The sequence below is a fragment of the Anabaena sp. CCY 9613 genome, from assembly GCF_963920895.1.
Lineage (GTDB): Bacteria > Cyanobacteriota > Cyanobacteriia > Cyanobacteriales > Nostocaceae > Cyanocohniella.
In genome coordinates this window covers 1-56,436 of the sequence record NZ_CAWUDE010000025.1, presented here as the reverse complement: position 1 = coordinate 56,436, position 56,436 = coordinate 1, and the positions used below count along the sequence as shown (strand labels likewise).

At 42.1% G+C, this 56,436-nt stretch carries 57 protein-coding genes, 1 tRNA gene, 4 pseudogenes and 1 riboswitch; of the genes and pseudogenes, 32 read left to right on the top strand and 30 right to left on the bottom strand.

The features are described from left to right. Together ACM0OT_RS21995 and ACM0OT_RS21990 are read left to right on the top strand one after the other, a co-directional pair. Positions 1 to 323, top strand: a pseudogene (locus tag ACM0OT_RS21995) (hypothetical protein); the annotation flags it as partial. After that, the gene (locus tag ACM0OT_RS21990) at positions 304 to 537 is read left to right on the top strand and encodes a hypothetical protein (RefSeq protein WP_414566520.1); all 234 of its coding nucleotides are present in this window, start codon (positions 304 to 306) and stop codon (positions 535 to 537) included. The pseudogene ACM0OT_RS21995 and the gene ACM0OT_RS21990, both read left to right, overlap by 20 nt. 575 nt (positions 538 to 1,112) lie before the next feature. Here the strand turns inward: ACM0OT_RS21990 and cofG are convergent. Next, positions 1,113 to 2,105, bottom strand: coding sequence for a 7,8-didemethyl-8-hydroxy-5-deazariboflavin synthase subunit CofG (cofG, locus tag ACM0OT_RS21985; RefSeq protein WP_414566519.1), 993 nt, complete (start codon positions 2,103 to 2,105; stop codon positions 1,113 to 1,115). Between the two features lie 258 nt (positions 2,106 to 2,363). Between cofG and psbA the strand changes: the two genes are divergently transcribed. Further along, the gene (gene psbA, locus ACM0OT_RS21980; protein ID WP_414566518.1) at positions 2,364 to 3,446 is read left to right on the top strand and encodes a photosystem II q(b) protein; all 1,083 of its coding nucleotides are present in this window, start codon (positions 2,364 to 2,366) and stop codon (positions 3,444 to 3,446) included. A gap of 71 nt (positions 3,447 to 3,517) precedes the next feature. Here the strand turns inward: psbA and ACM0OT_RS21975 are convergent, their stop codons facing one another. After that, complete coding sequence (locus tag ACM0OT_RS21975) at positions 3,518 to 3,802, bottom strand: DUF427 domain-containing protein (RefSeq protein ID WP_414566517.1); 285 nt, start codon at positions 3,800 to 3,802, stop codon at positions 3,518 to 3,520. Between the two features lie 72 nt (positions 3,803 to 3,874). Here ACM0OT_RS21975 and ACM0OT_RS21970 point away from each other — a divergent pair, with 72 nt between their 5' ends. Next, positions 3,875 to 4,306 carry a COG3650 family protein gene (locus ACM0OT_RS21970; RefSeq protein ID WP_414566516.1) on the top strand — a complete coding sequence of 144 codons (432 nt, stop codon included), beginning with the start codon at positions 3,875 to 3,877 and terminating at the stop codon, positions 4,304 to 4,306. Here the strand turns inward: ACM0OT_RS21970 and ACM0OT_RS21965 are convergent. The 5 genes from ACM0OT_RS21965 to ACM0OT_RS21945 all read right to left on the bottom strand — a co-directional run bounded on the left by ACM0OT_RS21965 (position 4,270) and on the right by ACM0OT_RS21945 (position 9,340). Next, positions 4,270 to 5,001: a metallophosphatase gene (locus tag ACM0OT_RS21965; RefSeq protein WP_414566515.1), complete on the bottom strand. Its 732-nt coding sequence runs from the start codon at positions 4,999 to 5,001 to the stop codon at positions 4,270 to 4,272. The genes ACM0OT_RS21970 and ACM0OT_RS21965 overlap by 37 nt on opposite strands. 32 nt (positions 5,002 to 5,033) lie before the next feature. Beyond that, complete coding sequence (locus tag ACM0OT_RS21960; RefSeq protein WP_414566514.1) at positions 5,034 to 5,846, bottom strand: metallophosphoesterase family protein; 813 nt, start codon at positions 5,844 to 5,846, stop codon at positions 5,034 to 5,036. Further along, positions 5,843 to 6,619 carry a GTP-binding protein gene (locus ACM0OT_RS21955; protein ID WP_414566513.1) on the bottom strand — a complete coding sequence of 259 codons (777 nt, stop codon included), beginning with the start codon at positions 6,617 to 6,619 and terminating at the stop codon, positions 5,843 to 5,845. The genes ACM0OT_RS21960 and ACM0OT_RS21955 overlap by 4 nt, the downstream gene beginning before the upstream one ends. A gap of 119 nt (positions 6,620 to 6,738) precedes the next feature. After that, positions 6,739 to 8,049, bottom strand: coding sequence for an efflux RND transporter periplasmic adaptor subunit (locus tag ACM0OT_RS21950; RefSeq protein ID WP_414566512.1), 1,311 nt, complete (start codon positions 8,047 to 8,049; stop codon positions 6,739 to 6,741). A gap of 352 nt (positions 8,050 to 8,401) precedes the next feature. Continuing rightward, the gene (locus ACM0OT_RS21945; RefSeq protein ID WP_414566511.1) at positions 8,402 to 9,340 is read right to left on the bottom strand and encodes a serine hydrolase; all 939 of its coding nucleotides are present in this window, start codon (positions 9,338 to 9,340) and stop codon (positions 8,402 to 8,404) included. A 6-nt stretch (positions 9,341 to 9,346) separates the two neighbouring features. Between ACM0OT_RS21945 and ACM0OT_RS21940 the strand changes: the two genes are divergently transcribed. The 3 genes from ACM0OT_RS21940 to ACM0OT_RS21930 are packed head-to-tail and all read left to right on the top strand — an operon-like array spanning position 9,347 to position 12,348. Further along, positions 9,347 to 10,051 (top strand): NlpC/P60 family protein, encoded by a 705-nt coding sequence (locus ACM0OT_RS21940; protein WP_414566510.1) that lies wholly within the window; start codon positions 9,347 to 9,349, stop codon positions 10,049 to 10,051. Positions 10,052 to 10,057: 6 nt separating this feature from the next. Next, positions 10,058 to 11,068: a glycosyltransferase family 2 protein gene (locus ACM0OT_RS21935; RefSeq protein WP_414566509.1), complete on the top strand. Its 1,011-nt coding sequence runs from the start codon at positions 10,058 to 10,060 to the stop codon at positions 11,066 to 11,068. 44 nt (positions 11,069 to 11,112) lie between these two features. Beyond that, a complete protein-coding gene (locus ACM0OT_RS21930) occupies positions 11,113 to 12,348 on the top strand; it encodes an MFS transporter (RefSeq protein WP_414566508.1) in 1,236 nt (411 codons plus the stop codon). Positions 12,349 to 12,501: 153 nt separating this feature from the next. Here the strand turns inward: ACM0OT_RS21930 and ACM0OT_RS21925 are convergent. Further along, positions 12,502 to 12,575 (bottom strand) — tRNA-Arg (locus ACM0OT_RS21925). Between the two features lie 44 nt (positions 12,576 to 12,619). Here ACM0OT_RS21925 and moaC point away from each other — a divergent pair. Next, positions 12,620 to 13,126, top strand: a complete 507-nt coding sequence (gene moaC, locus ACM0OT_RS21920) for a cyclic pyranopterin monophosphate synthase MoaC (RefSeq protein WP_414566507.1) — start codon at positions 12,620 to 12,622, stop codon at positions 13,124 to 13,126. A gap of 1 nt (position 13,127) precedes the next feature. On the opposite strand, the gene ACM0OT_RS21915 is transcribed toward moaC, so the two are convergent. Further along, the gene (locus ACM0OT_RS21915) at positions 13,128 to 13,325 is read right to left on the bottom strand and encodes a DUF2795 domain-containing protein (RefSeq protein WP_414566506.1); all 198 of its coding nucleotides are present in this window, start codon (positions 13,323 to 13,325) and stop codon (positions 13,128 to 13,130) included. Positions 13,326 to 13,670: 345 nt separating this feature from the next. Between ACM0OT_RS21915 and ACM0OT_RS21910 the strand changes: the two genes are divergently transcribed. The 5 genes and pseudogenes from ACM0OT_RS21910 to ACM0OT_RS21890 form a co-directional block, all read left to right on the top strand. Next, the gene (locus tag ACM0OT_RS21910) at positions 13,671 to 13,928 is read left to right on the top strand and encodes a hypothetical protein (RefSeq protein ID WP_414566505.1); all 258 of its coding nucleotides are present in this window, start codon (positions 13,671 to 13,673) and stop codon (positions 13,926 to 13,928) included. 120 nt (positions 13,929 to 14,048) lie between these two features. Beyond that, positions 14,049 to 14,357 (top strand): DUF3181 family protein, encoded by a 309-nt coding sequence (locus ACM0OT_RS21905; RefSeq protein WP_414566504.1) that lies wholly within the window; start codon positions 14,049 to 14,051, stop codon positions 14,355 to 14,357. 63 nt (positions 14,358 to 14,420) lie between these two features. Further along, positions 14,421 to 14,648 carry a hypothetical protein gene (locus ACM0OT_RS21900; protein ID WP_414566503.1) on the top strand — a complete coding sequence of 76 codons (228 nt, stop codon included), beginning with the start codon at positions 14,421 to 14,423 and terminating at the stop codon, positions 14,646 to 14,648. 72 nt (positions 14,649 to 14,720) lie between these two features. Beyond that, positions 14,721 to 14,936, top strand: coding sequence for an acetyltransferase (locus ACM0OT_RS21895; protein ID WP_414566502.1), 216 nt, complete (start codon positions 14,721 to 14,723; stop codon positions 14,934 to 14,936). 544 nt (positions 14,937 to 15,480) lie between these two features. Then, positions 15,481 to 15,693: pseudogene (locus tag ACM0OT_RS21890) on the top strand (IS701 family transposase); the annotation flags it as partial. Between the two features lie 47 nt (positions 15,694 to 15,740). Here ACM0OT_RS21890 and ACM0OT_RS21885 read toward each other — a convergent pair. Next, positions 15,741 to 16,181: a hypothetical protein gene (locus ACM0OT_RS21885; RefSeq protein ID WP_414566501.1), complete on the bottom strand. Its 441-nt coding sequence runs from the start codon at positions 16,179 to 16,181 to the stop codon at positions 15,741 to 15,743. Between the two features lie 431 nt (positions 16,182 to 16,612). On the opposite strand from ACM0OT_RS21885, the gene ACM0OT_RS21880 reads away from it, so the two are divergent. From ACM0OT_RS21880 to ACM0OT_RS21870, 3 genes are all read left to right on the top strand, one after another. After that, positions 16,613 to 16,957, top strand: a complete 345-nt coding sequence (locus tag ACM0OT_RS21880) for a hypothetical protein (RefSeq protein ID WP_414566500.1) — start codon at positions 16,613 to 16,615, stop codon at positions 16,955 to 16,957. 54 nt (positions 16,958 to 17,011) lie between these two features. Further along, positions 17,012 to 19,156 (top strand): pentapeptide repeat-containing protein, encoded by a 2,145-nt coding sequence (locus ACM0OT_RS21875; protein ID WP_414566499.1) that lies wholly within the window; start codon positions 17,012 to 17,014, stop codon positions 19,154 to 19,156. A 169-nt stretch (positions 19,157 to 19,325) separates the two neighbouring features. Continuing rightward, the gene (locus tag ACM0OT_RS21870; RefSeq protein WP_414566498.1) at positions 19,326 to 19,829 is read left to right on the top strand and encodes a hypothetical protein; all 504 of its coding nucleotides are present in this window, start codon (positions 19,326 to 19,328) and stop codon (positions 19,827 to 19,829) included. 73 nt (positions 19,830 to 19,902) lie between these two features. Here ACM0OT_RS21870 and ACM0OT_RS21865 read toward each other — a convergent pair whose 3' ends face one another. Next, positions 19,903 to 21,375: a PLP-dependent aminotransferase family protein gene (locus tag ACM0OT_RS21865; RefSeq protein WP_414566497.1), complete on the bottom strand. Its 1,473-nt coding sequence runs from the start codon at positions 21,373 to 21,375 to the stop codon at positions 19,903 to 19,905. Positions 21,376 to 21,592: 217 nt separating this feature from the next. Between ACM0OT_RS21865 and ACM0OT_RS21860 the strand changes: the two genes are divergently transcribed. From ACM0OT_RS21860 to ACM0OT_RS21845, 4 genes are all read left to right on the top strand, one after another. Beyond that, positions 21,593 to 21,820, top strand: a complete 228-nt coding sequence (locus tag ACM0OT_RS21860) for a hypothetical protein (protein ID WP_414566496.1) — start codon at positions 21,593 to 21,595, stop codon at positions 21,818 to 21,820. 78 nt (positions 21,821 to 21,898) lie between these two features. Continuing rightward, a complete protein-coding gene (gene hemB / locus ACM0OT_RS21855; RefSeq protein ID WP_414566495.1) occupies positions 21,899 to 22,906 on the top strand; it encodes a porphobilinogen synthase in 1,008 nt (335 codons plus the stop codon). A gap of 76 nt (positions 22,907 to 22,982) precedes the next feature. After that, positions 22,983 to 23,146: riboswitch (cobalamin riboswitch) on the top strand. A 25-nt stretch (positions 23,147 to 23,171) separates the two neighbouring features. Next, on the top strand, positions 23,172 to 23,582 hold the full coding sequence (locus ACM0OT_RS21850) for a DUF1636 domain-containing protein (protein WP_414566494.1): 411 nt from the start codon (positions 23,172 to 23,174) through the stop codon (positions 23,580 to 23,582). 50 nt (positions 23,583 to 23,632) lie between these two features. Further along, entirely contained in the window at positions 23,633 to 24,421 is a 789-nt protein-coding gene (locus tag ACM0OT_RS21845; protein ID WP_414566493.1) for a cobalt-precorrin-6A reductase, read from the top strand. Here the strand turns inward: ACM0OT_RS21845 and ACM0OT_RS21840 are convergent. From ACM0OT_RS21840 to ACM0OT_RS21820, 5 genes are all read right to left on the bottom strand, one after another. Next, positions 24,384 to 24,746 (bottom strand): late competence development ComFB family protein, encoded by a 363-nt coding sequence (locus tag ACM0OT_RS21840; RefSeq protein ID WP_414566492.1) that lies wholly within the window; start codon positions 24,744 to 24,746, stop codon positions 24,384 to 24,386. The two genes, ACM0OT_RS21845 and ACM0OT_RS21840, sit on opposite strands and share 38 nt — an antisense overlap. A 125-nt stretch (positions 24,747 to 24,871) precedes the next feature. After that, complete coding sequence (locus ACM0OT_RS21835) at positions 24,872 to 25,264, bottom strand: hypothetical protein (protein ID WP_414566491.1); 393 nt, start codon at positions 25,262 to 25,264, stop codon at positions 24,872 to 24,874. Positions 25,265 to 25,351: 87 nt separating this feature from the next. Further along, a complete protein-coding gene (locus tag ACM0OT_RS21830; protein WP_414566490.1) occupies positions 25,352 to 25,528 on the bottom strand; it encodes a hypothetical protein in 177 nt (58 codons plus the stop codon). 212 nt (positions 25,529 to 25,740) lie between these two features. Beyond that, positions 25,741 to 28,623: a beta-phosphoglucomutase gene (gene pgmB / locus ACM0OT_RS21825; RefSeq protein ID WP_414566489.1), complete on the bottom strand. Its 2,883-nt coding sequence runs from the start codon at positions 28,621 to 28,623 to the stop codon at positions 25,741 to 25,743. A 76-nt stretch (positions 28,624 to 28,699) separates the two neighbouring features. Then, positions 28,700 to 31,132 (bottom strand): sucrose synthase, encoded by a 2,433-nt coding sequence (locus ACM0OT_RS21820; RefSeq protein ID WP_414566488.1) that lies wholly within the window; start codon positions 31,130 to 31,132, stop codon positions 28,700 to 28,702. A 228-nt stretch (positions 31,133 to 31,360) separates the two neighbouring features. Here ACM0OT_RS21820 and ACM0OT_RS21815 point away from each other — a divergent pair, with 228 nt between their 5' ends. The 6 genes from ACM0OT_RS21815 to ACM0OT_RS21790 all read left to right on the top strand — a co-directional run bounded on the left by ACM0OT_RS21815 (position 31,361) and on the right by ACM0OT_RS21790 (position 34,215). Beyond that, positions 31,361 to 31,948 carry a Uma2 family endonuclease gene (locus ACM0OT_RS21815; RefSeq protein ID WP_414566487.1) on the top strand — a complete coding sequence of 196 codons (588 nt, stop codon included), beginning with the start codon at positions 31,361 to 31,363 and terminating at the stop codon, positions 31,946 to 31,948. A gap of 63 nt (positions 31,949 to 32,011) precedes the next feature. After that, entirely contained in the window at positions 32,012 to 32,197 is a 186-nt protein-coding gene (locus tag ACM0OT_RS21810; protein ID WP_414566486.1) for a hypothetical protein, read from the top strand. Positions 32,198 to 32,514: 317 nt separating this feature from the next. Beyond that, complete coding sequence (locus ACM0OT_RS21805; protein WP_414566485.1) at positions 32,515 to 33,435, top strand: AAA family ATPase; 921 nt, start codon at positions 32,515 to 32,517, stop codon at positions 33,433 to 33,435. Continuing rightward, a complete protein-coding gene (locus tag ACM0OT_RS21800) occupies positions 33,407 to 33,634 on the top strand; it encodes a hypothetical protein (protein ID WP_414566484.1) in 228 nt (75 codons plus the stop codon). Before ACM0OT_RS21805 ends, ACM0OT_RS21800 begins: the two co-directional genes overlap by 29 nt. Positions 33,635 to 33,643: 9 nt before the next feature. Beyond that, positions 33,644 to 33,850: a hypothetical protein gene (locus tag ACM0OT_RS21795; protein ID WP_414566483.1), complete on the top strand. Its 207-nt coding sequence runs from the start codon at positions 33,644 to 33,646 to the stop codon at positions 33,848 to 33,850. Next, the gene (locus tag ACM0OT_RS21790) at positions 33,850 to 34,215 is read left to right on the top strand and encodes a hypothetical protein (RefSeq protein WP_414566482.1); all 366 of its coding nucleotides are present in this window, start codon (positions 33,850 to 33,852) and stop codon (positions 34,213 to 34,215) included. Before ACM0OT_RS21795 ends, ACM0OT_RS21790 begins: the two co-directional genes overlap by 1 nt. A 59-nt stretch (positions 34,216 to 34,274) precedes the next feature. On the opposite strand, the gene bchH is transcribed toward ACM0OT_RS21790, so the two are convergent. The 11 genes and pseudogenes from bchH to ACM0OT_RS21735 all read right to left on the bottom strand — a co-directional run bounded on the left by bchH (position 34,275) and on the right by ACM0OT_RS21735 (position 44,701). Further along, complete coding sequence (bchH, locus tag ACM0OT_RS21785) at positions 34,275 to 37,994, bottom strand: magnesium chelatase subunit H (protein WP_414566481.1); 3,720 nt, start codon at positions 37,992 to 37,994, stop codon at positions 34,275 to 34,277. Between the two features lie 261 nt (positions 37,995 to 38,255). Beyond that, positions 38,256 to 39,671 carry a two-component system sensor histidine kinase RppB gene (gene rppB / locus ACM0OT_RS21780; RefSeq protein WP_414566480.1) on the bottom strand — a complete coding sequence of 472 codons (1,416 nt, stop codon included), beginning with the start codon at positions 39,669 to 39,671 and terminating at the stop codon, positions 38,256 to 38,258. Then, complete coding sequence (rppA, locus tag ACM0OT_RS21775; protein ID WP_414566479.1) at positions 39,668 to 40,375, bottom strand: two-component system response regulator RppA; 708 nt, start codon at positions 40,373 to 40,375, stop codon at positions 39,668 to 39,670. Before rppA ends, rppB begins: the two co-directional genes overlap by 4 nt. Positions 40,376 to 40,515: 140 nt before the next feature. Further along, positions 40,516 to 40,904: pseudogene (locus ACM0OT_RS21770) on the bottom strand (type II toxin-antitoxin system VapC family toxin). Further along, the gene (locus ACM0OT_RS21765) at positions 40,894 to 41,121 is read right to left on the bottom strand and encodes a hypothetical protein (protein ID WP_414566478.1); all 228 of its coding nucleotides are present in this window, start codon (positions 41,119 to 41,121) and stop codon (positions 40,894 to 40,896) included. The pseudogene ACM0OT_RS21770 and the gene ACM0OT_RS21765 overlap by 11 nt, the downstream one beginning before the upstream one ends. Before the next feature lie 54 nt (positions 41,122 to 41,175). Next, positions 41,176 to 41,334 carry a hypothetical protein gene (locus tag ACM0OT_RS21760; RefSeq protein WP_414566477.1) on the bottom strand — a complete coding sequence of 53 codons (159 nt, stop codon included), beginning with the start codon at positions 41,332 to 41,334 and terminating at the stop codon, positions 41,176 to 41,178. A gap of 278 nt (positions 41,335 to 41,612) precedes the next feature. Continuing rightward, positions 41,613 to 41,726 (bottom strand): annotated as a pseudogene (locus ACM0OT_RS21755) (DNA-binding response regulator); the annotation flags it as partial. A 177-nt stretch (positions 41,727 to 41,903) separates the two neighbouring features. Then, positions 41,904 to 42,527: a hypothetical protein gene (locus tag ACM0OT_RS21750; RefSeq protein WP_414566476.1), complete on the bottom strand. Its 624-nt coding sequence runs from the start codon at positions 42,525 to 42,527 to the stop codon at positions 41,904 to 41,906. A gap of 96 nt (positions 42,528 to 42,623) precedes the next feature. Then, positions 42,624 to 42,956 (bottom strand): DUF5615 family PIN-like protein, encoded by a 333-nt coding sequence (locus tag ACM0OT_RS21745; protein WP_414566475.1) that lies wholly within the window; start codon positions 42,954 to 42,956, stop codon positions 42,624 to 42,626. Beyond that, positions 42,953 to 43,177, bottom strand: a complete 225-nt coding sequence (locus ACM0OT_RS21740) for a DUF433 domain-containing protein (protein ID WP_414566474.1) — start codon at positions 43,175 to 43,177, stop codon at positions 42,953 to 42,955. The genes ACM0OT_RS21745 and ACM0OT_RS21740 overlap by 4 nt, the downstream gene beginning before the upstream one ends. Positions 43,178 to 43,222: 45 nt before the next feature. Next, the gene (locus ACM0OT_RS21735; protein WP_414566473.1) at positions 43,223 to 44,701 is read right to left on the bottom strand and encodes an amidase; all 1,479 of its coding nucleotides are present in this window, start codon (positions 44,699 to 44,701) and stop codon (positions 43,223 to 43,225) included. An 81-nt stretch (positions 44,702 to 44,782) separates the two neighbouring features. Here ACM0OT_RS21735 and ACM0OT_RS21730 point away from each other — a divergent pair, with 81 nt between their 5' ends. The 6 genes from ACM0OT_RS21730 to ACM0OT_RS21705 all read left to right on the top strand — a co-directional run bounded on the left by ACM0OT_RS21730 (position 44,783) and on the right by ACM0OT_RS21705 (position 53,376). Then, the gene (locus ACM0OT_RS21730; RefSeq protein WP_414566472.1) at positions 44,783 to 45,376 is read left to right on the top strand and encodes a TetR/AcrR family transcriptional regulator; all 594 of its coding nucleotides are present in this window, start codon (positions 44,783 to 44,785) and stop codon (positions 45,374 to 45,376) included. Between the two features lie 381 nt (positions 45,377 to 45,757). Next, positions 45,758 to 46,414, top strand: coding sequence for a cobalt transporter (locus tag ACM0OT_RS21725; RefSeq protein WP_414566471.1), 657 nt, complete (start codon positions 45,758 to 45,760; stop codon positions 46,412 to 46,414). A gap of 5 nt (positions 46,415 to 46,419) precedes the next feature. Next, the gene (locus ACM0OT_RS21720; RefSeq protein WP_414566470.1) at positions 46,420 to 49,548 is read left to right on the top strand and encodes an efflux RND transporter permease subunit; all 3,129 of its coding nucleotides are present in this window, start codon (positions 46,420 to 46,422) and stop codon (positions 49,546 to 49,548) included. Between the two features lie 1,083 nt (positions 49,549 to 50,631). Next, positions 50,632 to 51,345, top strand: a complete 714-nt coding sequence (locus ACM0OT_RS21715; protein ID WP_414566469.1) for an NYN domain-containing protein — start codon at positions 50,632 to 50,634, stop codon at positions 51,343 to 51,345. Positions 51,346 to 51,547: 202 nt separating this feature from the next. Beyond that, the gene (locus ACM0OT_RS21710) at positions 51,548 to 52,258 is read left to right on the top strand and encodes a response regulator transcription factor (RefSeq protein WP_414566521.1); all 711 of its coding nucleotides are present in this window, start codon (positions 51,548 to 51,550) and stop codon (positions 52,256 to 52,258) included. A gap of 11 nt (positions 52,259 to 52,269) precedes the next feature. Beyond that, a complete protein-coding gene (locus ACM0OT_RS21705) occupies positions 52,270 to 53,376 on the top strand; it encodes a sensor histidine kinase (RefSeq protein ID WP_414566468.1) in 1,107 nt (368 codons plus the stop codon). 235 nt (positions 53,377 to 53,611) lie between these two features. Here the strand turns inward: ACM0OT_RS21705 and ACM0OT_RS21700 are convergent, their stop codons facing one another. The 3 genes from ACM0OT_RS21700 to ACM0OT_RS21690 form a co-directional block, all read right to left on the bottom strand. Next, positions 53,612 to 53,920 (bottom strand): hypothetical protein, encoded by a 309-nt coding sequence (locus ACM0OT_RS21700; protein ID WP_414566467.1) that lies wholly within the window; start codon positions 53,918 to 53,920, stop codon positions 53,612 to 53,614. A 270-nt stretch (positions 53,921 to 54,190) separates the two neighbouring features. Continuing rightward, positions 54,191 to 54,994: a hypothetical protein gene (locus ACM0OT_RS21695; protein WP_414566466.1), complete on the bottom strand. Its 804-nt coding sequence runs from the start codon at positions 54,992 to 54,994 to the stop codon at positions 54,191 to 54,193. Between the two features lie 615 nt (positions 54,995 to 55,609). Beyond that, the gene (locus ACM0OT_RS21690; protein ID WP_414566465.1) at positions 55,610 to 56,179 is read right to left on the bottom strand and encodes a DUF3611 family protein; all 570 of its coding nucleotides are present in this window, start codon (positions 56,177 to 56,179) and stop codon (positions 55,610 to 55,612) included. Positions 56,180 to 56,436 lie beyond the last annotated feature (257 nt).

Here is a 56,436-nt window from a genome sequence, read left to right as displayed (position 1 = left end):
TTGGCACTTATCTAATATATCTACTCTTTCAAGTTTCGTCAAGGGGTTTTTCTAAACTTTTTTTTCAAAATGGAATCAAAAGACATCTAGCAGTTGATATACTGGGCTTCCCCTTCTTTACGCATTGCACCAAAGCCAGCATCTCTGATGACTTTAGGTTAATTGAGATGCTCTCAATTAACATTGATTATTTCAAATCCAAACCAATTGAGCTACCTAAGATTACAATCCTCATAGATCACGGCTATTATCCTGAGAAACTGACTCAAGCGTTAGAGCAAATTTATCCTCAAATCTCAAATTATGAGCAAAATCCAATTTGAACTTTCAGCCAAGCCATCGAAAGCCAAAAAAGAAGCTCATGGAAAATTTGGATTTGTGCCTGTTGCCGCTAGATGGGTCATTGATAGGTCAAACGCTTGGGTGGAGCGGTGTAAAAGCTTAGTTAAAAATTTTGACCGGACACTCGCTCGTGCCAATGCCAAGCTCAAGCTTTGTTTTATCAGATTGATGCTCAAAAGACCAACCACTACCTAGAAAAAAGATATCAAATGGGTTCTATAGACCCGTCCTAAAACTCGCAAGCCAATATAGACAAGGCTTTGAGACCAGTCCTTGCAGATTCTGTTTCAACGTAGAAATCAGGCTTTGATATAGTTACTGATAGTTTAGAGCAGGAAAATACATAATCTTGTCCGACGCCAACACAATTTTTAATTAATATAAATTATCTAGGTAAAACAAAGGTTCCAATTCGCAGCCTTACCAGACCACAAACTAATAAAACTATTAAGAGCGATCACCTACACCGCAGTCTCCGGCAATGGTGTTCCGCCCACCGTAGGCGGAGCGATGGGCTACGCCCGACCGTAGGTCGTCGCATCCTTGAGCGCCCTGGGAGATTTTCAGTTCAAACGTACTATAAATTTATGACTAAAGTTTTGGGTGGGTGCGCTGATATTTGATGTACATCAATTGTCGTAAAAGTTTGGAGTTTCGCACCGAGAACTAGTCCAAACTCCAGTTTCTTAGGCGGCGATCCCTTGTGATCAACAAGAAATGAACCGATTGTGGACTCCAAAGGCTCTGTACTTTAATTCGAGTATTGGTGTTCAACAGGTGATCGTAAAAATAGGGTTGGAATGTGAGACATGACGCCAGTGTTTCACCGCCGTCTGCAATTCCCCCGTCAACCAATTATCAAACTGCGGATATATAGGTAACCGTGGCACTAACTCCCACCCCGCAGGCTGTAAAATTTTGCTCAACGCTTGTTCCTGAATATGAGGATAGTCAGGATTCACTTCATCTTTGGGGCCAATTCCACCTAAATCTCGCGCACCAGTTTCAATACAAGCCAGTAGCCATTGGTCATCTTGAACTAAATTCGGCGGAATTTGAATTGTAATATCTGGCGGTAAAATCTCACGCGCTTTGGCAATAACTTTCGGTAATTGATGGGGGTCAAAAGCTTCTGCATCAAAGGTTTGCTGATTTCCGGGGCTGTGGGGTTGCAATATGACTTCTTGTATATGGTGGTAACGCTGATGTAAGTCTGATATGGCGTTTAATGTTTCCCAGCAATCATTCTCAGTTTCCCCAATGCCTAAAAGTAACCCCGTGGTAAAGGGAATCTGCAACTCTCCCGCCCATGTTAATTGTTGCAACCTAGTTGCTGGTAATTTACTCGGTGCGTGTCGATGAACAGTATTTAACAATGTTAGGGTTAACTGTTCCAACATTAAACCCATCGAAACATTTACATTCTTTAGCTGTTGCATCTCCGCAAAACTCAGTGGTCCAGCATTAGTATGTGGTAAAAATCCCATCGACAAAGCTAATTCACACAAATCATAAATCCGCTGAAACCACTGCTGACGATTGGGTGAATGGGGATGTACTTCACCACTGAGAATGAGGATTTCACATATTTTCTGACTTTGTAAGTGTAGCAAAATACTTTCGGCTGCTGATAAAGTCATCCAGGGGCTTTGACCCGGTTCGGTGCGAAAGTTGCAGTAGGTACAGCGATTAAAGCACTCGTAAGTAGGAATGATTGTATAAGCAGGGCTATATGTAACACTGCGAGGATGAGGGATGAGCATAAAACACCTGAATCTCAATTAATCTCAAGTGGTACATATATATGATTGTTACGTTAGGCGATCGCGATCGCACTACATAATCTTTATTTCTTAATGCTTCACTTCCCTTGTAAACAGTGCATTCTAGGGTTTTCTTCAGAGATAATGAAAATTTTTTTCTCAAAATACTTTACAAATCGCAACAAAGCTCGTAATATAAGTTCATAGGTAAACACAAAAACGCCTAATTTATACTCAAATAACCGCAATTATCACATCATGACTACAACCTTACAACAGCGCCAAAGCGCCAACGTATGGGATCGCTTCTGCGATTGGATCACCAGTACCAATAACCGTCTATACATCGGTTGGTTCGGTGTATTAATGATCCCCACCCTGTTAGCAGCAACCACCTGCTTCATCATCGCTTTCATCGCTGCACCTCCAGTAGACATCGATGGTATCCGCGAACCTGTAGCTGGTTCTTTACTCTACGGAAACAACATCATTTCCGGTGCAGTAGTTCCTTCCTCTAACGCTATCGGCTTACACTTCTACCCCATTTGGGAAGCAGCTTCCTTAGATGAGTGGTTGTACAACGGCGGGCCTTACCAATTGGTAATCTTCCACTTCTTAACTGGCGTATTCTGCTACTTAGGTCGTGAATGGGAACTATCCTACCGCTTGGGAATGCGTCCTTGGATTTGCCTAGCCTTCTCTGCACCAGTAGCAGCAGCAACCGCAGTATTCTTGATCTACCCCATCGGACAAGGTTCATTCTCTGACGGTATGCCCTTGGGTATCTCCGGTACATTCAACTTCATGATCGTGTTCCAAGCAGAACACAACATCTTGATGCACCCCTTCCACATGTTAGGTGTGGCAGGTGTCTTCGGCGGTTCTTTGTTCTCCGCGATGCACGGTTCCTTGGTAACCTCATCCTTGGTACGTGAAACCACCGAAACCGAATCACAAAACTACGGTTACAAGTTCGGACAAGAAGAAGAAACCTACAACATCGTTGCAGCCCACGGCTACTTCGGTCGGTTGATCTTCCAATACGCATCATTCAACAACAGCCGTTCCTTGCACTTCTTCTTGGCTGCATGGCCAGTAATCGGTATTTGGTTTACCGCACTGGGTATCAGCACAATGGCGTTCAACTTGAACGGTTTCAACTTCAACCAATCAGTAATTGATTCTCAAGGTCGCGTCATCGCTACCTGGGCTGACGTAATCAACCGCGCTAACTTAGGTATGGAAGTAATGCACGAGCGTAATGCTCACAACTTCCCCTTAGACTTGGCTGCTGGTGAAAGCGCTCCTGTTGCAATAAGCGCACCTGCTATCAACGGTTAATCACAAAACTTAACTGAATAAAAAACGCCTCCTGGAAACAGGGGGCGTTTTTTGTTAGTCATTAAATAAAACTAAGCTTCGACTTTTACACCTTTCCAGAAAGCAACATAACCTTCAATATTTTTAGCCTTTTCCTTAGCGCTGGGATAGTACCATGCTGCATCTTTGTTGACTTGCCCATCAACTTCAATACTGTAGTAACTGGCAACACCTTTCCACGGACAAGTAGTGTGGGTGTTACTTTCTTGAAAGTATTCCTTGTTAATAGCATCAGCAGGGAAGTAATGGTTCCCTTCCACAACCACAGTGTTATCACTTTCGGCTAAGACAGCGCCATTCCAACTAGCTTTCGGCATAAGTAATTTTGTGAATCTTACACATAACATTATGATCCGTAAAGCGAATTAGTAGTTATACATTGTTAATTTATGAAAGCTCTCGTCTTTTGTCTTGTTCTATTGGGGCTGGTTAGTTGTGCCAATAATGACAATAACCAAGCATCTGCCGGCACTAACAATAATCTGGTCGCGGTGGATACTTCCGATACTCCCGTACGTACAGAATTTATCGCTAGCGGTACTGAACCATTTTGGAGTGTTGATGTTCGCAAAAAAGAAATTGTCTATTCCTCATTGTTAAATGACCAAAAGCAAACATTTCCTTATGTTGAACCATTGACAGCTTCTGGGCGACCCGCAGACTTGGTGCGCGTCTATAGACTTAGCGGCAAAGATGGAGATAACAATATGTTAATCATCAAAAAAGTGGATGTCTGTAGCGATGGGATGTCAGACAATCAATATCCTTACTCGGCTCTTTTCATTCAGGGTGATATGGTTTTAGAAGGTTGCGCCAGATAACTAACAGTTTTAAATTCCACCTGATTCGTCCCCGGATGGTAGAGAGTATAAGTTGCTTGTCCTGGTGTGCGTCCCACATTACCTACGCCAATGACCTGACGGGGAGTAATTTGCACAGTTTGAGAAGATGCTGGATTATCTAAAGTTGTTACTTCTGTAGTAATTGAACCTGCTTGTAGCTGATATTGAAAAGCCAAGCCAGAACGACCACAAAATAAGTTATTGGCTTGCATTCGAGAGAGGCGGTCTAGCATTTGAATTGGGGGTGTGTCTGGGGTAAGTTCCTCGTCTACTCCTACTGTTGTCCCATGAATTAACAAACAATCCAGTTCAAAAAACCCAAAATCTAGAGTTCTTAACCATTGAGCTATGGGACGCGAAACGCAATCCCACAGCAATTTAGTTGTTTCGCTGCCATATTTTTCTATTAATTCAATAGGTTCACCACTTCCCCCCAGCCCGTGCAGAATCAGACACTGTTCTTCCCACCAACCTTTACAAATTAGAGGTTCTAGCTCTCCAGGTTGGGGATTAAACACGCGTTTTACTAACTGTTCAGTTTCTTGCCTGGGGCCCACTAAATCGCCCAAAATATACAAAGCATCTACATAAGACTGGTGCTGAATATCAGCGATGACAGCCTCATAAGCCGCCAGATTTCCTTCAATTCCGCTTAAAATTGCCCACTTATTCATAAAAATTTGAGATGATTAATTAAGTAATGTTTTTACCTAGTACAAACATGAGTCGGGTCATCAGCCCTTTCCGCAAATTCCAAACCTTGTGCTAAACGCCAAGCAAAAATTTTCGGTAAACCCTTTTCAATAATTGCTGCACAGGTTTTTTGATAGTCGTAAGCTACTTCCCGCAGATTTACGGCTTGGGTTTCTGTGTCATAAATAACATAAGTAGCATTGGGTCGCCCATGTCGGGGTTCTCCTACTGAACCGACATTGATAATGCGCTTGAGGGAAGCTGTAAAATTCTTTTCTTGTGCTGCTGCTTGTTCACTTTTAACAAGAACTTGCAAACTACCTGCATCTAAGTTGCGTACATAAGGTATATGGGTATGACCACAAAAAAGCACATCTGCTTCTGTGGAAAGTACCCTCTCTAGCGCTGCAAATGCGTCAAGTTCTGGTAATAAGTACTCATGATTACTATGGGGACTACCGTGAACAAAAGCTAAATTTTCTTCGCGTAAACTATGAGGTAATTGGGCGAGAAATTTGCGGTTTTCGGGATTAATTTGGTTATTGGTCCACTCATGAGCGATTTTGCCGCGTTTTTCTGCTAATAATGACGGATAACTACAATCACATGCATTCAATCCTTCGACAATATCTTCATCCCAACAGCCAACACAGGTGGGGATATCGAGGGAGCGAATTTGTGTGACTACTGCATTGGGATGGGGCCCATATCCCACTAAATCGCCTAAACAAAAAATTTTCTCGGCTTTTTGCTGGTCGATGTCTAGCAACACCGCATCTAATGCTTCATAATTGCCATGAATACATGACATGACCGCTATTTTCACTGTATAGTCTCCTCATTGAGAATCTGTTTTACTTGTTCTTGGTATTGTGCGATCGCACCATCAGATAAATAGCAATCTTGTAAGGTTTGTTTTATCGCCGACTCATCCAACTTTTGTCCCCATACTTCCAACCCACTAAAACGCTGGGGTCTACCTTCTAAATGGCGTGGTAAATCTAACTCCAGAAAATCTATGGTGGGTACACCTAAGACAAAATCTGCGTATAATGACCTACCATCTGCAACATCAAAAATTCCCTTGGCACGGCTCACTTTACCATAGGCACCGTGGGATAGTTCATACCAAAACTCATTTAAACTTTCCTCATCGATGACTTGACCAATGGTGGGGGCGCGCCAAATCTGATTTTGGGTAATGTTTGTATCAACATCTACACCTTTAACAATTTTTTCTGCCCAGACGTGATATTCAGAATCTTCGAGGTGTGGTGGTAAGACTGCCACAGACTGGTATGATAAGTTTCCTAATATTTGCTCAATTGCTTTTAATTCCAAGTAAAATCCTAATTCTATATAAACCATCTCTGAGCCTGTTAGCCGGCTGAGAAATTCTAATTCTTGTTGTTCACTAACAACCTTCACCTCTGGAAACTCCGCATTTAAACGGATCTGGTCAATGGGGACATTTCCAGTCCCTGGACAACAATAAATCACGTTTTCCGCAGTAGAAGTATTGCGTAGCTGTTGGCAAATCCAATGAGTTTTGCCACAGCCAGAAACACCAGCAACAACGGTAATCATCGGTACATTCATAATTTAATGATAATCATTTTCATAGTATTTGCAAGTATAAAGGGAGTAGGGAGTAGACAACAAATATTATTTGCGTAAATTGGATAATTTATTCTTTGGAAGTCCCTAAATCAGACTTATCAAGATTCCGGTACTATGGGCACCCCATCTTTAAGATTCAGTAATCCAGAAGTAACTATAATATCTTCGGTTTGTAATCCGGCAATAACTTGGTAATAATCATCTCTGCTATTACCTAACTTTACCTGCCTTTGCCGAGCGATGAATTGAGATGAGCCTTGTGAAGAATTTTCTTTTTCTAAGACATAGACAAAAGTTTCCCCTTCCAGACGAGACACTGCTTTGGTGGGGATTAATACCCCAGAACGCTGATTCCAAATTACTCTGGCCCGAACTAATTGATTCGGTCGTAGCTGCCCTTCAGCATTATTAAAAAGTGCTTTGATGAGAATTGATGACCGCTCACTGTTGGTATCAGCAGCAATTGAAGATACTTTGCTAGTACTCAAGACTTGATTTTGGGGATTTAATAGTTCCACAGGCATTCCCTGACGTATTTGGGAAGCTTGTTCTGGTGGCACAGTGATGTGAACTTCTAACGGTTGATTCTGAGAAACTGTTACTAATGGTGTAGAAGTATTGACTAAATCACCTACTTTGACTGGCATTTCGCCAATAGTGCCACTAAAGGGGGCTGTAATTCTGTAACTCTGGGGCTGGATTTGTTGTTGTTGAATATTTGCCTGGGCTTGTTGCATGGCTTGTTCCGCCTGCAATATGGTGGCTTGCTGCCCTTGAATCTGGGAATTAATGGTGCCAAGATTAGCATTAGCTGTTGAGAGCTTGTTAGCATATTCATCCCTAGTTTGTCGAGAGACAGCGCCTTGGGCTGCTAGATCAGCATATTTTTCATATTCCTGTTGCTGCGATCGCAAATCAGCCATCTGAGATTGCCGTGCAGCTTCTAGGGACTGGAGTCTAGCACGGGCATTTTCTATTTGTGCTACAGCAGCCTGATTGGCAGCATTAATTTCATTGATTGTAGATGCTCTTAGATCTACCTGCATCAATGGAGTTCCGGCAGCGACAGAATCACCCATTTTGACAAATACTTGGGTAACTTGACCCGGGATTTTCGATGGCATCTGCACTGAACGCTGGGACTTTAAGCTAGCCACAAAGTCTGAACTATCTTCAACCGTGCCGCTTTGAACTGTCGCAACCTTAACTCGTACCCCTGGAGTTTGAATATTTGCAGATGGTGTTTGATCTATGGGAGCCAGGACACGCCAAACTATAGCTGTTCCACCCCCAAATATCAGTACTAAAGCTAACAAGAATCGCAGCCACAGACGTTGTTCAGGGGTTTGTTCGTCTAAGGTTGAGGAAACATTTTCTTCAAAATCAGTTTGAGGCTCAGGAGATGTCATAGCTTACAGGGAACCGAAGAACAAATTAACTATATTTAATCAAGATTTGCGATTTTCAGATGAAAAGCACTAATTTAGGATGATGCTTTGTGACTCATAATGTGTTACCGCATTCCTCCAAATATACTGTCTGATAGATGATGCTAAATCTACCCCAAGGTTAATGACGCGAAAATACCGCAATTTTGTCAGATCGGACAAAAACAAGCGATCGCGCCAGTAATAAACCCCAAATTTTGATAGCACAAATGGTGCAGAAAAGAACTAAATTCAGTTAAAATTTTAGTAAAATGCGCTTAGTTATTATTAGTAGATAACCCAGAATCCCCGCAATTGAATTGCGGGGATTGCGTCACAAACTACTAATTGCTTCCACAAATCGCTGAGAAATAAATGGTAAAATTTCTCGGTTTTTGGCGTTGGCTTTACCCTCAGTAAATACTACTAAAATGTAAGGTCGTTGATCGGGTAATTCAATATACGCGGCGTCATGACGCACTTGACTTGTCCAACCAGCTTTTGACCAAAGTTGAGCATCTGGTGTCAGTCCACCACCGAAGAAACCTGTAACTTGATCTTCTTCTACATCAGTAGGTAAATCATCAGGATTGATACTGCGTTTGAGCAAATTCATCATAGCTTGCGATCGCCCACTGGAAACTGCCACCCCACCAACGATACTATGAAGTAACCTAGCAATGGCATTGGTGGTGACCATGTTACGATTTTCTAACATTTCTCCATAAAATGCCCTTTCCCGCCCATAAGGCCCGTCACCCCAAGTTTTTTGACAGACGTTAATTGTCTGCATTTCTTCCCAGCCCAAAGACTGATAATAGCGGTTAACAATATGACGCTGATATTTCCAGGTTTCAAAGGGCCCGGTGGGTAACTCTGGCCCTGAAGTCGTACCACTAAGAATATCGACAATTAAACTGGTAGCATCATTGCTAGAATCAACAATCATATCTCGCAAGGCTCGTGTCAATTCCTGAGAATTGTTGCTCATGCCTTTTTCTAGCCATTCGTTGACTGCTACCAAATAAAATAGTTTAACTACACTTGCGGGATAAATTCGTTCAACGCCACGATACGTAAAACCACGTACGTTATGGTTCCAAAAAGCATCAGGGGTCAATGCACCACCAGTATTTACTGGTACTGGCGGATCATAAACAATCCAAGTTAAAGCTACTTGGTTACGGGCTAAGGTGGGAAATGTTGCCCACGTGGCCTCTAAAATGCCATTACCAAGATTTTCGAGTTGTTCGTCTTTTTGAAAGAAAATCATTGCAGAATGCTCTCTAATCCAGAATCCCAAATCCTAAATTGGACATCGGCAGAATACCACTGTATCGCTAACCTGAATTTATATGATTCTCCTGAATGTACGCGTTTGGCAACTCAAGCTGCTGCTGGGCGACATTTGCGGATCACATCAAATCATCAGGATTCGGCGGTTGAGGTGTGTTTATGTGAGGATGATTATCCAGGGTGGGTATCTTTTGTTGATTTGGGTATCTTACAACCTGCTACTGTACTTTATCAGGCTAAATCATTTTCTGAGTCTGAGATCAAAAAAGGTATCCCAAGTGTGATTACTTTTACCCAAGAGGCAATGCAACAGTCTAATTATTACTTTTGGGGTGGTACGGTGGGGCCAAATTACGACTGTTCGGGGTTAATGCAAGCAGCATTTGTTTCGATGGGTGTTTGGTTACCCAGAGATGCTTATCAGCAGGAAGCTTTTACTCAGAAAGTTACTATGGCTGAATTAGCGCCAGGCGATTTGGTATTTTTTGGCACTCCTCAAAAAGCTACTCATGTGGGGCTATATTTGGGTGATAATTCTTACATCCATAGTTCTGGGAAGGAACAGGGACGCAATGGCATAGGTATTGATGTGCTTTCGGAACAGGGAGATGGGGTGAGTCGGTCATACTATCAGCAGCTGCGAGGTGCTGGTAGGGTTTTGCAGAGTTATCAACCACAGAGACGCTGAGGAATTATGAGGGGTGGAGTAATTTCCGGGAAGTTGAATGAGGATAATGGGGCAATTTCGGTGATTGTCCCGGATGTTTCGGTGGTGGTACCGGTGCGTGATGAGGTGGAAAGTTTACCACTTTTGTTGGAGGCGATCGCTTCTAGTGTTGGTGGTAATTATAGTTATGAGATTATCTGTGTAGATGATGGTTCTACCGATGGTTCATCTGAGTATCTCAAAGAACAGGCGCAAATTCGTCCTGATTTAAAGGCGGTGCTGTTGCGGCGGAATTACGGTCAAACTGCGGCTATGGCGGCTGGGTTTAAATATGCCATTGGTAAGGCCATCGTGACTTTGGATGCTGATTTACAAAATGACCCGGCTGATATTCCCATGTTATTGGCTAAGTTGGCAGAAGGTTACGATTTGGTTAGTGGTTGGCGACATAAACGCCAAGATGCTGTTATGTCGCGCTTGATTCCTTCTAAAATTGCCAATTGGTTGATTGGTAAGGTGACTGAGGTGAAACTACATGATTACGGTTGTTCTCTCAAGGCTTATCGGGCGGAAGTTGTGGCAGATATGAATCTCTACGGAGAATTACACCGCTTTTTACCAGCTTTGGCTTTCATTGAAGGGGCGAGAATTACCGAAGTTCCTGTACGTCACCATGCGCGGCGGTTTGGCCACAGTAAGTATGGCATTTGGCGGACGTTCCGCGTGATGATGGATTTGTTAACTATTTACTTTATGAAGAAGTTCCTCACCCGCCCAATGCACGTTTTTGGGTTGTTGGGTTTGGGTTCCATAGTTACAGGTACATTGATTGGCATGTATTTGACTTTCATCAAGTTAGCTTTGGGTGAAACCATCGGTAATCGTCCATTGTTGATTTTGGCGGTTTTACTGCTAGTGACCGGCGTACAGTTGTTTTGCTTTGGTTTATTGGCTGAATTACTCATGCGTACTTACCATGAATCTCAAGGCCGCCCCATCTATCGGGTGCGGGAAGTAGTAGCGCAAAATGTTAAGTAACGTAACAATGTGAGAAACACATACACAATAAACTGATATCTGTTTTGAAAGTTCTTCACACATTAGACGCTGAATTGCGACGTAACCTGCTGGTGTTATTTACGGCAGGTTTATTATTTTGGTCTAGTATTGCCTCGTTATTGCCCACTTTACCTCTGTACATTGAGGATATCGGCGCTACCAGTCAACAAATTGGCATTGTCATGGGCAGTTTTGCTATTGGGATGTTGCTGTTTCGCCCTTGGTGTAGCAACTTAGCAGACCGGCGGGGTAGGAAAATTGTCCTCCTAATTGGCATGGCAGCAGTAGCGATCGCTCCTTTGGGTTATTTACTGGCGACATCGCTGGGGCCATTAATGGTGTTGCGTGCCTTTCATGGGCTGAGTATTGCGGCTTTTGGTACCGCTTTTATGGCCTTGGTGGGAGATTTAGCCCCAGTGCAAAATCGCGGTGAAGTCATTGGCTACATGAGTTTAGTTAATCCTTTGGGTGTGGCTATTGGGCCAGCTTTGGGGGGATATGTACAAGCTGGGGCTGGTTACACTCCTTTATTTCTCTTATCGGCGGCTTTGGGTTTTGCCGGTTTATTATGTATAGTGCCTGTTGTTAATCCCACCGTGCATGAGATATCAGAGACTAACAACTCTGACAATCAATTTTGGCAACTACTATTTACGCCCCGTGTGCGGATTCCTGCTGTCGTCATGTTGTTGATTGGTGTGGTTTTAGGGACTTTGCATACTTTTGTGCCGTTATTTATCAAATCAACTAATGTCGATTTAAATCCAGGGTTATTTTACACAGTAGCTGCGATCGCTAGTTTTAATGTCAGGTTATTTATCGGTCGGGCTTCTGATGTCTATGGACGGGGTTTATTTATTACTCTAAGTTTGATTGCCTACACTTTAGCGATGGTAGGGATATGGCAAGCCAACAGCGTTGCTGTGTTCTTAATATCAGCCTTTATTCAAGGCGCTGCTTCCGGGACAGCAATTCCCATGATGGCAGCTATGATGACAGACCGCGCCCGGCCTCATGAACGAGGGCGGATATTTGGCGTTTCTTTGGTAGGCTTGGATATTGGCATTGCCATCGCCGGGCCGATTCTCGGTTCTGTGGCCGCCCAAGTAGGCTACCGCAATATGTTTGCCTCTAGTGCTGGTTTAACTTTTCTGGCATTAATCATTTTTCTGACCTTATCCAGTCATGACCTGCGCCATTCCCTGGAATTTGCTTTAGGCCGCGCTGAAGATTCCTATTCGTTCAACAATAGTAACTAAACCTTGTCCATCATCAAAAGTGGAGTTTTGATCATTGCGACCTCAGCCCGCAATTCCATAATCTTGACGGCAAACTACAATTCTCAACGTAGACAAGGTTTAAGCAAAAAAGAAGGCAGAATAGAAAATTTTCTATTTTGCCTTCTTCTTCAACGGGCGAGGAGGGATTCGAACCCCCGACACCGTGGTCCGTAGCCACGTGCTCTAGTCCACTGAGCTACACGCCCTTGACCCTTACAAGAAAATTATCTTAACATGGACTCACAAAATAATGCAAGACAATTTTTTATTTAATTCTGCTGACTTAACTCACTTGGATCATCAAGGCGAAGCCCAGATGGTGGATGTCTCTGGTAAAGTGCCTACTGTTCGTCAGGCGATCGCTGCTGCTAAAGTGAAAATGCTGCCTGCAACCTTTGCGGTCATTCAAGCCGGCAATGCTCCCAAAGGTGATGTTTTGGCAACTGTGAGGATAGCGGGAATTATGGCAGCCAAACAAACAGCTAATTTAATTCCTTTGTGTCATCCTTTGCCACTACAAAAAATTACAGTTGAAGTGATACCAGATCCGCAACTTCCCGGTTATGAAATTCATGCCACAGTCAAAACTAAAGCGGAAACAGGTGTAGAAATGGAAGCTTTAACTGCCGTTTCTGTTGCAGCTTTGACGCTATACGATATGGCAAAAGCATTAGAAAAGTCGATTAAAATTGAATCGATTCAATTAATCAGTAAAACTGGCGGAAAATCAGGAGACTATTTACCGCCAGAACCATAACCTAGACAATATCGCCTATGGCTTTGTTCAAATCTGTGGGGTTATTGTACTCCTCGTTTTCTGGTAATTGCTCTAAAATTGAGAGTAATTCGCGGTCAGCCCCTTGTTTTTTAGCGTGCTTAATTAGGGTTTGCTTATCAGCAGGATAATCAACCCCTTTCAAGTGTTTTTGGATTTCTACTGGGTTTGCTTTAGCCATGTTGATCCACCTCTAACGGTTGGTTATTTACATCTTCACTAGTGGATTCATTAGCTCCCTCTATCAAAAAGATGAATCATTTTTAACAGCAGGAAATTGAAAGGTCACCCCATTGGTTGATGAAGCAATATTTTTCTTTAATAGCTTTTTTTGCGAGATTGGCGTTGGTTAATAAATTTCAGATATTCTAGTTTGCCGTAAGAAAAACATCAATTTAGATTTTATGGGCTGGCAAGTTACATAATTTGTGGCGAGTTGTCACAATAGACCCCAAAAACCTTAAAATAAGTAAATACACAGCCACAAGCTGTGTTGCTACTATGTTCAAGTCCGTAAAAAATTCTTATGCCTCCTCGTTGGCCTCGCAAACCCGATCGCAAAGACCCAGATTTCCGCAAGTTAGACGACCGGATGAATTTTGCTGTGCATGTAGCAGCGGCTTCGGCAATTAATTCCGGTTTATGGTTTTTCCAGACTTTGAAAGCAACTACCTGGGAGTGGCTACCTTGGTTAACGGCCAGTTGGGCAGTAGTATTGTTGGTGCATCTGATTTATATTAGTGCGATCGCTAACTACTCTGAAACTCCACCAAAATCCACCTGAAGATGGACTGTTGCGGCTGGGGCGTTGTAACCTGTGGTAGTAGAATCCAATTGAATAATTGCGCGATAATGCTAAATATCTTGAGAGTTCACTCTCTTTATTTGATATAAGGTGATTTTTATGGCTACGACAAATACCACAGAATTACTGGAAGCCCTAGCATCGGAAATTGGCGAAGGCGTCTATATGGACATTGCTAAATGGCATCTTTACTTATCTGATGCCAAACTGCATACTATGGTTGCGGAACAGTTATATCCCTTAATTACTGCTAATACAGTTAATGAAGACCGAGTTATAGCAGTTTTAAAATCCATCCCAGTGAAAATTGGCGGTGGTAGAGGAGAACTGCCCTTAATCGATTTACTCCCACTGCAATGTCAAGTAAATTTAGTAGATATTTTAGAGAAATACCAACAAGAAATGTAACTTTTGGGCTTTGATTGTCCATAATTTGCTATTTAAGCAATCCTCTTTCAGGAGGTTAAGGACATGAATACATCTGGCTTTCATGATGAGTATTCTTTGGCAGAAACAGCAGAAGAACTGGGAAAAAAGGCTTTGAAGTTGGGTTTGATACCTAGTTTTTTGGTGCGTCATTTTCCTGATAGTAGACAATACTACATTCCTAACGAACAAGAATCGGAACCTCTGACACCAGAACAAGCATATCTGCGGTTTAAGAAACTAGTTGAACAATCCAGTTCAATCAATATTTAGGGGTTGATATCTAGGCAAGTTGTTCGATAACTTGCGGCATTTTTTGGTGTAAAATTTAGTGAGGCTAATTATATGTTTTTACAAATTAAAGACAGTGGTGATCTCGTGAAAATTCTGGATCTTCAAGAATTAATTGACCCTAATAATCATATCGTCCATGCACAAGACCAAGAAGGAGAAGAAGAGCAAGAACCTGATTCCTTTAAAAAGGAAAATTTAGTTTTTCCTTCAGGAGAAAGTTTACCCCGCTGTTGGTGGGATGCTAATTATAGACATGCTAAAAACTAGTAATTTTTCATCTCTAAAGGCTAGGGACTAATATTTTTACTCAAAACTCAGCCTTTTAAATTTTTGTAGTGGACTGACAGGCATCAAGTAGTGCATTAATTTAGATGCAAAAAACCGCCGATTATAGGGACATTTGCTAATGCACAAAATTAGCGATGTCAGTCCAGTATGTTCTCCACCTGAGGTTCTGTACAGATAATACTTTAGGTAATGAAAAGTTGCTCCCCAATGGAAATTACAATATTCAGGAGTAATACAATTCATACTTTAATAGTCATTATCAGCCACACAAATCCCTTTACATTTAATACCGTTCGTAGCGGTGCGCTGACAATGAGAGCATAGAACTTTTTCGTTTTCTGTTTCTTTATTAGTGCTTGCCTGTAATTTATCTTTTTCAGCCTGGATTTTGACAGCCATAAGAATAGAGAATTTTTTGCTGTTTACATTTTACAAGCCACAATCTCATACTGCCATTGCACACGTGACCGATACAAACCGATAATTGCAGCAAAACCTGGTTCGCCGTGAGGCACAAGAAAATAGTGATGTTGATTTTTCTAATTATCCACAATGAAACCATGAATCCGTATGGAAGAATACTTTAAATAATCTGCGTCTGATTATCCAAGCACTCTTACTATTTTGGTTGATTTATCCCTGGTTAGGTATTTTCTCTAATTCACATTTATTGGTAAGATTCAATCATTTAATTGCTGCATTGAATCAATTTAAACTTGGTTATACTTCTGGATAATTTAACTTATTTATTACTTGCTTATTCCGGAAAGTGACAGAAAAAGGTTACTTCGGCGGTTTTTTGTGTTGTGAAATCGAGAGGGTATAGTTATGCTGCTGTTGCAATAAATTACCCACATATAGTGAATATTCTCCTTCCTGCCAATAACCAGATAATTCCGGTTTACTGCCAGAGTAATCATCGGCTAACACACAGAAACGTCCTCCAGGCCCATTGATTAGCAGTGTTGGCTGTCCAAGACCGTCAACTGTTAATCGTAAGTAAGGCTGTGGCTTGGTTAACTGAATAATGTGATTAGGTTCTTGAGCAATGTTGCCACAACTACTAGAAACTGCACCACCAGATGTGCCATTTAAAACTAGTGGATCTGAAGGTAACTTGGGATTAATTTGGAGCCGTGGGACTTCGGCCAAATTAGCTTCAGTAAGTGCCAAAGTCATTGCCAAAGCCATAGGAACAACCGTAAGTAGCCTCAGCTTATTCATAATTATTCATGCTCCTGACTATTTTGAAAGCAATATAGAAATAAATAGTCTGATATAAAAAGACGATAACAATTTGCCTATGTTCCTCAGTAATTAGCCATTGGAGACTAGAGGCTAGGAAGTTTTCCCGCTTATTTCCCCATTTGACCCTGATTCCCAGCTACCGTGTACACACAAGCTTTTTGCTGACGATCGCTTGACTTTTAAGACAGTCGCTACATCTAATACACTATTTTAGCTGTGTCAGTCCAGTAGGGTGCATTGAGCGATCGCCTGACCTTTAGCATTACCTGTGAGTCACAGCATTCGCAACGTGACTGGCAACATTGTGTACACCGTAGCTTATCCCGAGTTCCCCGTCTCCCAACCTCCCTCAACCGGATTTGGTAGATTTATTTATGAACTAATGTTCTAGTATGAAGGATAAAATAATGAGTCCTCAACCCGAAGAAGACTTGCAACGTCGCCTGCAAAACTTAGAGTCAGAAATCAACTCTAAATCCTTAAATGTGGGGAAACAACCAGAAAAAACCCAAACATCGCCGTCTGATTTTCTCAATGTTAAATCGCACTTTGTAAAACTGCGGCTTTGGTTTAATAACTTGTCTGGCACAACTAAGCTGATAGTGGCAGGTGTGGGGGCGCTATTGGGCCTAGCGATGCTACAAACAGTGCTGAAACTAGTTACTTCTGTAGTTAGTCTGGCACTAATAGGTTTCTTAGTGTATCTTGGATACAAATTTTTTGTATCTGGTAACTTTCAAAATAAGCAATAGTCTATTTTAACTGTGCCGAGAGCAACGTAAAAATAAATACAAAGGAACTATGCAATGGCGACCCCAATTGTGAGGAGAAAGACTAGTCAATCTAGCCAGCCAACAGACCCGGAAACAGCCCATTCGTTGCCCTTCAATACCAGGCGTCTTGCTGCTTGGGCGACTGAAATTACACTGGTGGTGATCAGTGGGTTGGTTCCTTTTGGACTAGGTGTGTATGCCAATTCCAGAAACGATGTCAATCGAGTGCCCCTGCATCCGGTGCTAGTAGTCACAGAAAGAGCGATCGCCCGACCTTTAGCATTACCTGTGACTCACAGCATTCGCAACGTCGCCGCCCCGACGAATTTTTTGTGGCTCATCGCTTTGTTAGCGCCTGTAACGCTTTCATGGTGGCAATTATACTTACTAGCTAAATCAGGGAGTACTATTCCCAAGGGCAAGTTTGGTGTCCGAGTGGTCAACGAGCAAGGCCAGTCTCCCGGTTTAGCTGCTGCTGTAGCGCGGGAAGGAATTGGTCGCTGGACTGTACCTGTTTCCATTGCCTATATTCTTTGGCGTTACAGTTTTGCTTTTCCCAATTTAGGACTATTCACATTTTTGGCTGTCTTGATGGTGCTAGGAGAAGGAATAGCTTTGCCATCACGTCGGGGTCGTCGCGCACTCCATGATTGGTTGGCAGGGACTTATACTATAGATGCCAATCAGGCTTTACCATCGCCAACTACAGCTAATGCTGAGGGTCAACAGCAGCCAGAGCAATTAAACCCAGTATCCGTGGCCATGCTCACAGGGGAAACTACAAATACCCCCAACCTATGGCGACGAATGCGGCAAAATCCCAGCCTGACGCTGTTTGCTGTAGCTCTGAGCAGTATGATTGCTGTGCTGGGGACTTTGGTTGCTACACAAGTCTATATCCAAACACAGCAGACCCGCCGAGAAGTCAAGCAAATTAATAGCCAAAAGTTTCTCGCATTCGTAGAAAAATTAAGTCCCAGTTCTGGCGCTACCATCGAGGAACGTCAAGGTTTAATTCTGGCTATGGGTAGTCTCAATGACACCCAATCCATCCAATTTTTGACGGATCTTCTGGTTAAAGAAACTAACCCCATCCTCATCAATACAATTCAACAAGCGCTAACAAGTGTCGGCCCCAAAGCCATCCCCGAATTAAACAACAAAAATCAGTTTTTAGCAGGTGAACTGGATTCTGTAGGTAGCAATCCATACCCAGAACGGGAATTGCGACAACAGCGATTACACATGAACCAGCAGACAATTAACAAAATTCTCAGCGTTCACAGTGGTCAAACCGCAGGACTGGATCTCAGTCGCATTCAATTAGGTCAAAGTGGTACCCCAGGAACTTCCTTTTTCAACTTGGTTTTAGACAACGTTGATTTGTCAGGAATTAACTTCAAGTCAGCCAACCTTAACCAAGCCAGCTTTAAGAACAGTCGCTTCCGGGGTGCTGGTGCAGATGGACGGTGGGATACCTATGATGATGAAACCGCTGATTTGAGCCAAGCTCAAATGAAACAAGCTAACTTTACTGATGCTAATCTCAGTCGAGTCGTCATGAATCGTAGCGATTTAAGCCGCGCTACCCTCAACAGAGCCAACTTATCCCATGCGCGACTAATTGGCACCGATCTCAGCAGCACCCAGCTAGTAGGGGCTGATTTGCGGAGTGCAGTTTTAGAGAATGCTAGCTTAACTGGCGCTGATTTAGGTGATGCAAAATTCAACGAAGCTAATTTGTCCGCCGCTCGTTTGACTCGGGCGATCGCTATCGGCACACAATTATCTTATGCCAACTTAACTAGTACTGATTGGCGAGGAGCCGATTTATCTGGAGCTTACTTAGATCGGGCAAATCTTAGTAATGCCAACCTGAGTGCAACTCGTTTAACTGGCGCTGTATTACGCTCTGCGAGATTGGAAAATAGCAATTTACAAAATGCTGACCTGAGTTTTGTTGATTTACGCGGGGCCAATGTCGCAGGTGCTGACTTTCAAGGAGCAATAATTGCTCCTGCTAGACAAAACCCAGAAGATCAATTTGTGCAAATGCCAGACATCGGCTCAATATCTGCTGTCGTCAGAGGAGTTGATTTTTCTCAAGCCAAAAATTTAGATACTAGGCAATTAGCTTACATTTGTACTCAGGGCGGGATTCATCCTCGTTGTCCGTAGAATAGGGGCTAGAGTAATGGGGAGTAAGTATTTTTCTGTCCCTGCTTCTTCCCCTCTACTCCCCTTCAATAATTTCCTTGCCATTACCCATTACTTATTGATCAGTAATAGCGATAATATAAGTATTCAAACGAACCGTTAACTTCAAGATGGTGTGAGGCGTGTGGCAATGAAACATATTCTATGTTTGGTTTCGTTTTTGACAGCTGGCTCAGTCTTGAGTTTGGCTATTAGCTCTCAACCAGCACAGGCTCAAGTCGCCTACGGTAGCTATGTTGGTGTCGGGCCAACTGTTGGTCTTACTGATGGGGTTCAAGTCGGTGGAGTTGTAGCGGCTCGTTATAAGCTTTTAGAATCGCCCCTCTCTTTTCGCGCTCAAGCTTTGGTTGGCAGAAATACAGCTATTGTACCCACGGTTTCTTACGATGTCCCGATAAATTGGCAAACTGATGCCTATTTGGGGGCTGGTTTAGTGTTGGCTGGTGGTGATAGAGATAATTCTTCTCCGGTGGGAAATAAAATCAGTTTTGCTTTACAACCAGGTATCGATTACATTGTCCCCAATAGTAATACTGTGATTTTTGGTAACGCCATTATTGCTTTTGATGCCTATCGTGGAGGTGGTGGCGGTGCCGCTATTTCTGTACAAGGCGGTGTGGGTTATAGATTTTGAGAATTTAAAGCATGTAAGTTTATTTTTTAGCAGCCTAGAATCTGAAATAATATTTCTTTTTAGGAACTAATTTTTACAACTTAAAATTACAGCTTCTCAAACTGGGAGTTAGATATTTCTTGAGCAGACGACCAAGAATTTCAATTCCTTGTTCGATATTTTCTGGTGTGTGGGAAAATTTCAACCGCATCGCTGGATAGCCTCGTCCTGGAAAAAATACTGCTCCATTGGCAATTAGGATATTGTGAGTTAAGGCTTCTTGACAAATGGCTTGAATGGGTAAATTTTCTGGTAGATGAGTCCACAGAAATAAACCACCTTTGGGGATAGTCCAGGCGATCGCCTCGGGAAAATAATCTTCTAATGCTTGCAGCATGATATTTCGGCTCTGCAAATTGTTTGTCCGCAAACGATTCAGGTGACGGCGGTAATGTCCTGATCCTAAAAACTCACTCACAATTGCTTGAGATACCGTAGAAACATGCAAGTCATTCAATAATTTCTGTTTTACCAGATGCTGATAATGTTCACCTGTTGCTACCATGTAACCCACTCTCAGACCAGGCATCAGGGTTTTTGAGAATGTACTGATGTACGTTACTAAATCGTCGCCATCAAGTGCCTTAATGGGAGCCGGAACAGGTTCAAAATTTAACCCTTCGTAAGCATTGTCTTCTAAAATAGGACATTCGTATTGTTGTGCTAATGCTAGTAAGTTTTGACGATGTATTTGGGAAGTTGTGATACCAGTAGGATTATGTAGAGTACTGATAGTATAAATTAATTTTGGTCGGTGGCTGCTGAGATATTGCTCCAGTAATTCCAGATTCATTCCTTCCGCAGTCATGGGGATTCCTATAACTTTAACTCCCAAGTTTTCCAGAATTCCCAACGCACCATGATAGGTTGGTGTCTCCACAATCGCCCAATCACCTGGTTGCAGATAGTATTGTATTGCTAGAGATAATGCTTGTTCTGAACCACTGGTAATAATTATTTCTTCGGGAGAAACGACTAATCCTTGTTGCACCAACATCTGAGCAATCAATTGTCGCAGTATGAGTTGTCCTTGGGGAAAGTCATATTTAAAAAGCGTCTCTGTGGCTTTCATCATTGCCCGTTTGGCAACCCGTTGGAGATGCGCGACACCAGGATTATGGGGAAAACCTGAACTGAAATCAATCATATCCCTTTGCTGTTGAGCCTGAAGCGAGGCAATATATTGCTCGGAGAATGATCCTCCCCCTTCGGAAATTATTACTTCTTGGGCTGGGGCAAAATGTGAGTTCCAGTTAAAACTAGAGTTGATAATAGAGTTAACAAAATATCCTGAGCCTTGGCGAGCATAAATCAGTCCATCTGCTTCTAGGAGACTATAAGCCTCAATTACAGTCAACTTGTTAACTTGAATACTGTTGGACAAACCCCTAATGGAGGGCAGTTTTTGTCCAGGGGACATTTTGCCAGATTGAATTAGACGGCTGAGATAATCACGAATTTGCAGATAAATAGGGTTGTGAGAGTGCCGATTTAGGGGAATAATCACAGCGCCACCCTTCCTGGAGAACGAAAGCAGACTATAGGCAATATAAGGGATTTTTTTCCGCTTTAACTGGTACAGTTGAGGCTAATTCAACTAGAACAGTGAAAATTGCTACTACTGTACTAGTAAAAACTATTTAAATCTGTACCTTCTCACAAAGCTGTTACCAAGGGAATCTAGAAAGTATCTGATGCTTGGTTGAGCGTGGAGAGACTTTTTTATGAAAATAGTTGATGCATGGTTGCGAATAAAATCACAATTCCCAAGAGTTTGGCAGCGCTTAGTTCTAGCATTATCAAGCAGTAATGAATTACAAGTTTGGCAGACAAGCGATCGCTCTGGTCATATTTATTGGCAAGCCTATAACCCGATGACTGGTCGTTATGCTTGTTTCGGCTCTGAAGCAGAAATACGTATGTGGATTGAGATGCAGTATTACACTAAGTAGCTTGTATCTCAAGATATACAAAGATGAGAATTGATTTTATGCAAAAATAATGATAATCAATATCATTCAGCATTGAGTATGACCTCTACAAATCCTTCAGTTGCAACCGATATCCTGCGTTACCGCCCTCGTCGTCTACGCCGGACTGAAACTTTACGGCGCATGGTGCGGGAAACAATTATCAGTGTCAACGACTTGATTTATCCAATGTTTGTCACTGAAGGTGAGGGGAAAAAAGTGGAAATTGCTTCTATGCCTGATTGCTATCGCTATTCCCTAGATTTCTTGTTAAACGAGGTTCAGCAAGCTGCTGATTTAGGAATTAAGGCGATCGCTCTGTTTCCGGTAATTCCCGAACAACTCAAAAATGATCATGCTACAGAAAGCTACAACCCAGATGGTTTATTACAGCGAACTGTCAAAGCTATTAAAAAAGCAGTTCCAGACATGATCGTCATGACTGATGTGGCGCTTGATCCCTTCACTACTCATGGTCACGATGGTTTAATCGATGACAAGGGTACTATCGTCAATGATCCCACCGTGGAAGTGTTGGTGAAAATGGCTATGTCCCAAGCAGCGGCTGGGGCAAATTTCGTCGCACCTTCGGATATGATGGATGGTAGAGTCGGCGCTATTCGTCGAGGGCTGGATGCAGAAGGTTATATTGATGTGGGAATTTTGGCATACTCTGCTAAATACGCTTCTGCTTATTATGGCCCGTTCCGCGATGCTTTAGATTCTGCTCCCAAATTTGGTGATAAAAAGACTTACCAAATGGATGCGGCTAATGCCAAAGAAGCTTTAAAAGAAGTGGAATTAGATATTGCGGAGGGAGCAGATATTGTCATGGTAAAACCTGCTTTAGCTTACCTCGATATCATTCATCAAATCCGCAACGCCACAAACCTACCTGTAGCAGCCTATAACGTTAGTGGTGAATATGCCATGATTAAAGCCGCTGCACGCATGGGTTGGATTGATGAAAAAAAGATAATTTTGGAAACTTTAACTAGTATGAAAAGAGCAGGTGCAGATTTAATTTTGACTTACTTTGCCAAAGAAGTGGCTTTAATTTTGGCTTAAGTAGTTTTGTTTTTTGCCAGTTTTAAATAGTACAAGTTTTATTGCGTGTACTGAAACTATTATTGGCATTAGTGATAAGATAAATAGAACATTCGGTTCTAGTAGAGGTCAGCTACTAGAGGTAAAGGGGAAAGCTCGGTGCAAATCCGGCACTGTCCCGCAGCTGTGAAGGTAAAGCAAAAGATCAAACACCTTTTGAGTTTCCCAGTCAGAACGCCCGCCGAACTAAGTACGTTGTTAAATTCTACACATCTGCGAGGTACAGATGACTGCTGCTCATACTGCCAATACTAATTCTTTGGGTGTAGCCACCCATACTTTATTTGTTTGCAAAACCTGCGCTAGCGTTTGGGAAAATGGAAAACGTCTAGGTGAAAGCGGGGGTGAAAAATTACTCAAGAATCTTCAAGATTTAGCACAAAATTGGGAATTACGAAATGAATTTCCCATTAAAGAAGTTGAATGTATGAGTGCTTGTAATCGTTCTTGTGTTGTCGCCTTTGCTAGTAATGGCAAATTAACATATTTATTTGGTGATTTAGCCGTTGATGGCAGTGCATCTGCTGTATTAGACTGTGCCAGTCAATATTACACTAAACCTGATGGTTTATTACCTTGGTCAGAAAGACCAGAACCACTGAAGAAAGGAGTTTTAGCAAAAATTCCCCCATTCTAGATATTGGAAAAACTGTCCCCAGAAAAACAACCCCAGAGAAGAGTATGGTGATGCGTGTTTTAATTCTGGGTGGAACCAGCGATGCTACAGAATTAGCTGCTAGAGTAGCGACGATGCCAGGAATTGAGGCAATTACTTCTTTAGCTGGTCGTACCCGTGAACCATCAGTTCCCTTGGGTGATTGGCGAATGGGGGGTTTTGGTGGTGTGGCTGGACTAGCTAAGTATCTCCAGCAAATGAAGATTGATTTGTTGATTGATGCTACTCATCCCTTTGCTAATCAAATTGCTTGCAATGCAGCAGAGGCCGCCACAGAAGCTAATGTACCTCGATTGAAACTGATTCGCCGACCTTGGGAAAAGGTAAGTGGCGATCGCTGGATCGAAGTGGAAGATATTCAAGCCGCAGCCGCAGCTTTAGTAAATCAGGCAAACCGGATATTTTTAACTATTGGTAGGCAAGAAATTCCGGCTTTTGCTCACCTCCAAGAAATTTGGTTTTTGATGCGAATGATTGACCCTCCCCAAGCAAATGCCTTAGTACCACCGGGGATAATTTTGTGCGATCGCGGGCCTTTTTACTTGCATAATGAGCGGGAAATTTTGATTCACCACAACATTGATACCATCGTGAGCAAAAATAGCGGTGGTGATGCTACCTATGCCAAAATTGTGGCAGCACGGGAATTGGGACTCAAAGTAGTCATGGTAAATCGTCCCGTGACACCGCCAGGAGAGCAAGTTACGGATGTTGATGATGTACTAGTATGGCTTTCTCAGAAGTTACAAGAATTTGGTGGGACTACCCAAACCAATCAGATGCTATCAAACTGGGATTAGCTACCTCTGGAATATGCCGATTAACCTCTTGTGCTTGCTCACATAAAACTTTCTCAATTCCTTGGTGAATTATGGCTTCGATGTGCAACTTGTGTTCGATAGAGTGCCACAGATCATCTAAGTTAGTGAATGCTTTGTCTTTTGCTTCTTGATCCACTGTGATATAATGGTTAGGAATTCTATTGAGAATATAAGCAATGAGACTTTGCCTGATGTCAGGGTGTGCGAAAGCTTCCTGATATGGATGATTAGGATAAGTTTCTAGAATGGTTTCTAGCTCTTGATTTACCATGATTAGGGTAACATTTACAAGAGTTTTAGTCATTTTTAGCACCTTTTTATTTTTTGCTGGTTGATGATTTAATTTTGCCAAATTTAGGATTTTTCAATAAATAGAACAAGTAATATAATTTATTATGAAAAAGTTAATTTCAATTTAAATTACTTCACTTATTCAAACTCTAGTAAACCTAAATCAATCGCCCTTTGCCATGCTGTTTCAAAATTAATTCCTTGTTTGTTAGCAATATATAAAAATACGATAGCTGCTGACCGAATGGCATTATCACAATGTATAAGCATGGGTTTCGGTAATTCTTTAATTATTTGAAATATCTCAAAAGTAGCTTGATGGGTAATTTCTGCAACTTTTGTCGGATAATTAATATATATTAATCCGAAAAATTCCATTTTTTCTTGTTCATGATCGAGTAAGTCTATTTCATCTGACGAACGGAGGTTAATTACAGACTTATAACCATCATCAGCAATTAATTGGAATTGTTGTGGTGTAATTTGTCCTGCGATCGCTAACTCATGATTAATCTTCCTAACTACAGTCATTGTACTAACCTTTTCAGTAATAGATAAAGTCGTCAAGTCACTGAAAATCCAGCACATGTGAATTATTACCCAACCAATAAATACCTTTTAATGGTGCTTTTTATCAGATGGATCTCCCTCAAATGGTTGTACTCCTGTTTCTGGATAATCATCATCTCTAGGGCTGAAAATTTTATTAACTGCTTCTGAGATGTAAGTAATTAACTGCTGAAAAATATTTATTATTGATTGCATTTTTTGCAGTTCTATTCTAGGAATAGACATAAAATGGTTTTCTTAAAAGCACCAAGCCCTGGCGATTATCAATCGCGGCTATACAAACTAAGTCCGCCAGGGCGGAAAGCACGGAAAATCAAGGTTTTACCTGTGTAGTAGCTGTGACTTTACAGTCGCCTGGTGCAAGATATAAGTTAAATGTACGACAAGAATTTGAGGAACTTGTGAAGAAAGGATCTAATTTACAGATTTATGAGCTACTAATGAGCAATGTTTTGCAGGGTAACATCACTCAACTGAGCTTGCAGATCTACCCACTTGATATTTGCTAGGTTGGGCAAAACAATATGAGCTGCACCTATGCGCTCAGTGGGGCCTAAACCTACTGTCCACATACCAGCAGCTAACGCAGCTTCAACACCTGCACCTGCATCTTCAATCACCATACATTGCTCTGGTGGCAGTTTTAGCTGCTTGGCAGCATACAGAAATAAATCGGGTGCTGGCTTAGGTTGCTTGACACTATAACCATCTGCGATCGCATCTACTAAATCAATAATCTCCAATCGCTCTAAAACCATGTGGGCATTTTTACTAGCCGAACCAATAGCCGTCTTAATTCCAGTTTGCCGCAGTTCCTTTAATAAAGCGATCGCACCTGGTAATAAATCCTGGGGTGTGATATTTTGAATCATTTCTACGTAGTAGCGGTTTTTACGCTCCAACATTTCCTGAATTTCGGCTTCTGAGTATTTTATATCTTTGATGATCAGCATCAAAGAAGCCCGGCGGGATATGCCTCGCAACGGTTCATTAGCCTCCCTGTTAAAAGGTATACCTTCTTCATCAGCAAGCTTTTGCCAAGCTAAATAATGGTATTCTGCTGTATCAGTTAATACTCCATCTAGGTCAAAAATCACTCCCCGGATATTGGGGGATATTTGTTGGGGACGTAAATCAAATTCGTGCCATTTACCGCGCCAGTGCAGTTTAAACTTGAGGCGTGTCCAACCTGGAGGTAGATGGGGGTTGGCTATGGGGCCGTTATCTGTGAACTGGATACCACCAAACCCCAAAATTACCGTCTGCCAAATGCCACCAGCACTAGCGCCATGAATGCCATCGGCAGTATTACCACGAGTATCTTCGAGATCCACCATAGCGGCTTGCATAAATCTTTCATAGGCTCTTGCTGATTTACCCAAATCTGAGGCGATGATGGCATGAATTGCTGGGCCTAGAGATGAACCATAAGTAATATCAGTGCGGGGTGCATAGTAGTCCCAATTAGCCTGTAATGCTTTTTGATTGTAAGGAAAATCTGCTGATTCCCGCATTAAATATAACAGCATCAACACATCTGGCTGTTTGAGAACTTGCCGTTTATTGGCTCCTTCTATACCCAAGATAGCTTGCATCGATTTTTGGCGAGGTTCGTAATCTGCCAAGTTAATATCTTCTAACTGAAAAAATCCTTCAAACTGCTCAATTAATCCGGTTGATGGATCGTAGAAAATCCAGATTTTATTGATGATATCTTGCCAGTGCGATCGCACTTCAGGATTAAGTTGTAGTTTTTCCGCTAATTGTGCGGTTCGTTCCCAGAAGGTGCGACTTAACCAATCATCAACTATCAGGGCTTTTTCTAAATGCCATTGTACTATGCGGTTGGTAAAGGTATTGTTGTGGACAAACTCATGATACTCATCCGCGCCAATTACCCCACGAATTTCATAATGGTCTTGTTGCGAGTTGAACTCCACTCGGCTAGCCCAGAACACCGCAGTATCTAGAATAATCTCTGCACCATAATCACGCATCCACTCATCATCACCAGTAGCTTGCCAGTAGTACCAAACAGCATAAGCAATATCTGCACTAATGTGAATTTCGTGATCACGACACCATATCCGGATATCTTCACCGTAAAAATCATTAGGAAGTGCCCAACGTGGTGTGACTTCATCGCCTGTAACAGCACTTTCCCAGGCAAACATTGCCCCCTGATAACCATAGTGAGATGCTTTACGTCTAGCTCCATCTAAGGTATGGTAGCGGTAACTCAGCAAGTTGCGAGCTAAAGCCGGTTGGGTAAAAGTAAAAAAGGGCAGAATAAAAATTTCTGTATCCCAAAAAACATGACCACGATAACCAAATCCCGAAAGAGTTTTAGCGGGAATACTCACCTTCTCATCATGTCTAGAGGCCGCAATTAGTAATTGAAAAAGATTGTAACGAACAGCAAAAGCAGCTGTCATATCTCCCTCAATTACAATGTCGCTGTTTTCCCACACTTCATCCCAAGCCTGTTTATGGGCATGAAGTAGAGTCTTATAGTCAAGTAGGTGGGCGAGTTTTTCCTGAGCGGCTGACACTGGTTCCTCAACATCCCGTGAAGTAAAAACTGTCACCCATTTTTCCACAGTCACAGTTTGTTGGGCTGTGGCCATAAAAGCTGCACTCAAGGTAGGGTAGCCAGGTACAGTACTGACTTGCACAGAATAATCAACCCCCACAATTGTCATCTTAGCTCCCATACCAATATCTATATGAGAACCACGAGTGCGACTGTGCAGCCAAATTCCTTGGTCGGTTTTACCTTGGTCTAGATCTTCCCAGTGGTTAAAACCCTGATTTTCTGGGTAGCCATTAATACTAGCCTGTACTTCAATTAAGCCATTAAAATCCACAGGCGTTAACTGACAGCGTTGTCCTAACACATGCTCATCGGCCAAACTAGTAAAGCGTTCCCAATGAATATCTAGAGTTTTGCCAGTGGGACTGCGCCAACGCAAAAAACGGCTGAGAATCCCGTAATGCACATCCAGCTGGCGCTCATACTCTAATATCTCACCTTGATCGAGCCGGAAGCGATCGCCATTGATCATTAATACCAAAGGTAACCAGTCAGGACAGTTGGCTAGTTCTGTGTAAACTACAGGTACATCATCGTAAACACCGTGGATGAAAGTAGCAGGTAACGAACGAGGATAGCCTTCCTCAAAACTACCCCGTGTTCCCAAATAGCCATTACCAATGGTAAAAATGGTTTCTCTGGAGTGCGACTGGTTAGGGTCAAACTGGGTTTCAATTAATCTCCAGTCCGTATAGATGAAGTGGTAATTAGAGGCTTTGGTATCCATGATATGTTGCCTGAAAATAAGTACTAGAGATGAGCGGTTAAGAGCTAGAAACTGAATTTATTGTGCTACCTAATGCTTAATTACTCATCTCCAATCTCCCAACAGAGCGATGCATATGCTGTTCTAGGATTGTTTCGGCTCTGGGTTTATAAATTAGATGAAATAAAGTTTCCATATAGCGATCCCTGGCTTCATTATTTTCTGGTGCAGCAAAATTCCAAAAACTAAACATTTTCGCAACCAATAACAATTGATTAGTATGTAACTGCCAATTGTATTTATTACGAATGCGCTGGCTCATTGACTCAGAAATCTCCCGCCAATATTCGGGATGACTATCACATTGCTGGAGAAAGGTTAAAATTTTATTAGCTGCATCTTCTAAATCTGTGGGGTTAAGATGAAATTTATTTTCCTCATCTGCAATAATTTCTAAGGCACCGCCAAATTTAGTAGCAAAAGTTGGTAAACCGGAAATCATCGCTTCTAAAATGCTCCGTCCGAATGCTTCAAAACGGGCAAAGTGGACATAAATTCCTTTAGCATCAGCAATAACTCGGTAAGCTTCGCCAATGTTGCTACTAGGAAGACGCATACCCAACCAGCGAACATGACCGTGAAGATGATATTTATCAATTATGTTGTGCAGTTTTTCGATTTCTCTAGCTTCTTCGGGATTTGTAGCGGCGTCTAGATGCAGTTTACTAGTTAGCAAAATTAAGTTACACCGCTCTTGTAATGGCTGACTTTTACCAAAACATTCAGCCAAGCCAGTAAGATTTTTGATGGAAGTAATCGGAGTAATGGCAAAGATTGGTTGTTTTTGAGGGTTTTCTAAATGACCTAATATTTGGGCATCTTCGCGGTGAAAAAGTAGGTCATAAACTTGTTGACGCAGGTTGGCATCTCGGTTTTGGGTGTAGGGAAAGAAATTATTTTCATCTACTCCCGGAGGTATCATATTGAACTTAGGACTACACAAATCAATGCCATCAACTACGTGATATAACTGGGGCATAGTAAAACACTTGTAGGACTCATATTGCCCCATAGTATCTGGTGTACCTACAATTTCTTGATAGGAAGAAGTGATAATAAAATCGGCAGTATTCATGCTGATTAAATCAGCGGTGAATTGGGCGGAAAAGTGGTACTGATCTTCTAGGTCTTGCCAATATAAATTACTAAATAAATATTTGGGTTTTTCTAGAGAATGGGCAATATTACATTGGGTGACCTTCAAACTACGAGATAGTAACGATGCTACTAAATTACCATCACTGTAGTTGCCAATAATCAGATTTGGGCGACCGTGAAATTGAGCTAGTAATTCTGTTTCTGCATCTGAGGCAAATGTTTCTAAATAAGGCCAAATCTCAAACTTAGAAATCCAATTATTGGTAATTTCCGGATTAAATTCCCCAAAGGGAACACGCAATATCCAAGCATTTTCTGTATTTTGAACTTTTTCGAGTTTCAAATTACATTCTGTACCTTCACAGTTAGGAATCAGCCTGGTGAGAATAATTACATGGGGTTGAATACCCAATAAATCAAGACCAGCGAGTTTGATTTCTGCTTGTAATTTATTTTCTAAGCTACGGGCTTGTTCGAGGACATAAATTACTTGACCTAAAGTTTCATCTCGTCCCAAAACATCTTGTTGAGCAACCCAACCATGTATGGAGACAAGGGCGACACGAAAAATAGCAGGAATACGGGCTACAAAGGCTTCTAAAATAGCAGGCTGAGGACTGTCAATTAGTCGTGTCAGCAATTCTAGAGTTTCCCGGACGCGCCCTGCTGTATTCCCCCACCCTGGTTCAAAGCCGAGTTCTTGCAATTCCCCACGAAAATTTTTGTAGGGTTCATCAGGATGACGCTGATGCAATAATTTCAGGGCTTGTTTAATTTGTTTAGTTAAGTGTAGACCCGAAGGAATGCGATCGCTTATTAATAGAGGTTTTTCATCATAGGTCAGGCGATATAATGCTTGAAATATCACTTCTAGCCAATAATCGGTGTCCGTCAATAGTTGATTGCACAGATAACGGTTGAGAAAGGCTAGCCCTTGACCAATGTTTCTGGGATCACTGATGGAGGGAGAACTTTGGTAAAACGGTTGCAGGTCAATTTCCAGAATGTGGGGTTGGTAGCGGTTGACCAGGCGATCGCTTACCTCTAATAATGACTGTGGTGTCATCAAATCAAATCCAGACAAATCAGATTTCAGTCGCCATACTTCTTGGCTAGCAATCTTTGGTCGGACAACAAACCAAGTGCTATCCTCTGCCAAAATCAGTTCATGGGTGTAGTGAATCAGTTGTCCAATAGAAGAAGAATGATAAAAGTAAGCAGGCTGATGAGATTGGTGACAGTAATCTGAAAATGCCTGGAGAATCTCATTTCTTAGGAAATAGCGTTTACCAGAGGCACTTAATTCATCAATTAATTGATGTAGTGTAGTCTTTTCATCACCGTTTAAAACAGTTTCTAGCAAATCATGCATGACCAATTTTCCCAATCTAGCAGGTCATGACCTCATTGTTCTTTCCTCAACAACCGTGATCCTATATTACGGGTATATAGAGGTACATTTCCTTTCGTGCATTTGTATGATACTTACCCATGCAAGCTTCTGCTTCTAGCTGTGGGATGAAATGCTTCAATTCACTTTTTTCTATAAAAGCTAATCTAGAAATTAAAGCCACGTAGACTTACCCTGGAAGGTTGAAATATGGTTGCTTCTCCGGAAATCTATATCACCCCTGAAGAATACCTACACATGGAGGAACAGAGTGCTATCAAACACGAATACATTGATGGCTATATCTACGCAATTGCGGGAGCTACAGACTCTCATGTGACTATTGCAGGAAACCTGTTTGCACTTCTCCGTAATCATATCCGCGGTTCAGGCTGTCGTGTTTACATTGCGGATATGAAAGCCCGTATTGAATCACTGAATCGATTCTACTATCCTGATGTTATGGTAACTTGCGATCAAAAAGACCAAGAAACACCAACTTATAAAAGATTTCCTTGTTTGATTGTGGAAGTTTTATCTGATTCTACTGAAGCTTTTGATAGGGGTGATAAATTTGCCGACTATCAGGTATTAGAAAGCTTAAAGGAGTATATTTTAATTAACACAAAACGTCAGCGAATCGACTGTTTTCGTCGTAATGATCAAGGTTTATGGGTTTTGCAATTCTACACAGAAAAAGAAGAGTCATTACGCTTAAATAGTGTGAATTTTGAGATGACAATGGCAGAGCTTTATGAAGATGTTGTGTTTGCAATTAGTTCGGAGTCAGGACTTTAGCCCTGTTTTGTGCATAGCAACGCACCATGAACTTTACCACCAGAAACAAGGGGAAAAATTCCGGTGGTAAGCGAAGCTATGCCGAAGTCCATCGCTCTCACAGCATTTACCGCCGAGTATGATCAACAACAGGCGATAGGCGTAGCCATGCCCTCCGGGTTTATCGCATCCGGTTTTCAAATGCATATATCTAAACCAGTGGAACCAGAAGTTTTAGCAGCAGCCGTGGCTCAATTAGCTAAAAAATAATGCTTCTTCAGCACCTAGTATGCTAGATTTAGCTGATAAAACCTCAGTAATCAGTTATACAAGTGAAACTAAGCTGATTATCAAAGATCATTTATTAATATTGCCTCTTTTTCCTGTGGACTGTTCCCTTTTACAAGCTGTGAATTTAGCATAACAAGTACTGTAGAGCCAAAATAATTCATAAATTATAGTAATTTAAATAGGTAAATATAAAAAAATAAATTTTTCTAAACAATTTAATAAAAACTAGTAGAATTACGGTGATTTTTAATTTTATCACTATGCTAAAAAAAGACTAAAATCATCCAAAAATATATATGTCCGGCTATATTCAGGAAACTAGTGGACTATTACAAATATCTCATGCTGAAATAGAGAAGAGAATATTTCAACACAAATTATTTGGGCTAGATTTACTTGAAGAACATTTATTTAAATTTTGTAAAGCTGTGATTACAGCAAATACTGAAAGATTAAATAATTTTAAGTTTTATGACTTAGTTCCTTCCATACTTCTTTACGGACCACCAAATACAGGTAAAACAACCCTGTGTCATTTGTTGTTTGATCGTCTTAAAAAGGAAGTTACTAATGAAATTAATTTTTATACTATTGATATTGGAAAAATGCTCGATCCTGCTTTAGGCCAGTCATCACGGAATTTAGAAGAAGCATTTGAAAAATTACGAAAAGTTTGTTCAGAAGATTCATCTGCCTTTTTAGTATTAGATGAACTAGATTCATTTTGTATGAGCCGTAATAGAATTCATGAGCATGATGCTATTCGTCGAGCAATGACTACTTTAATATTAGAGCTTGATAAGTTACACCCATCTTCAAACAAAAAGTTGATTTTGTTGGGGATTACCAATGTAGATAATTTAATTGACACAGCAGTAGTGCGTAGATTCTCTCTAAAATATTCTGTAGATGCTAATCTTAATTTGGGTGAATTTTGTGCATATATCCAATATCTGAGTCAGCCGATTGATTATATTCCTCAAGAACAAGACTTAATACAATTATATAATGTTTATAAAAGTCGCAATTTTAAATCAGGTGATATCAAAGCTATTTATAAATCCCTATTAATTGATGTGATTTGTGAAGATAAGAGAAATTTTTCTATCAAAGATAAGTTATTTCAGCTTTTTGAAGAAGGTTTCTCAACTGATGAACATTTAAACAGAACTTATGGAGAATTTACAAATGGCAGACAGAGAATGGCAAACAGATGAGGACAAAAAAATTAACCGTCTAGAGGCTCATAGAGACTTTATCACTTGGGTCATTAAAAGGTTACAAGCAGAGGGTATTCCTTGTGAAAGAACTATAGGTGATGATTCTAGAGGTGATATTCTTTATTACAACGCTGAGGATGAACCAAAAGTAAAAGCAATTGTTCGCAAAATTAACTCTGAGTACAATAAGTCTTAGGATATATCGATGCCATATATTGAAATTAAAACTCGTAAACAAATTGATTCAACCTTAGCAAAAAAGATTATTAATAAAGGAGATGTATCTGCTGTCTTAACCACAGGTATAATTACTAAACCGGCAAAGCAACTCTTTGATGAGTATGATGTTGCATATGCAGAAAAAGTCCCAGAGAAAATATTTATGGAATCTGAAGCTCAGGAGGAAGGTTAATGTTAGATATTGTATTCTACTCAGAAGCGAAAGAAACAGTTGATGCAGTTGACGTTTCAGACAGTTTTTACCAATGGCTAGAACAATCAGACTTTTCTAAGATTGCCAAACCTCAAGAAATGGAGATGCAACCTGATGAAGAAGTGGTAAAAACTTCTGTAATTCTTCTTGAAGGTGGAAATCGCAGAAAGCTGAGTGATTTTGTTCGAGATGCAATAGTTCAAGAAAGTGATGACGTGTTGAATAAGTTAGGTAGTTCGCCCTCAAAACAAGAATATACAGAGACTACTTCTAAGCTAAAAACGCTGCAAACTTTACGTAAGCTGGTGGAGAATGAAAAATGTAAATATTTGGAGTGGAAGTAAAAGAAAACGAGTGATCGCCGATGCTTGAATGGATAAAACTGATTGCAATTAGTACTTGTTTAAAAATTTACCCCTTCCAACTCCTCATCAGTCAAATCATACAACTGACGTAACTTATCTAACTTATCGGCTTCAGCTTGCCATAAACCCCGGCCATGCGCCTCTAACATTCTACCGACGATATTACGGAACGCTTCAGGATTAGCTTGACGTAACTTTTCAGCCATTTCGGCATCTAAAGCATAAGTATCTGCGGCTTGGTCATAAACCCAATTATCTTGAAAATCGGCAGTACCGCCCCAACCAATTAACGCCGTCATGCGTTGGGAAATTTCAAAAGCACCACCGGAACCTTGATTAGCCATTGCTTGCGCCCATTTGGGATTGACTAACTTGCTGCGGTACTCCATTCGCAGTAAATCATCTAAATTGCGGGGTGTGGTGTCCTTCGAGAAACTTTCCACAAAACTAGTAGTAACTTTCTTACCGCGTTGCTTTTCTGCGGCTTTTTTCAAACCACCAGTATTGGCGTAATATTCCTGAATATCAGTTAAACCATATTCTACCGAATCGATTTCTTGGACAATGCGATCGCTTGTTTTTAACAAAGTATTCAACACCTCTGGTCTAGCTTGACCCTTATCTTGTCTTCCATAACTAAACACATTACGACCTTGCCAAGTATTACCCAACTCCTCACCAGATTCCCAATTACCATCAACCACTTGGTCATTCACCAAAGAACCAAAATCACCAGCTGGATTAGAAAACAATCTCGCAGAAACATTTTCCACACCTTGCGCCTGCAAAGCTAAAGCATGTTTTTTAATAAAATTCTGGTCTTCCGGTTCATCAGCAGTCGCCGCCCGTTGAAACAAATCATCCAACAACTCAATAATATTCACAAAACTATCCCGGAAAATCCCCGACAAATTACCCAAAATATCAATTCGGGGATGTCCCACCTCAGCCAAAGGCTTCAACTCATAACGCACAATGCGGCCAGTTCCCTCCTTCACAGGTACAGCCCCCACCAACTCCAAAAGAATCCCCAAAGACTCACCCTTAGTCTTAATCGCATCCAAACCCCATAACATCACCGCCACAGTTTCCGGATAACTCCCATGTTCCTGTAAATGTTGGGCAATAATCTTTTCCCCAATCTCCCGCCCTCGTTCATAAGCCGCAGCAGAAGGCATCCGATAAGGATCTAAAGCATGAATATTCCTCCCCGTAGGCAAAACCCCAGCACCATCCCGCAACAAATCACCCCCAGGCGCAGGCGGAATATACTCCCCATTCAAACCCCGTAACAAATTAGTTAACTCATCCGTCGATTGCATCAACAAATCACTAACTTGCTTCTCCTCCTCTTGGCGACTTGGCGGTATGCGCTGAACGTCCCCAAAATAAGCCTCCAAATACCCCGCCAACTCCTCCTCATTCGGTGCTTCTCCCAAAACATGCAACCCAGAAGAAAACAACCGATTTTCCAACACCTGCAAATATTCGTACAACTTCAGCAAATAATCATCAAAAACATGGGCGCTAAACATCCGCACATTTTCCGGACTAAAAGCAATACCCAAACTTTTAGCCTCAGTAAACGGACAATCAGCATCCAAACCAGTATCAACAATCTTCTTACAAATAACTTCCTTCAATACATAATTCTTCTGAGGATCTTCGCGGTACTCCGCAATTAAATCCCGCAAAGAAATTAACTCCTTATACAAACCAGCACGACCATAAGGCGGAACATTGTGAGAAATCAACACCCCATAACCGCGACGCTTCGCCAACATCGACTCCGAAGGATTATTTGCCGCATATATGTATAGATTCGGCAAATCGCCCAACAAAATATCCGACCAAGAATAACCCGTATTTCCCAAAGGCGAACCCGGTAACCATTCCACCGTTCCATGCATCCCAAAATGAACCACAGCATCAGCTTGCAACTCATTTTGCAACCATTTATAAAAAGCAGCATATTGGGGATGAGGTGTTAAATCCCGTTCAAACATTAACCGCATCGGGTCGCCTTGTAACCCTAAAGGTGGTTGTACACCAATCCAAACATTTCCTAATTGCACACCACCAATTTGCAACTCATCACCGTAGGTTTTAATTCCAGTTCCCGTTAAAGACTTCCATTGCTTTTCAATGCGGGATGTTCGTAGATATCCCAACCATTTTTCTAGAGTACGGGCGTTGACTGTGTTGGGGAGTCGGGAGGAAGTGGTTTCTATTTTCTCATCGGCTGCTTTTACCCAGCGAATTAATTCTTCGCCGTCTTCTGGTAACTCGCCCACGTTATATCCTTGGTCTTTGAGTGCGTTGAGAAACTTTAATAAACTGCGGGGGACATTTAATAATGCGGCAGTACCTACAGCACCATAACCAGGGGGAAATCCATATAAAATAATGGCAATCTTGCGTTGTGATGCAGCTTTTTGCCTTAAAGCAATCCAACTTTGCAACCTACCAATTAAGCGCTGTACTCGTTCGGGAACTAAATATATTTTTTCACCTACCAAACCACCTAGAGCAACAGCATCAATTGCGCCATCTAATTCTGGTAAAGCATACAATACAACACTTTGTAGTCCGCCGATACCTTGACGTGTCCATGAGTGAATATCTTGAATTAATAATGGTGCAGCGACAATATAAGGCACATTCTTCGCCGAGAGTATGCGTTTAGCTACATCCACTTGACGGCCTGCTTCCATTGAACCAGCCGGGCCACCCACTAAAGGAAAGCCAATTGTAGAAACGATCGCATCTACCTTGACAGCTTCTGAAGACAGTGAAGGAGTTTCTGTATTACCTAGTTGGCGTTGCTGAGTTTCATATTCAGTAGTCATCCAGTCCCGTACTGCTACGTGTCCCTCGACACCGTTAATAAATATGGGTAAGGGAATTAAACCTGCTTCCTCGAAACGGCGAATTAGTTGCGGTATGTATGGTTGTTTAGTGATGACATGTTTACGATACAGTAAAATTCCCACCACAGGTTTTGTAGGGTGGGTATCTACAGGTTTTGTGGGGTGGGCATCTTGCCCGCCCTTGGATTTTGATAATGGCAGGCGAGACACCTGCCCTACAAGATACCAGTCTAAATATTGACGGGGTGATGCAAAAAAACCTTGATAGTCGGGATGGAGTAATCCCATGTTAGGGGTTTCGATGGGTGGGGGAATTTCACCGACTTTTAAATCTAAATATTTTTCTGCTAGTGTCCAAAATAAAGCCGCAACGTTTTCTGGCCCGCCGGCGTTCCAGTAACCATAGATAATCAACCAGTTGCGTAAGTCTTGGACTTTCTGCACTGGGACGAATTTTAGGAGTTTGGGGCCAACTTTGAGGAAACTAATGTAACCAGCAAGTTTGTCTTCTTCTCGTCCGTTGCTGAATTTATCAAGAATGAATTTAACTGGTTTGGGCATTCCTTTGGGTTTGTCACCAATGGCAAAATCACCCAACTTAGTTAAACTCATCAATTCCAAGGCTGACTCAAACACTAGCCGGATGGGGATTTGGGCAATGCGATCGCGCAGCCACAAAACCTGGTCATAATCAAATATTAAGCTGCCAAAAAACACGTCAGCGTTATCTAGGGCTGCTGCTACTTCGGCGCGCTGAGTGGTAATGTTGCGATCGCTAAACACCCGAATATCCAAATCAGGACAGCGCGAGTTAGCCAAAGCAGCTGCTTTTCGATACAAGTCAGCATTGAAAGATTCAAATCCAGCAATCAAGACGATGCGTTTCATGCCCAAGCCACGAAAGATTTCCTTACTTAGATCTTAAACGTGCTTTCGGTTAATGAAGCATCTATAGTTTTTTTCCTTTTCACTTTTGTTTAAGTCCCGATAGTTGAGAGCCATAAAAAACATCCGCTAATTATGGCTTGAACATTAAATTTTTAAATCAATGTGATTTTGAACCATATCTAAATTTGTGGCTTCAAGAAAGTTTAATAAGCCAAGACACCCAGTTACGTAAAAACTGCAATTTCGGAAGTTGATGTATAATCAATTTTCTATATATTTAGAAGATAAAACTTTCATCTCTAGCGTAAAAATACTACCTTTTTCCACCTGACTTTCAACTTTCAGATGCGCTTGATGTTTTTGGGCAATCGCCACAGCTATCGCTAGCCCCAACCCTGTGCCTCCAGTTTTACGAGAGCGCAGGCGCAGCCCGCCGTAGGCATCACCATCAACACGGTAAAAGCGATCAAAAATTCGCTCCTGATCAGCAAGCCCAATTCCAATCCCCGTATCTTTTACAGCAATGACAGCAGTGTAATCACTCTTGACTAAGCTAACGGTTACATATCCCCTTTTGGGTGTGTAATGGATGGCATTGGCAATCAAGTTTGACACTAAACGGTAAAGTTGCGATTCGTTACCTAGAGCATAAACCTCGCAAGTGGGAAGTTGGCAGGTCAAGTTAATATCCGCAGCAGTAGCCAGCTCTAAAAATTCTTCGGTCAAATCGCTCACCAAATCATTTAAGCAACAGGGCTGAAAAGGTTTTGCCCCTAAATTTTGCTCAAGTGAATTTTGCTCCAGACTGGTTAACAAGAGTAAGTCAGCAATCAAATGGCTCAACCTTCGCCCCTGTCGCTCAACAGTATGAAGCATTATTTGCATATCTTGTTGATTTGATTGCGGTATGTGGAGGATAGCTTCCACAGTTGCCAACAGGCTAGCCAAGGGCGATCGCAATTCATGGGCAGCATTAGCGGTAAACTGTTGCTGTTGCTGATAGGACTGGTAAATCGGCTGCATTGCTAATCCGGAAAGCCACCAACTGGAAGTAGCAACCAAGCTTAGGGCAATAGGCAACCCAATCGCCATAATCCATTGAATTCGCCTGATTTCCGCATCAAAATGTTCTAAAGTACGCCCAATTTGCAAATAACCCCAGGATGAATTGGCTTCATTAGCTAGATCGTGAGTATTGGCACTATGCAAAATAGTGGTGAATTGGTGATAGCGAATGCCGTTAGCCGTGCGAAAGGTTTGCCATGAAGTGCGGTTGAGAGTTGGCGGCAGAGATAACGGTTGATTGGGTGAAAAAGCTAGGAGTTTCCCTTGATGATTGAACAGCCGAATATAGTATGTGGTGCGATCGCTGATGCCGATGGTGTGCCGTTGAATAAGTGTCGGTTTAGCCTTGCAAGGTTGTCCACTCAAGCAAAGATCGGGAAAAATTTGTTGCAGCACAGCAGTCGGTTCTTCGGAAGGCGGTAGCAGTGGTTCGACGCTATCGTGTAAAGTTCCAGCAATTGATTCAATTTCACGCTCCATTGCTGCCCAGTTGGTTTGTACCATTGCGCGATAAATCCCCAAGCCAGAAACACTTAAAATCACGCCCATGACTCCGGCATACCAGAGGGCTAACCGTAGACGACTGCGCCGAAAAAGTGAGTAGCTATTCATAGCTGAGAATCAACTTGAGAATTAAAGCGATAGCCAGCACCTGGAACAGTTTCAATCGGGCAGGGACAGCCATGATTTGCTAACTTGCGACGTAGTAAGCGCATTTGCGCTGCAACTACATTACTAATTGGTTCTTCATCCATATCCCAAAGTTGTTGACGCAATTTGCTACCGGGAATGATGCGATTGGGGTTCTGCATCAAATACATGAGCAGCTGAAATTCTTTGGTGGTTAAGGGAATGGCTAGGGGCTTAGATCCATCTGCATTCACTTGTAGGACATTGTTTGCTGTATCCAAACTGAAACCTGCAACAGTCAAGATAGATGGTTGTAGTTGAGGCGATCGCCTCTGAAGAGCGCGCAACCGTGCCAGCAATTCTTCCATCACAAACGGTTTGACTAAATAATCATCAGATCCTGCATCCAGCCCTGCTACACGATTTTCGGGCTGACCCAAAGCAGTGAGCATCAGCACAGGTAAAGGATTTTGGTGTAATCTTAGCCTCTGACATAACTCCAGTCCTGACAAGTCGGGCAGCAGCCAATCGACGATAGCAACCGTGTAGTCTGTCCACTGGCTTTCAAGACAGAGCCAGGCCTGAGTGCCATCTGTCACCCAATCTACTACATATCTTTCGCTAATTAAGACTTGCTTGATTGCCAGTCCCAAATCCGCTTCGTCTTCGACCAGTAAAATTCGCATTGTTCCAGGAAATCAACCATGAAGCTCATATTTTACAAAAACATTTACCAGTGAAGTTGTGCGGCGGCAAGCAACCTTTACATCCACACTGAGGAGTTTCGGCAGTCCGCTCCGACCAGGTTGTTATGCGGCAGCTTTATTCACCACGCTACTGTTTGTAGACTCTCCACTTCTTGAAAATGAGCATCGCGTGTTACTAAAATCAGAGCGTGTTGCAGTGCAAGAGATGCAATCCAGACATCGTTCTCAGGTAACGGACGACCCTTGAGCCTTAACTTGTTTTTGACCTCACCGTATTGCAGTGCGGTTTCAGCGTCACATCCAATATCGTGCTGCTAGCAACTAGCTCATCAACTCTTGCCAAATTTGCTTCAACTCGTCCTGACTTTCTGGCTCCATAACACAACTCACCAATCACAAAACTTGGAATGAAAACTTCGTTGGCTTGAGCAAGATTGCTTTTGACGATCGCTTCATCTGCAAAAAGAGCAATGATGATGTTGGTATCAAGCAAATACTTACCACTCATCGTCATCTACCCGTTCACAATCCTGCTCGATTGCCTCACGCATTACCTGGAGATCGTCCAGAGGTATTGAACCTGCAAAACGTAGCAATTGCTGCCCTGGAGTTCCTCGAACTTCAGCTTTTACTAACGCTTGAGTAAATTCAAGCACTCGTTGTTGCAAGTGCTGCGGCATTATTTCTAGCCGTTTGATCACTTGATTGATAATGGAAACACTCATTCTCTCCTCCTTTTCTTAAGGTCGTAGATAATCGCTGCGCCAACTCCATCTACTTTATTTTTTGACAATAGTATATCCGCTGACGTACTTCGTACCATCAGGTAGTGACATCCACACCCACTCGACATCCTCGGCATTCTCTAGCTCAACACTAATGACGCGATTAGGTGGTAGTGAAGAGGATGAAACCAATGATGGTTGAGGTGCAACCACTATTCTCTTTTGTTTATCTTCTGACATAGCTACCGATAGTCAAGGAGTAAATCTTTATTTTAGTCCACTAGGCAACTAGCTGTCGGGGTAGAGTTGATAGGGCTTCTTTTAGAAGATTCTGACTACTTGATGTTTTCACTCAGATATACCTTCCTACTCACCCTTACCGATAGCTGGTGATCGCCTCAACTTTAATCTCTGTTTTTACTGAATTTGCAAGAAAACAGCTATGGTGTGCTTCCTCGTGAATCGCCTTGATTTGTTGTTCTGTGGGCAAACAGCCATGCTTCAGTGCCATCTGTCACCCAATCCACTACATATCTTTCGCTAATTAGAACTTGCTTGATTGCCAGTCCCAAATCCGCTTCATCTTCCACCAGTAAAATTCGCATTGCTCCAGGGAAATTAACCATGAAGCTCTGATCTTACAGAAACATCTGCCAATTTAACGTTCCGGTTGAGCGGCTGCAAGTAACCTTTGCATCCCCACCAATATCTCCGTTCAGTCCGCTCCAACCGGGTTGTTAGGTTTCAGTCGCATCAATTTCTTAAGTATTTACTCAGTTCCATCAAGACCTTAAATTAACATATTTTTCCAATTCAGATACTTTTAAGATCTCCTTAGCCTTCTCTATTCCATATACGCTCTTTAAAAAATCGCCCAACCAAGCAATATTAACTTTTTCTATCCCGTCCATATTAAGACATTCTCTAAATATTTTCAAATAGCCGAATATCTGTGTATCTATGTCAGAAAAATTCTTTGAAAAATTTTCAATGAAATTTTGGGTTCCTGCTAATATTGCATACCTTTCAAAACTGCTCATTAGAGCCCACTTTCCTTGAGGTGAAAAAATCACACTCTCCAATTGATAAGATAAGCCAAAAACGTCGGTATTAATAGATAAATATGTAGATATCTCTTCAAAAGAAATCCACCAATGCTTGGTCATAGATGAATTGAAATCGACAATATTAACAATAGATAGGTATAAACTTGTATCTCCCATATGTGAAGCAGTACTTATAAGAGCATTAACAACTTCTACATCTGGGGGGAAATACTCATATAAGAGTTTAACTTCTTCAGCATTAGATCCGAATTGAGGTAGCTTAGGATTCTCGTTGAGAAATACTTGTCTCAATTTAGGTTCGGCCTCAGAATAATATTCATTATCTGTGAGAATACGCATGATTCCAACCTCTATCTAAAAGATCTTTGAGAAACGAACTAACACCCAGTTGTGGAAGCGGGGCAAAAAAGTGGCTTTTTATGCGGCGGTTTTACACTATGCCAACACTAGAATACTTTCCGATTCTCTATCTCCAAACTGCCTGATCGTGTCAAAATTATCTCTCAAAATCTGAACAATCTTTGACGTTGGACTGTTGCCAATCCGAAGGTAAACGAACATAGGTGGATGACCATAAAGTAAACTGCGCTGATGGAAATCAGAATCTTTGGAAACAATCACAAAATCATTTGCTTTTGCGTATTCCCAAATGATGCCATCATCAGTGTTTGTTAGTGCTAAAGCTTTGACATGCTCAGAACTAGGATACAAATCGATAATTCTATAAACAATCCGGTCTGAGAGATTTTCATCCAAAAGCAGTTTCACAACGATGCCACAAACAACTTCTTCTCACGATCTGCCGCAAAAGCAAGACAAGCTTTGATGTCTTCTAAGGTAAGTTCTGAGAAATCTTCTAGAATTTCTGCCTCAGTCATTCCACCTGCTAGATATTCTAAGACGTCGTAGACGGTAATTCGCATTCCTCGAATACAGGGCTTACCACTGCGTTTTCCAGGCTCAATCGTGATGATGTCTTGATAGTCCATAATGTGGCAGTTGATAGAAATCTTCTACTTGCATTAATCATATCGTCAATAACTAAAAGGGCGTTGAAATCTACCGACGACCTGATCGATCTCCTGGGCGATCGCCAATAACTCCATGTCTTGCCAACGCTTACCGACTATCTGCATCCCGATGGGCAAGCCGTTTTGAGTTTGTCCAATTGGAATGACAACGACTGGATGCCCCGTGAGGTTGAATGACACAACATAAGCACCCGATGCCATAGAATATGGGACGCTACGATCGTCTACTCGAATCGCTGTACCGCTCTCTCTATGGGTAAAGGCAGAGGTCATTGCGACAGGGCATAGCCAAGCATCCCATTGGGTTAAGGCCTCATCCATTTCAGTGATTAGGCGATCGCGCTCTGTTAGCGTTTCAAAATAGCCTTTCAGTGTCGGGTTCAAAGAGATGGGCAAGCCAATGCCAGGGATACTACCAAGTTTGCGAAAGTTGCGATCGCCTTGTGTCCCATCACGAAATAAAAAAGCCAGATTCTTCCAAACATCAGCCGCCGTTAGAGATTGGGAGTAGATCAGGTTGTAGGCTGCAAGCCTGTAGTAGGTTTGCCACAACCCAGGAAAATCCAAATCGGGAACATACTTTTCAAGGGGAATTCCTGCATGAGTCAGTTTTGTTGCCGTCGATTGCAGTGCCAACCTAATCTCTGCGGCAACAGGATAAGGCGACCATTCCTCTGCCCAAGCAATCCGAAGAGTTTGAAGAGATTGATTTGTGGGGCGATCTAGCGAAACGGGAGGAATTTCGGGTTGCGCTGGATCAGCTCCCGCAATTAATTGCAGACAAAGGCTTAAATCTTCTATCGAACGAGCTAATCCACCGACTGTAAGCATTTGACGTAAACCGCGAGGGGCACCGGGAACTTCAGGAATGTGTCCTGTGGTTGGCACTCGGCGATCCGTTGGCTTGAAGCCGTAAATACCGCAGAAATGAGCGGGTTGACGAATTGATCCGCCAAAATCGGAACAGAGATCGAGCGGAGATAAACCTGCCGCGATCGCTGCCGCACCCCCACTAGAAGTACCACCAGGTGTATAGTCAAGGTTCCAAGGATTATTTACACGAGGAAACACATCATTGAGTCCCTGGTACCCGCCTGCCAGATCGCCCACATTTGTTTTCCCAAGCAGGATCGCACCCGCCGCACGAAGACGACTCACGGCAGTCGCATCGTGTGATGGTATGTAGTTTTTAAGCGCCGTTGCTCCTGCTGTTGTTCGTAACCCAGACGTTTCAAACAAATCTTTGACAGTAATCGGAACGCCATGTAAGACACCCCAGTTTTCTCCTCGAAGTAACGCTTCATCTGCTTGCTTGGCTTTACTTCGGGCACTGTCTTCATCTAATGTGCAAATTGCATTGAGTTTGGAGTTGTGCTTGGCTATTTGAGAAAGATGAGCGTCAAGAACTTCAACCGCAGAAACTTGGCGATCGCGGATCATCTGGGCAAGCTGACAAGCCGATAAAAAGGTTAGAGGAGTCATGAGCATCGGGCTGATAGTATTTGATAAAGTTAATTATATTCACTTTTAATCAACTTAGTTAATTTAGTTAACTAAGAACCTATGGGTCGTCCACTCAAAGAAAATTCCTTGACACCACATGATGTAGTTCTGGCTGCGATCTCTTGCCTTGATCAAGAAGGGGAATCGGCATTGGGGGTCAATCGAGTCGCACGAGAGCTAGGGGTTAAGCCACCTGCCATCTACAAACATCTAGATGGCAACACGGGGCTGCGTCGCGCTGTCGCTTTGGAAATTTGGCGCAACTACTTGATGTACTGCCAAAGCCAAATCACTAGGGACACAGATCCCCATGATTTATTCCGTGTGGGCGCACAGGCAACTCGAAACTTTGCCCAGTATTATCCTGCCCGTTATAGCGTGATGATGCAGTACCAAATGCAACCCACTGATCCAGAAGAGGTTGAAATCATCCAGAACGCTTTACATTTCTTCCAGCGATCGCTTCAACTCTACGAACTAAGTGACGATGCTTTGATTGATGCGATGCGGATGGTCAATGCAGCAATTTATGGTTTTATCGCCAGAGAACAGCTAGAACTAATGACCTTAAACCGTTCGACCGAGCGCAGCTATGAAGTCATGCTGGATGCTCTCATCGTTGCACTTGAATATATTCGACAACGCGATCGCTAATTACTTAGTATTTAGTGGGTAGCAGATTAATATGACTACCAATGGACGGTCTCAAGACTTTACCTTAGCCAGTATATCAAGCCGCATAAACAAGATTTACAAAAAGGTTATGGTTCAGTTATTTTGCATGAATTTTGAAGACCTAAAATGGTACAAAGTTAACATCCTAGCTCATAGCCATAACACCACACAGCAGGCAAGTGGATTGCTGATGGGTATTCTGCTTCATCTTCCACCAGTAAAATTCGCATCACTCCAAGAAAATCAACCACGAAGCTCTGATCTCACAAAAACATTTGCCATTTCACCTGGATTTCATCTGTCCTTTGGCAAACTATGGAGAACTTTTGTTTAACCCTGTCTTCATTTTGAGGAGTGATCATGAAACCCTTTCCACTAGTGAGTTCCATTCTTGCAGTCAGTTTAACCATCAGTGCGCCCACAATTGTGTTTGCTCACGTTGGACATGGTGATGAATTTCAGGCAAAGGGCGGCATCAATCGCGTGAAAGTTAATGCTGAAACCGACCAACTGTTAGGCATTGTTGTCACGCCAATCGCCTCTTCTGCGGGATCTGCTGTGATGATTCCGGTGACGGCATTGGTTGATGCCGATGGCAAGCAGATAGTATTTGTGCAGTATAAAGATTTTTATGAGCCGGTGGAAATTACAACTGGCGCGACTAAAGGCGAACTAATCGAAGTGAGCAAAGGATTGTCAGCTGGGGAAAAGCTCATTACCCAAGGTAGTTTGTCGCTCTATGCTGAATCGCGCAAAACCCAAACCGCCGATGCAACCCCCAGTTCAGTCGTAAGTACTACTCCCAAAACTGATGCAGCCCATGCTCAGGCAGATGCTAAAGGAATACCTCATAGCCACGATACTGCTGGTAATCTCGTCTCGCAGGCTGGTGAAACGACTCCGCAATCGGGCGGATTCCCGATGGGGATTTTAGCAGCAGTGGGTGGTGGAGTGGTGCTTGTGGGCGGAGCGATCGCCTTGATAGCTGGCAATGGCAAGAAGAAAGGAGGCTTTTAATTTAAATGTTTAACTCCATTCTGAATCAGATTCTCAAAAACTCAATTGCCCAGCGTTGGCTAATTGTTACTTGTGCGATTTTAGTGACGCTGTGGGGAGTCTTCAGTGTGACACAGATGCCACTGGACGTTTTTCCCGAATTTGCGCCCCCCCAAGTAGATATTCACACCGAAGCGACTGGACTAGCTCCAGAGGAAGTAGAATCACAAATTACCGTGCCGATTGAAAGTGCGGTGAATGGTTTGCCGGGGGTGACTACGGTGCGTTCTTCCTCCAAAGTTGGACTGTCTATGGTGCAGGTGGTCTTTGACCAAGATGCCGACATTTATAAAGCCCGGCAATCAGTAACAGAACGACTCCAGCAGGTGACAAATCAGTTACCTGAAGGGGTGCATCCACCGGAAATTTCACCGTTAGCATCGCCCTTGGGTACGATTTTACAGTATGCCTTTACGGTGAATGGGCAGGGGAAAACCTCGCTGATGGACTTGCGCCGTCTGGTGGATAGCACCCTGAGCAACCAAATTTTGTCTGTGCCGGGAGTCACCCAAGTCACCGTTTACGGTGGGGATGAACGACAGGAACAGGTACTAGTTGATCCAGAGAAATTGCGATCGCTCAATATTTCCCTGACCGAAGTGACCAATGCTGCCAGAGGTGCAAATTCTAATGCTCCTGGTGGATTCTTAATTGGTGGTGGTCAAGAACTGTTGGTACGCGGTATTGGGCAGGTAAAATCAATTGCAGACTTGCAGCAATCTGTGGTGAAGGTGCAAGATGGAAAGCCGATTTTGCTCAAAGATGTAGCCCAAGTACAAACGGGTGCGGCACTGAAGCGGGGAGATGCTAGTTTTAATGGGCAACCAGCTGTAGTGATGATGATTAACAAACAGCCTGATGTTGATACTCCCACGGTGACAAAAGCAGTAGAAGCAGTGCTGCAATCTTTGCAAGCGACATTTCCCCCTGATGTGCAGGTGGCGCGGACGTTCCGGCAGTCTAACTTTATTGATACTGCCATTGCCAATGTCAGTAGTTCCCTAATTCAAGGCATCATCATCGTGTCGGTGATTATGCTGTTATTTCTGATGAATTGGCGCACCGCCGTAATTACTCTGAGTGCAATTCCTCTGTCCTTGTTAATTGGGTTAATGTTCATGAAAGCTTTTGGCTTGGGCATTAACACTATGACCTTGGGCGGTTTAGTCGTAGCCATTGGCTCAGTAGTGGATGACTCAATCGTGGACATGGAGAACTGCTATCGCGGACTGCGAACCAATCAGGCACAGGGCAACCCGAAGCATCCCTTTCAGGTGGTGTATGACACCTCTGTACAGGTGCGGTTAGCCGTAATTTTTTCCACGGTAATCATCGTCGTCGTCTTTGCACCAATTTTTAGTTTGACGGGTGTTGAGGGCAATATTTTTGCCCCAATGGGTTGGGCGTATTTGCTCTCAATCTGTGCGTCTACTCTGGTGGCCATGACTCTTTCACCTGCCCTGTGTGCAATTCTGCTGGCAAACCAAACCCTACCGCAAGAAGGTACATTCATTTCCCGTTGGGCAGAACGGTTATATCGTCCATTGTTAAATCTGTCGCTGCGATCGCCGCAAATTATTCTGGGTGTAGCACTGGCAACATTGGTGGCTGCTGTTGCGATTATTCCCTCCCTCGGACGGGTGTTTCTACCCGAATTTCAGGAGAAATCATTGGTCAATTCAATGGTTTTATTTCCGGGGGTTTCCCTCGATATGACCAATCGGGCTGGGATAGCACTGTCTACTGCGCTTAAAGATAATCCTTTGTATGAGTGGGTGCAAGTACGGGCAGGACGCACTCCAGGAGATGCAGATGGGGCTGGAGTGAGTATGGCTCATGTGGATGTAGAATTGAGCGATCGCGCCCTCCAAGACCGCGAAGCCAGCATTAAACAATTGCGGCAAGAGTTCAATAAACTGCCTGGTGTGGCATCTAACATTGGTGGATTTATTTCTCACCGCATGGATGAAGTTCTGTCGGGGGTTAGAAGTGCGATCGCTGTGAAAATCTTTGGCCCGGATTTAATTGAACTACGAAAGATTGGCGAACAAGTGCGAGATGTGATTCAGCCCATTGCTGGCATTGTAGACTTGCAGCTTGAACCTCAACTGCCCATTCGTCAGGTACAAATCCATTATGATCGCGTGGCAGCCGCTAACTATGGATTGAGTATGGAGCAGTTATCTAATGTGGTGGAAACTGCTCTAAATGGTCGTGTAGTGTCGCAAGTAGCAGAAAATCAGCAGCTTATTGATATTTCTATCTCCTTGACAGAGAAAGCCCGCAATAGTTTAGATGCCATTCGCGCTATTCCTCTGATTACCCCAACAGGAAAAACCATCCAACTGGGTGCTGTAGCCAAAGTAGACTACGGTATGGGAGCGAATGTTGTGAATCGGGAAGATGTATCACGGCTGATAGTTGTTTCGGCAAACGTTGCCGAGCGCGATTTGGGCAGTGTTGTCAGTGATATTCAATCCCAAATTCAACAGAAAATCAAACTCCCCAATGGCTACTTCATCCAGTACGGCGGACAGTTTGAGTCGGAGCAACGTGCTACTAATAATCTACTGGTATTTAGTATCTTGGCAGCGATCGTCATTGCGGTGTTGATGTTCTTCTCCGTTAAATCCCTTTCCGCCACAATCGCCATCATGCTCAATCTGCCTTTGGCTTTGGTGGGTGGCATTGTTTCCATTGCTTTGAGTGGCGGTGTGATGTCGATCGCTTCTTTGATTGGATTTATTACCCTATTTGGCGTTGCTGTCCGCAATGGCTTGTTGTTGGTAGACAACTATAATAATAAGTTTGCTCAGGGAATGCTCCTCAAAGATGTGATTGTCAACGGTTCTCTAGAACGAGTTAATGCCATCCTGATGACCGCACTCACTTCTGCACTGGGGATGCTGCCTTTGGCGATCGCTAGTGGGGCTGGAAATGAAATTCTGCAACCCTTAGCAATTGTAGTTTTGGGCGGTTTATTTACTTCTACAGCTTTGACTTTATTAGTTATTCCGGCTCTCTACGCCAAATTTGGCAAACAGTTGATGCCTCAACAGAAACCCGTTTTGATTAACCAAACCTGGTCAAACTAATAATAATGATGTTGTGATTAGTACTTTTACATTCTCAGGGTAACAATCCCTACGGCTTCTAGCTGGGGGATTTTTGCTACCCTGCGGTAACACTACGCGAACACAAGAACTTCATTGATTTGAGAGTAACTATGCAACTAACAATATCTTCTAAGCTATTTTTTCTAACTGAGAGCCAATATCAAAATTAACACCCCCATTTCCCCAATTTGGCAATTTGGCACATTTCTTCACCATCAGGTTGGTATGGTGAAATTAGCGAATGTCTTTGTGCGACAATACCGACTTGCAGAATCCCTCAGCTATAGGCTAACTGGGGGTCTTTTTTTTGCTTATTTGATTTATATATAGCAATTTTGGGAAAATTTAAAATCTCAATATTTCAGACTTATTTTTACTCAAGATTGTAAATATATAGCCTTATTCAATTCATTAATATACATCCAAAAAGCAATTAATCACAGATAAATATCAATAAATCTGTATTCCATGTAAATGGTTATAACTATATATTAAAGTCTGGTGATAATATCAAACCAAAATTGGCATTTTAATCATGAAAATCTTATAAATACTAACTTAAATAATGCTTGATACATTCATTTAAATTGAAATATAGTATCCTCTTGAAACTAACTAAACATGCATAAATAATAGGTTTATGTCAAGTATTTAGTTCTAATTATTCATCTCAATATCACTACGTCAATATACAAAGATTGCCTTAATGAAGCTTTTTTAAATAGAGATGTACAATAAAAATAACTGCCGACGGCTCACTATTATCTTTACGCCGATGGGAAGCTGCTTGCACTCAAGTTTTTGCATCCTGTAACTAGTCAATATGCAGTAAAGGTAGATAAGGAGCAGCATAACTGTAGGCAAAGGGAATATCTCGTAAAACCTGCCCTGAGAAGAGTTAACAGCTGCTGGGGCGTTAAATTTTGGAATCTCCACAATTACCACGATTTGAGTGGCTTTACGCTCAATGACTAAATACTGTTTGCGGCTAGGCTGATGGCCCAGTCGATGTTTTGCCAATTTACCCGAAAGCATTTCCAGATTTAAAATCTAGAGGAGTCAATGAGCATCACTAATTTTACCAAACCAAAAAATGTCTATAAACGTCCTGAGGAGGAACCCCATTTACCAGGAAAAAGCCCAATAAAAAATGGTGTGAAATGTGAAAGTCCCAAAAAAAGGGAGCCGACTATATCAAAAACTTCTGTCATCAAAGATGAAAATCGGGGTCGAGTAGCTATTTTTATTGATGGTGTCAGCCTCTTTAATACCGCTTTACAACTTGGCATTGAAATCGACTATCTCAAATTACTTTGTCATTTAACTGCGGGTTCACGGTTATTGCGCGCTTTCTTTTACACTATTGTCGATACTTCACGGCCAACTCCTAACCGTCCACGTACTAATGAAAAGCAACAGGGTTTTCTATTTTGGATGCGTCGCAATGGTTATCGTGTAGTCATCAAGGAGGCTCAACTGTCAGATCACACCAAAAAACACAATTTGAATGTAGAGATTGCTGTAGATATGATCACCTTGGCTCCTTACTACGATACGGCAATCTTAGTCAGTGGAGATAGAGACTTAGCTTATGCTGTGAATGCTGTAACTAGTACAGGTTCGCGTGTTGAAGTGGTGAGTTTGCGCGCGACAACTAGCGATAGTCTGATTGATGTCGCTGATGAATTCGTTGACCTTGATGGTATTAAACAGTACATCCAAAAGGATTCCCATCTCGGCTATAGTTATCGGGCGCTGTCTAATTCCAAGTTGTAATATCATTTGGGATTTTAGATTGGGAACTGCTCCTCAGTCTAGGTTCTGTAAATCCATCTGTTGCATTATTTGTTCAACTTGGTGTAAATCCCCATTACAAATCCATCGAATTTGATTTTATTACTACCCTACCCACACCAAGGTAATAGAGTAGAATAGCAAACTGGGGAACTCTGCGTATTTTTATTGAATCTTAATGGCGATGGATATTTTGATTGTTGAAGATGAACCAGAAATTGCTCAGTTGATCCAACATTCACTAGATAAAGAAGGATTTTTCTGTCGCACGAGCCGCGATGGTATCAATGCTTTGCGGATATTTAAAGAACAACCACCAGATTTAATCATTTTAGATTTAATGATTCCTGGGTTGGATGGATTGGAAGTTTGTGCCAGAATTCGTCAGCAACCCGGTGCTAAAGATCCATATATTTTAATGCTGACAGCCAAGGGTGAGGAAATTGATCGCGTGATTGGCTTGTCTACTGGTGCGGATGATTACATGGTTAAGCCTTTTAGCCCCAGAGAATTAGTTGCTAGGGTGCGGGCATTATTACGGCGTAGTCTCCGCCAAGGAGGACAGCACCATGTGAATCGAACTCAACACTTTATAGTAAATGTAGACCAACGCACTGCCAGCCGTCAGATGAATTCCCAACCAGCAGAAATTTTAGACTTAACTACTTTAGAATTTAACTTATTAAGTACCTTTGTCAGTAATCCTGGTCGAGTGTGGAACCGTACTCAGCTAATTGACAAACTTTGGGGTGACAATTTTTTTGGTGATGAGCGGGTAGTTGACACTCATGTAGCCCGACTGCGAAAAAAAGTTGAGCCAGATCCAGCTAGTCCCACTTTTATTAAAACTGTGGTTGGAGTAGGTTATAAATTTGAAGATTCCCCTATAGTGTGAGGATAATCAACATGGGCTGGCATTGGGCAAAATCCTTGCCTTTGGCATCACGCCTCTTTATATCCCACCTAGTGGTGATGATAGTGGGCTTATTTAGTCTTGTAATCATCAGCAAAGTTTCTTCTCCCCGCTTTTTTGTGCTGCACTTGGAAACTCTAGAAAGTCGGGGGGTGAGATTAATTCATATCCGGCGTGAATTGGTGCAAGGATTTGAAACTGCTTGGAGGCGAGGAACTGTTTGGTCTGTTTTAGTAGGTAGTACGGCGGCGGGAGGATTGAGTTATTGGGTATCTAAACGAATTATGTTGCGGTTGACAGAGATGGAACAAATCACCCAAAAGTTTGCCGCAGGTCAACTCGAAGCGCGGTTACCTTTGTCTGATATTCCGGAACTGCATCGCTTGGGAACTAGTTTTAATCAGATGGCGGCAAGTTTAGAAGGCGTAGAAGCACGGCGGCGAGAATTGATTGGCGATATGACCCATGAATTAAGGACACCGTTGACAGTGGTTCGCGGTTACTTAGAGGAACTAGCCGATGGCGAAATGGAGCCGTCTCCAGAGATTTATCGCAGACTTGCTAAAGAAACTAGACGCTTAGAACGCTTGGTTAACGATTTACAAGAACTCTCAAAGGCAGAAGCCGGTTATCTGCCAATTAAGATCCAGCCTGTGAATTTGTTTCCTTTATTAGAGTGCTTGGTAGAGAAATTTAGCGACCAGCTACTAGAAGATGGCCCGGTGATGCGTTGGGAATGTCCATCCCCATTGCCACTGGTATTGGCAGATATTGACCGCACAGAACAAGTGCTAGTAAATTTGCTAGGTAATGCAGTACGTTATACTACCCAAGGTAAAATTACAATTCGTGTTTGGACTGAAGCCAATCGACTTTGGATTGCCGTGATAGATACAGGCATTGGCATTGCTCCAGAGGACTTGCATCATGTATTTGAACGCTTTTGGCGGACTGACCAATCACGCGATCGCCATTCTGGAGGTACGGGTATTGGTTTAACTATCACCCGCCGTTTAGTCGAGTTGCAAGGCGGTCAAATTTATGTAGAAAGCGAACAGGGTATTGGTAGTACGTTTCGTTTTTTCTTGCCTTTGGCATAGGGTCTAGGGGCTATGGATAGTTTTATCAAATCTGCTGACCCTACTAGAGTCTCAAGTAGGTAACTGCCACAAACTCCCCCCGGCAACAATTATCATTATTATTAAATTTCAATACTTAATTTTCTGAAAGTCCTGTGTGATAGAGCGTTAGGGAATTCCATCTGGCTCATCAATCTTTAATATTTAGATGCGATCGCCCTATGCCATCCTTCAGTAGTAATAAGTTCCACTGAACTTAATGAAGGTATCCATTTATATCTTTTGCCGGGTTAATATTTGAGGAGCAATTGATTAAATTATGTAAAGCAGGTGCTAATAAATAGCTTGAGCGACTGCTAGTATACACGAGTTTTTTAACCCACGGAAAGTCGGGATTGTCGGCTAGAACCTTGGTATATTTATTCAAGTCGTAACCAGTTTTTACATGACCATCTATCCAGTAGCGCAAGCAAGAATTTTTAACAAAAAGAGCAGTCCTTAAGGCTTCATTTACCTTAAGTGACTGCTCTCTTGTTATCTCTGCTTTTGCTTCGTAGACTATCATTCTTTTGTTTGGTTACTGTTAAGTACAGTACCATTATTTTGTCAAAAACTCAACTACCCTGTTATACTCATTTCGTGACACGAAATATTTTCTAACAGGGTGTTTCGTTTTTAACCGCTATTCATGAGGCAGTGCGGTCTTGGGGGTTTCCCCCATGAGCAACTGCCGTCTCCCGCTAAATGCTGGTGCATTGTAACGGGAGTCTTCTAGCTTGATTAGATAAATTTTGGTATCATCATTGCCAAAGGTGCGGTTGTACCTGAAGAATTATTACTGTGGAATTGCTGACGGGTAAACTTCATTTGCAATAAACACAGGTTTATTGCTGTATTCAGCTTCCAGTGTCCTCTGCAAAGTCAAATCCCAGTTCAGGTCATAATCCCGTTCCAATTCGGCTACAACAAACGGACGCAATACCCCTGTAACTGCTACTTTTTCACCTTCATTAACAATTCCTTGGGGAGTTCCGGCGCGTATCACTAACAAGTCCTGTCCACCAAATAACTTGTCTTCATCCAAAGTGAACGAACTGGAATTTCTAATATCTTCCACTTCACCTGTCACCGCCAGGGTTTTGCCATAGTATAGTTCGGGGTTTGTGGTTAATTCACCTGGTTTAGGAGCAAGTGCTAGTGATTTAGCGATAATTGCCGGTTGAGTTTCGTAATCCGTATACAAGTTAGGATCTAAACCCAAGTTGTAATCTCGATTAATATCTGCGATTACAAACTTACGAACTTCACCAGTTGCTTGAATTGGTGTGTTTGGGTCAGTAGGTAGGGTGAAAGTTTCACCAGAAGCATTTACAACTAAAATGGGTTCAGCGCCAAAAAATTGCTTATCGCTGACTGTAAAAGTTGATGGACCCAATGTTCTGATGGGCGTACTTCTAACAGTTACAGTTTGACCAATTAGTTCGTTTGTATTATCTGTGACTTCCTCTGTAGTAACGTTGGTTTCTGGAACTGCGGCTTCTCGCTCTAAGTTATTGGTGCAAGCGGGAAGTAGCACTGCCGAAAGTGCTAGAGCAATAGCCCCTTTAGAACTCCACTTAGTTTGAAAAAAGTTAATCATTGCAAAATATCCATTCAGGTTAACTAAAATATCAAATTCAGATTATTAATCATTATTCAAACCTTTTTACATTTTTGCATCAGTCCTAGTGATGAGTTACGAACCTGATATTTTGGTGCGACCACAAAAAATTTGATTGCTTATTTGTAGTCAGCATTTTATTCAAAATTAATGGGGTGAACCACATTAATTCAAAAAGACCTAACCATTCCTTTGAATTCTTAATACACCTTGATTATTATCGAAATTGGTTGTTTCATCTAATAAGACTGATAGCATCCCTTGGGAGGTAGACATAGGCATAACTGGGAGTAATCCACCGTCTTTATGTACCAAAGTGATAGTGATAGGCGTTGGTAGATTTCGGAGGATAAACTCTTGTCCACCTACAATAAATCGGGGTTGTGTATGACCAATTTTTAAAAATGTAATTAAGGTAAAGGTGAGCCGCTCAACCAGAAAAGGAGTTATGAAAAACAGACTGTAATTTGACGTTAAATCTTAATAGTGGAAAAGTCGAGCAGAACCCAAACTCATTGCACAAATACCACTTGAGAAATAGAGTTACTATGTCAATAGTAATAGCGGGCAACGTGAAATAAATACTACCGTATATCAATCTTCTAGCCAATAGAGTAAGCCAAGAGAAGTAACTCCCCCAAAAAAGTGAGCGCCAATCAAGTTGACATTAGCTAGCATTACAAAAATATCTAGTGACCGAATTACATTTTGTGGTTGATAAATTGCTACACTTTGAGGCTGCGCTAATGCTTTTATCAATATAATTGCAACCGTTTCTTCAGAAGCAATAAAAGCTATTGATAGCCCTACCAAACTCATCACTAATCCAATTCGTAAATTTTGAATTATATCTTTCTTTGTGGGATTGTTTTGGGGATTTTGTGTTTGCAAAAGTTTAGCCAAATTCCTGTAGCGGAAAGCCCAATATACTCGAAAGCACAGCAATAAAATACCTATAATAGCCAAAAATATGCCAAATCCTATACCTGCATTACTTGTCTGAGTACTAACGTTACTGCTAAAACAAGCCAATAATACAGCAGTACCAGAAAGGAAACCCAGCAATAACTGTACCCAAAAACTAATTCGACTTACTAAACGAAAGATAATAGCAAAGTCTTGTTTGCTTGGTGTATTTGAAATGGATTCTAAGTTATTTAACATTTGTACCTCTTGGTATCTATTTACACAAAGAACTCAAACTAATTATTGATGTAGTTGATTAGACTAAATAAAAGAGGTTTTACTTAGCTTATATCTTAATTTGTGGAGTCATATTAGAAGTTTTTACTTTAAAAGATCAGCTTTAACTCCGAATTAAATAACAAATTTAGATGATAAAGGTGGAAAAGTAGTGGAATATATATCAGGGTAAGCTCATCTAATTTGGTATAGAGTGAGCTTGACAAATTAGCCAAGAC

Bases quoted from the DNA above. Each gene is read 5' to 3' on its own strand.
- ACM0OT_RS21990 (WP_414566520.1), top strand. From the start codon at position 304: ATGAGCAAAATCCAATTTGAACTTTCAGCCAAGCCATCGAAAGCCAAA.
- cofG (WP_414566519.1), bottom strand. From the start codon at position 2,105: ATGCTCATCCCTCATCCTCGCAGTGTTACATATAGCCCTGCTTATACA.
- psbA (WP_414566518.1), top strand. From the start codon at position 2,364: ATGACTACAACCTTACAACAGCGCCAAAGCGCCAACGTATGGGATCGC.
- ACM0OT_RS21975 (WP_414566517.1), bottom strand. From the start codon at position 3,802: ATGCCGAAAGCTAGTTGGAATGGCGCTGTCTTAGCCGAAAGTGATAAC.
- ACM0OT_RS21970 (WP_414566516.1), top strand. From the start codon at position 3,875: ATGAAAGCTCTCGTCTTTTGTCTTGTTCTATTGGGGCTGGTTAGTTGT.
- ACM0OT_RS21965 (WP_414566515.1), bottom strand. From the start codon at position 5,001: ATGAATAAGTGGGCAATTTTAAGCGGAATTGAAGGAAATCTGGCGGCT.
- ACM0OT_RS21955 (WP_414566513.1), bottom strand. From the start codon at position 6,619: ATGAATGTACCGATGATTACCGTTGTTGCTGGTGTTTCTGGCTGTGGC.
- ACM0OT_RS21950 (WP_414566512.1), bottom strand. From the start codon at position 8,049: ATGACATCTCCTGAGCCTCAAACTGATTTTGAAGAAAATGTTTCCTCA.
- ACM0OT_RS21945 (WP_414566511.1), bottom strand. From the start codon at position 9,340: ATGATTTTCTTTCAAAAAGACGAACAACTCGAAAATCTTGGTAATGGC.
- ACM0OT_RS21940 (WP_414566510.1), top strand. From the start codon at position 9,347: ATGCTCTCTAATCCAGAATCCCAAATCCTAAATTGGACATCGGCAGAA.
- ACM0OT_RS21935 (WP_414566509.1), top strand. From the start codon at position 10,058: ATGAGGGGTGGAGTAATTTCCGGGAAGTTGAATGAGGATAATGGGGCA.
- moaC (WP_414566507.1), top strand. From the start codon at position 12,620: ATGCAAGACAATTTTTTATTTAATTCTGCTGACTTAACTCACTTGGAT.
- ACM0OT_RS21915 (WP_414566506.1), bottom strand. From the start codon at position 13,325: ATGGCTAAAGCAAACCCAGTAGAAATCCAAAAACACTTGAAAGGGGTT.
- ACM0OT_RS21910 (WP_414566505.1), top strand. From the start codon at position 13,671: ATGCCTCCTCGTTGGCCTCGCAAACCCGATCGCAAAGACCCAGATTTC.
- ACM0OT_RS21905 (WP_414566504.1), top strand. From the start codon at position 14,049: ATGGCTACGACAAATACCACAGAATTACTGGAAGCCCTAGCATCGGAA.
- ACM0OT_RS21900 (WP_414566503.1), top strand. From the start codon at position 14,421: ATGAATACATCTGGCTTTCATGATGAGTATTCTTTGGCAGAAACAGCA.
- ACM0OT_RS21895 (WP_414566502.1), top strand. From the start codon at position 14,721: ATGTTTTTACAAATTAAAGACAGTGGTGATCTCGTGAAAATTCTGGAT.
- ACM0OT_RS21885 (WP_414566501.1), bottom strand. From the start codon at position 16,181: ATGAATAAGCTGAGGCTACTTACGGTTGTTCCTATGGCTTTGGCAATG.
- ACM0OT_RS21880 (WP_414566500.1), top strand. From the start codon at position 16,613: ATGAGTCCTCAACCCGAAGAAGACTTGCAACGTCGCCTGCAAAACTTA.
- ACM0OT_RS21875 (WP_414566499.1), top strand. From the start codon at position 17,012: ATGGCGACCCCAATTGTGAGGAGAAAGACTAGTCAATCTAGCCAGCCA.
- ACM0OT_RS21870 (WP_414566498.1), top strand. From the start codon at position 19,326: ATGAAACATATTCTATGTTTGGTTTCGTTTTTGACAGCTGGCTCAGTC.
- ACM0OT_RS21860 (WP_414566496.1), top strand. From the start codon at position 21,593: ATGAAAATAGTTGATGCATGGTTGCGAATAAAATCACAATTCCCAAGA.
- hemB (WP_414566495.1), top strand. From the start codon at position 21,899: ATGACCTCTACAAATCCTTCAGTTGCAACCGATATCCTGCGTTACCGC.
- ACM0OT_RS21850 (WP_414566494.1), top strand. From the start codon at position 23,172: ATGACTGCTGCTCATACTGCCAATACTAATTCTTTGGGTGTAGCCACC.
- ACM0OT_RS21845 (WP_414566493.1), top strand. From the start codon at position 23,633: ATGCGTGTTTTAATTCTGGGTGGAACCAGCGATGCTACAGAATTAGCT.
- ACM0OT_RS21840 (WP_414566492.1), bottom strand. From the start codon at position 24,746: ATGACTAAAACTCTTGTAAATGTTACCCTAATCATGGTAAATCAAGAG.
- ACM0OT_RS21835 (WP_414566491.1), bottom strand. From the start codon at position 25,264: ATGACTGTAGTTAGGAAGATTAATCATGAGTTAGCGATCGCAGGACAA.
- ACM0OT_RS21830 (WP_414566490.1), bottom strand. From the start codon at position 25,528: ATGTCTATTCCTAGAATAGAACTGCAAAAAATGCAATCAATAATAAAT.
- pgmB (WP_414566489.1), bottom strand. From the start codon at position 28,623: ATGGATACCAAAGCCTCTAATTACCACTTCATCTATACGGACTGGAGA.
- ACM0OT_RS21820 (WP_414566488.1), bottom strand. From the start codon at position 31,132: ATGCATGATTTGCTAGAAACTGTTTTAAACGGTGATGAAAAGACTACA.
- ACM0OT_RS21815 (WP_414566487.1), top strand. From the start codon at position 31,361: ATGGTTGCTTCTCCGGAAATCTATATCACCCCTGAAGAATACCTACAC.
- ACM0OT_RS21805 (WP_414566485.1), top strand. From the start codon at position 32,515: ATGTCCGGCTATATTCAGGAAACTAGTGGACTATTACAAATATCTCAT.
- ACM0OT_RS21800 (WP_414566484.1), top strand. From the start codon at position 33,407: ATGGCAGACAGAGAATGGCAAACAGATGAGGACAAAAAAATTAACCGT.
- ACM0OT_RS21795 (WP_414566483.1), top strand. From the start codon at position 33,644: ATGCCATATATTGAAATTAAAACTCGTAAACAAATTGATTCAACCTTA.
- ACM0OT_RS21790 (WP_414566482.1), top strand. From the start codon at position 33,850: ATGTTAGATATTGTATTCTACTCAGAAGCGAAAGAAACAGTTGATGCA.
- bchH (WP_414566481.1), bottom strand. From the start codon at position 37,994: ATGAAACGCATCGTCTTGATTGCTGGATTTGAATCTTTCAATGCTGAC.
- rppB (WP_414566480.1), bottom strand. From the start codon at position 39,671: ATGAATAGCTACTCACTTTTTCGGCGCAGTCGTCTACGGTTAGCCCTC.
- rppA (WP_414566479.1), bottom strand. From the start codon at position 40,375: ATGCGAATTTTACTGGTCGAAGACGAAGCGGATTTGGGACTGGCAATC.
- ACM0OT_RS21765 (WP_414566478.1), bottom strand. From the start codon at position 41,121: ATGAGTGTTTCCATTATCAATCAAGTGATCAAACGGCTAGAAATAATG.
- ACM0OT_RS21750 (WP_414566476.1), bottom strand. From the start codon at position 42,527: ATGCGTATTCTCACAGATAATGAATATTATTCTGAGGCCGAACCTAAA.
- ACM0OT_RS21740 (WP_414566474.1), bottom strand. From the start codon at position 43,177: ATGGACTATCAAGACATCATCACGATTGAGCCTGGAAAACGCAGTGGT.
- ACM0OT_RS21735 (WP_414566473.1), bottom strand. From the start codon at position 44,701: ATGACTCCTCTAACCTTTTTATCGGCTTGTCAGCTTGCCCAGATGATC.
- ACM0OT_RS21730 (WP_414566472.1), top strand. From the start codon at position 44,783: ATGGGTCGTCCACTCAAAGAAAATTCCTTGACACCACATGATGTAGTT.
- ACM0OT_RS21725 (WP_414566471.1), top strand. From the start codon at position 45,758: ATGAAACCCTTTCCACTAGTGAGTTCCATTCTTGCAGTCAGTTTAACC.
- ACM0OT_RS21720 (WP_414566470.1), top strand. From the start codon at position 46,420: ATGTTTAACTCCATTCTGAATCAGATTCTCAAAAACTCAATTGCCCAG.
- ACM0OT_RS21715 (WP_414566469.1), top strand. From the start codon at position 50,632: ATGAGCATCACTAATTTTACCAAACCAAAAAATGTCTATAAACGTCCT.
- ACM0OT_RS21710 (WP_414566521.1), top strand. From the start codon at position 51,548: ATGGATATTTTGATTGTTGAAGATGAACCAGAAATTGCTCAGTTGATC.
- ACM0OT_RS21705 (WP_414566468.1), top strand. From the start codon at position 52,270: ATGGGCTGGCATTGGGCAAAATCCTTGCCTTTGGCATCACGCCTCTTT.
- ACM0OT_RS21700 (WP_414566467.1), bottom strand. From the start codon at position 53,920: ATGATAGTCTACGAAGCAAAAGCAGAGATAACAAGAGAGCAGTCACTT.
- ACM0OT_RS21695 (WP_414566466.1), bottom strand. From the start codon at position 54,994: ATGATTAACTTTTTTCAAACTAAGTGGAGTTCTAAAGGGGCTATTGCT.
- ACM0OT_RS21690 (WP_414566465.1), bottom strand. From the start codon at position 56,179: ATGTTAAATAACTTAGAATCCATTTCAAATACACCAAGCAAACAAGAC.